The 57671-nt window shown below is 36.2% G+C and carries 50 protein-coding genes (1 of these 50 running past the window's edge); 39 read left to right on the top strand and 11 right to left on the bottom strand.

Annotated elements, in window-relative coordinates; genetic code table 11:
• The 4 genes in view from RRY75_RS00250 to RRY75_RS00235 are tightly spaced (at most 15 nt apart) and all read left to right on the top strand, a layout consistent with a single transcriptional unit that may run on beyond the window.
• Nucleotides 1-218, top strand: partial view of a PucR family transcriptional regulator gene (locus RRY75_RS00250; RefSeq protein WP_332493502.1) — the 3' end only. Its footprint begins 880 nt before the window's first position; 218 of the gene's 1098 nt are visible here — the last part of the coding sequence; its start codon lies beyond the left edge, outside the window; its stop codon occupies nucleotides 216-218.
• Nucleotides 219-233: 15 nt separating this feature from the next.
• Nucleotides 234-941, top strand: coding sequence for a cell division ATP-binding protein FtsE (ftsE, locus tag RRY75_RS00245; RefSeq protein ID WP_332493501.1), 708 nt, complete (start codon nucleotides 234-236; stop codon nucleotides 939-941).
• The gene (gene ftsX / locus RRY75_RS00240) at nucleotides 910-1803 is read left to right on the top strand and encodes a permease-like cell division protein FtsX (RefSeq protein WP_332493500.1); all 894 of its coding nucleotides are present in this window, start codon (nucleotides 910-912) and stop codon (nucleotides 1801-1803) included. Before ftsE ends, ftsX begins: the two co-directional genes overlap by 32 nt.
• Before the next feature lie 11 nt (nucleotides 1804-1814).
• Nucleotides 1815-2942, top strand: coding sequence for a murein hydrolase activator EnvC family protein (locus tag RRY75_RS00235; RefSeq protein WP_332715304.1), 1128 nt, complete (start codon nucleotides 1815-1817; stop codon nucleotides 2940-2942).
• A 184-nt stretch (nucleotides 2943-3126) separates the two neighbouring features.
• On the opposite strand, the gene RRY75_RS00230 is transcribed toward RRY75_RS00235, so the two are convergent.
• Nucleotides 3127-4023, bottom strand: coding sequence for a transposase (locus tag RRY75_RS00230; protein ID WP_332492377.1), 897 nt, complete (start codon nucleotides 4021-4023; stop codon nucleotides 3127-3129).
• A 106-nt stretch (nucleotides 4024-4129) separates the two neighbouring features.
• Between RRY75_RS00230 and RRY75_RS00225 the strand changes: the two genes are divergently transcribed.
• The 3 genes from RRY75_RS00225 to RRY75_RS00215 all read left to right on the top strand — a co-directional run bounded on the left by RRY75_RS00225 (nucleotide 4130) and on the right by RRY75_RS00215 (nucleotide 7385).
• The gene (locus RRY75_RS00225; protein ID WP_332528615.1) at nucleotides 4130-5335 is read left to right on the top strand and encodes a S41 family peptidase; all 1206 of its coding nucleotides are present in this window, start codon (nucleotides 4130-4132) and stop codon (nucleotides 5333-5335) included.
• A gap of 64 nt (nucleotides 5336-5399) precedes the next feature.
• Nucleotides 5400-6563 (top strand): S41 family peptidase, encoded by a 1164-nt coding sequence (locus RRY75_RS00220; RefSeq protein WP_332492373.1) that lies wholly within the window; start codon nucleotides 5400-5402, stop codon nucleotides 6561-6563.
• Between the two features lie 15 nt (nucleotides 6564-6578).
• Nucleotides 6579-7385 carry a hypothetical protein gene (locus tag RRY75_RS00215; RefSeq protein ID WP_332492371.1) on the top strand — a complete coding sequence of 269 codons (807 nt, stop codon included), beginning with the start codon at nucleotides 6579-6581 and terminating at the stop codon, nucleotides 7383-7385.
• 48 nt (nucleotides 7386-7433) lie between these two features.
• Here RRY75_RS00215 and RRY75_RS00210 read toward each other — a convergent pair whose 3' ends face one another.
• On the bottom strand, nucleotides 7434-8252 hold the full coding sequence (locus tag RRY75_RS00210; RefSeq protein WP_332492369.1) for a rhomboid family intramembrane serine protease: 819 nt from the start codon (nucleotides 8250-8252) through the stop codon (nucleotides 7434-7436).
• Nucleotides 8253-8412: 160 nt separating this feature from the next.
• Between RRY75_RS00210 and RRY75_RS00205 the strand changes: the two genes are divergently transcribed.
• The 8 genes from RRY75_RS00205 (at nucleotide 8413) to RRY75_RS00170 (ending at nucleotide 17932) form a co-directional block, all read left to right on the top strand.
• A complete protein-coding gene (locus RRY75_RS00205) occupies nucleotides 8413-9048 on the top strand; it encodes a hypothetical protein (RefSeq protein WP_332492367.1) in 636 nt (211 codons plus the stop codon).
• 13 nt (nucleotides 9049-9061) lie between these two features.
• Nucleotides 9062-10108: an ATP-grasp domain-containing protein gene (locus RRY75_RS00200; RefSeq protein ID WP_332492365.1), complete on the top strand. Its 1047-nt coding sequence runs from the start codon at nucleotides 9062-9064 to the stop codon at nucleotides 10106-10108.
• A gap of 772 nt (nucleotides 10109-10880) precedes the next feature.
• Nucleotides 10881-12860 (top strand): transketolase, encoded by a 1980-nt coding sequence (gene tkt / locus RRY75_RS00195; protein ID WP_332492363.1) that lies wholly within the window; start codon nucleotides 10881-10883, stop codon nucleotides 12858-12860.
• 450 nt (nucleotides 12861-13310) lie between these two features.
• Complete coding sequence (locus tag RRY75_RS00190) at nucleotides 13311-14075, top strand: basic amino acid ABC transporter substrate-binding protein (protein ID WP_332492361.1); 765 nt, start codon at nucleotides 13311-13313, stop codon at nucleotides 14073-14075.
• Nucleotides 14076-14312: 237 nt separating this feature from the next.
• On the top strand, nucleotides 14313-15017 hold the full coding sequence (locus RRY75_RS00185; protein WP_332527167.1) for an amino acid ABC transporter permease: 705 nt from the start codon (nucleotides 14313-14315) through the stop codon (nucleotides 15015-15017).
• 45 nt (nucleotides 15018-15062) lie between these two features.
• Entirely contained in the window at nucleotides 15063-15785 is a 723-nt protein-coding gene (locus tag RRY75_RS00180; RefSeq protein ID WP_332492357.1) for an amino acid ABC transporter ATP-binding protein, read from the top strand.
• 123 nt (nucleotides 15786-15908) lie between these two features.
• Entirely contained in the window at nucleotides 15909-16889 is a 981-nt protein-coding gene (locus RRY75_RS00175; protein WP_332527168.1) for a GDSL-type esterase/lipase family protein, read from the top strand.
• 140 nt (nucleotides 16890-17029) lie between these two features.
• A complete protein-coding gene (locus tag RRY75_RS00170) occupies nucleotides 17030-17932 on the top strand; it encodes an SH3 domain-containing protein (RefSeq protein WP_332527169.1) in 903 nt (300 codons plus the stop codon).
• 131 nt (nucleotides 17933-18063) lie between these two features.
• Here the strand turns inward: RRY75_RS00170 and RRY75_RS00165 are convergent, their stop codons facing one another.
• Together RRY75_RS00165 and RRY75_RS00160 are read right to left on the bottom strand one after the other, a co-directional pair.
• Nucleotides 18064-19101, bottom strand: a complete 1038-nt coding sequence (locus RRY75_RS00165) for an FAD:protein FMN transferase (protein ID WP_332527170.1) — start codon at nucleotides 19099-19101, stop codon at nucleotides 18064-18066.
• Nucleotides 19102-19250: 149 nt separating this feature from the next.
• Entirely contained in the window at nucleotides 19251-19787 is a 537-nt protein-coding gene (locus RRY75_RS00160; protein WP_332492350.1) for an FMN-binding protein, read from the bottom strand.
• A gap of 323 nt (nucleotides 19788-20110) precedes the next feature.
• Between RRY75_RS00160 and RRY75_RS00155 the strand changes: the two genes are divergently transcribed.
• The 5 genes from RRY75_RS00155 (at nucleotide 20111) to nadC (ending at nucleotide 26274) form a co-directional block, all read left to right on the top strand.
• Nucleotides 20111-21976 carry an FAD-dependent oxidoreductase gene (locus tag RRY75_RS00155; RefSeq protein WP_332492348.1) on the top strand — a complete coding sequence of 622 codons (1866 nt, stop codon included), beginning with the start codon at nucleotides 20111-20113 and terminating at the stop codon, nucleotides 21974-21976.
• A gap of 20 nt (nucleotides 21977-21996) precedes the next feature.
• Nucleotides 21997-22962 (top strand): polyprenyl synthetase family protein, encoded by a 966-nt coding sequence (locus RRY75_RS00150; RefSeq protein ID WP_332492346.1) that lies wholly within the window; start codon nucleotides 21997-21999, stop codon nucleotides 22960-22962.
• Between the two features lie 228 nt (nucleotides 22963-23190).
• Nucleotides 23191-24105 (top strand): quinolinate synthase NadA, encoded by a 915-nt coding sequence (gene nadA, locus RRY75_RS00145; RefSeq protein ID WP_332492344.1) that lies wholly within the window; start codon nucleotides 23191-23193, stop codon nucleotides 24103-24105.
• Between the two features lie 29 nt (nucleotides 24106-24134).
• On the top strand, nucleotides 24135-25460 hold the full coding sequence (locus RRY75_RS00140) for an L-aspartate oxidase (RefSeq protein ID WP_332492342.1): 1326 nt from the start codon (nucleotides 24135-24137) through the stop codon (nucleotides 25458-25460).
• On the top strand, nucleotides 25426-26274 hold the full coding sequence (gene nadC / locus RRY75_RS00135) for a carboxylating nicotinate-nucleotide diphosphorylase (RefSeq protein ID WP_334309712.1): 849 nt from the start codon (nucleotides 25426-25428) through the stop codon (nucleotides 26272-26274). The genes RRY75_RS00140 and nadC overlap by 35 nt, the downstream gene beginning before the upstream one ends.
• Before the next feature lie 126 nt (nucleotides 26275-26400).
• On the opposite strand, the gene dapA is transcribed toward nadC, so the two are convergent.
• Nucleotides 26401-27282 (bottom strand): 4-hydroxy-tetrahydrodipicolinate synthase, encoded by an 882-nt coding sequence (gene dapA, locus RRY75_RS00130; protein ID WP_332492338.1) that lies wholly within the window; start codon nucleotides 27280-27282, stop codon nucleotides 26401-26403.
• Between the two features lie 255 nt (nucleotides 27283-27537).
• Here dapA and hpf point away from each other — a divergent pair, with 255 nt between their 5' ends.
• The 3 genes from hpf to RRY75_RS00115 all read left to right on the top strand — a co-directional run bounded on the left by hpf (nucleotide 27538) and on the right by RRY75_RS00115 (nucleotide 29619).
• A complete protein-coding gene (gene hpf, locus RRY75_RS00125) occupies nucleotides 27538-28071 on the top strand; it encodes a ribosome hibernation-promoting factor, HPF/YfiA family (protein WP_332492336.1) in 534 nt (177 codons plus the stop codon).
• Nucleotides 28072-28338: 267 nt separating this feature from the next.
• Nucleotides 28339-29052 (top strand): purine-nucleoside phosphorylase, encoded by a 714-nt coding sequence (gene deoD, locus RRY75_RS00120; RefSeq protein WP_332492334.1) that lies wholly within the window; start codon nucleotides 28339-28341, stop codon nucleotides 29050-29052.
• Nucleotides 29053-29130: 78 nt separating this feature from the next.
• Nucleotides 29131-29619: a hypothetical protein gene (locus RRY75_RS00115; protein WP_332492332.1), complete on the top strand. Its 489-nt coding sequence runs from the start codon at nucleotides 29131-29133 to the stop codon at nucleotides 29617-29619.
• A 95-nt stretch (nucleotides 29620-29714) separates the two neighbouring features.
• Here RRY75_RS00115 and RRY75_RS00110 read toward each other — a convergent pair whose 3' ends face one another.
• Entirely contained in the window at nucleotides 29715-31229 is a 1515-nt protein-coding gene (locus RRY75_RS00110) for a bifunctional metallophosphatase/5'-nucleotidase (protein WP_332492330.1), read from the bottom strand.
• A gap of 369 nt (nucleotides 31230-31598) precedes the next feature.
• Between RRY75_RS00110 and map the strand changes: the two genes are divergently transcribed.
• Nucleotides 31599-32432: a type I methionyl aminopeptidase gene (map, locus tag RRY75_RS00105; RefSeq protein WP_332492328.1), complete on the top strand. Its 834-nt coding sequence runs from the start codon at nucleotides 31599-31601 to the stop codon at nucleotides 32430-32432.
• A gap of 133 nt (nucleotides 32433-32565) precedes the next feature.
• Here the strand turns inward: map and RRY75_RS00100 are convergent, their stop codons facing one another.
• The 3 genes from RRY75_RS00100 to RRY75_RS00090 are packed head-to-tail and all read right to left on the bottom strand — an operon-like array spanning nucleotide 32566 to nucleotide 36587.
• Nucleotides 32566-34422: an ABC transporter ATP-binding protein gene (locus RRY75_RS00100; protein ID WP_332492326.1), complete on the bottom strand. Its 1857-nt coding sequence runs from the start codon at nucleotides 34420-34422 to the stop codon at nucleotides 32566-32568.
• Nucleotides 34412-36148, bottom strand: a complete 1737-nt coding sequence (locus tag RRY75_RS00095; protein ID WP_332492324.1) for an ABC transporter ATP-binding protein — start codon at nucleotides 36146-36148, stop codon at nucleotides 34412-34414. Before RRY75_RS00095 ends, RRY75_RS00100 begins: the two co-directional genes overlap by 11 nt.
• A complete protein-coding gene (locus tag RRY75_RS00090) occupies nucleotides 36141-36587 on the bottom strand; it encodes a MarR family winged helix-turn-helix transcriptional regulator (protein WP_332492322.1) in 447 nt (148 codons plus the stop codon). The genes RRY75_RS00095 and RRY75_RS00090 overlap by 8 nt, the downstream gene beginning before the upstream one ends.
• A 261-nt stretch (nucleotides 36588-36848) precedes the next feature.
• Between RRY75_RS00090 and secA the strand changes: the two genes are divergently transcribed.
• The 3 genes from secA (at nucleotide 36849) to RRY75_RS00075 (ending at nucleotide 43076) form a co-directional block, all read left to right on the top strand.
• Entirely contained in the window at nucleotides 36849-39428 is a 2580-nt protein-coding gene (secA, locus tag RRY75_RS00085) for a preprotein translocase subunit SecA (protein WP_332492320.1), read from the top strand.
• A 243-nt stretch (nucleotides 39429-39671) separates the two neighbouring features.
• Nucleotides 39672-41447, top strand: a complete 1776-nt coding sequence (locus RRY75_RS00080; RefSeq protein ID WP_332493161.1) for a sensor histidine kinase — start codon at nucleotides 39672-39674, stop codon at nucleotides 41445-41447.
• Between the two features lie 12 nt (nucleotides 41448-41459).
• Nucleotides 41460-43076, top strand: coding sequence for a response regulator transcription factor (locus RRY75_RS00075; protein ID WP_332527172.1), 1617 nt, complete (start codon nucleotides 41460-41462; stop codon nucleotides 43074-43076).
• Here RRY75_RS00075 and RRY75_RS00070 read toward each other — a convergent pair.
• The gene (locus RRY75_RS00070; RefSeq protein ID WP_332493159.1) at nucleotides 43067-43984 is read right to left on the bottom strand and encodes a CehA/McbA family metallohydrolase; all 918 of its coding nucleotides are present in this window, start codon (nucleotides 43982-43984) and stop codon (nucleotides 43067-43069) included. The two genes, RRY75_RS00075 and RRY75_RS00070, sit on opposite strands and share 10 nt — an antisense overlap.
• An 18-nt stretch (nucleotides 43985-44002) precedes the next feature.
• Nucleotides 44003-44455, bottom strand: coding sequence for a DUF6669 family protein (locus tag RRY75_RS00065; protein WP_332493158.1), 453 nt, complete (start codon nucleotides 44453-44455; stop codon nucleotides 44003-44005).
• 208 nt (nucleotides 44456-44663) lie between these two features.
• On the opposite strand from RRY75_RS00065, the gene RRY75_RS00060 reads away from it, so the two are divergent.
• The 12 genes from RRY75_RS00060 to RRY75_RS00005 all read left to right on the top strand — a co-directional run.
• Complete coding sequence (locus tag RRY75_RS00060; RefSeq protein ID WP_332493157.1) at nucleotides 44664-45593, top strand: metallophosphoesterase family protein; 930 nt, start codon at nucleotides 44664-44666, stop codon at nucleotides 45591-45593.
• A complete protein-coding gene (locus RRY75_RS00055) occupies nucleotides 45593-46351 on the top strand; it encodes an endonuclease/exonuclease/phosphatase family protein (RefSeq protein WP_332493156.1) in 759 nt (252 codons plus the stop codon). The genes RRY75_RS00060 and RRY75_RS00055 overlap by 1 nt, the downstream gene beginning before the upstream one ends.
• A gap of 83 nt (nucleotides 46352-46434) precedes the next feature.
• Nucleotides 46435-47403 (top strand): ABC transporter permease, encoded by a 969-nt coding sequence (locus RRY75_RS00050; RefSeq protein WP_332493155.1) that lies wholly within the window; start codon nucleotides 46435-46437, stop codon nucleotides 47401-47403.
• Nucleotides 47404-47423: 20 nt separating this feature from the next.
• Nucleotides 47424-49181, top strand: a complete 1758-nt coding sequence (locus RRY75_RS00045) for an extracellular solute-binding protein (protein ID WP_332493154.1) — start codon at nucleotides 47424-47426, stop codon at nucleotides 49179-49181.
• Between the two features lie 60 nt (nucleotides 49182-49241).
• Nucleotides 49242-50162, top strand: a complete 921-nt coding sequence (locus RRY75_RS00040; RefSeq protein ID WP_332493153.1) for a carbohydrate ABC transporter permease — start codon at nucleotides 49242-49244, stop codon at nucleotides 50160-50162.
• Nucleotides 50163-50294: 132 nt separating this feature from the next.
• Nucleotides 50295-51233 (top strand): carbohydrate kinase family protein, encoded by a 939-nt coding sequence (locus RRY75_RS00035; RefSeq protein WP_332493152.1) that lies wholly within the window; start codon nucleotides 50295-50297, stop codon nucleotides 51231-51233.
• Nucleotides 51234-51241: 8 nt separating this feature from the next.
• On the top strand, nucleotides 51242-52597 hold the full coding sequence (locus tag RRY75_RS00030; RefSeq protein ID WP_332527173.1) for a family 4 glycosyl hydrolase: 1356 nt from the start codon (nucleotides 51242-51244) through the stop codon (nucleotides 52595-52597).
• A gap of 25 nt (nucleotides 52598-52622) precedes the next feature.
• Nucleotides 52623-54119, top strand: a complete 1497-nt coding sequence (locus tag RRY75_RS00025; RefSeq protein ID WP_332527174.1) for a leucyl aminopeptidase family protein — start codon at nucleotides 52623-52625, stop codon at nucleotides 54117-54119.
• Nucleotides 54120-54208: 89 nt separating this feature from the next.
• Nucleotides 54209-55777, top strand: a complete 1569-nt coding sequence (locus RRY75_RS00020; protein ID WP_332493149.1) for a hypothetical protein — start codon at nucleotides 54209-54211, stop codon at nucleotides 55775-55777.
• Nucleotides 55778-55809: 32 nt separating this feature from the next.
• Entirely contained in the window at nucleotides 55810-56505 is a 696-nt protein-coding gene (locus RRY75_RS00015) for an MgtC/SapB family protein (RefSeq protein WP_332493148.1), read from the top strand.
• 27 nt (nucleotides 56506-56532) lie between these two features.
• Nucleotides 56533-57333 (top strand): histidinol-phosphatase HisJ family protein, encoded by an 801-nt coding sequence (locus RRY75_RS00010; protein ID WP_332493147.1) that lies wholly within the window; start codon nucleotides 56533-56535, stop codon nucleotides 57331-57333.
• A 44-nt stretch (nucleotides 57334-57377) separates the two neighbouring features.
• Nucleotides 57378-57671: MFS transporter (locus RRY75_RS00005; RefSeq protein ID WP_332527175.1), on the top strand; the 294-nt coding region annotated here is incomplete at its 3' end.

Raw genomic sequence — 57671 nt, 5'->3', positions numbered from 1 at the left:
TGACTGTTAATAAATTCTTTGAAAACAGCTTAAATGTATCTGAAACATCAAGACAACTTTACATTCATAGAAATACACTCGTTTACCGTTTAGATAAACTCCTTAAAATGACAGGTCTTGATCTTAGAAAATTTGATGATGCCATTGTATTCAAAATTACAATCATGGTAAGCCAATACATGGAATACATGGAGAGACAAAATTCAGGTAAGTTATAAAACGGGGGTAGGAGCATGATTTATTTAAATAATGTGTCAAAGACTTATCCAAATGGCACAGTGGGGATTAAGCCTACCTCTTTGAGTATTGAAAAAGGTGAATTTGTTTTTATAACAGGGAATAGTGGCTCAGGTAAATCTACCTTGTTAAAGCTGATGCTTAAAGAAGTAGAGCCAACACATGGTAAGATTACGATTAATGGGCGCGAAATAACAAAGCTTAGGCGCAAACATGTCCCTTATTTAAGAAGAGATGTAGCAGTTGTTTTTCAAGACTTCAGATTGTTGCCTAATAAAACGGTTTATGAAAATGTAGCTTTTGCAATGCAAGTGGTACAGGCCAGTAGTAAAGAAATTAGACGTGCAGTACCAGTCGTTCTTGGTTTAGTAGGACTTGCTAAAAAAGCTAGATGTTATCCACATGAACTTTCCGGTGGGGAGCAACAAAGGACAGCAATTGCCCGTGCTATTGTCAATAACTCACCCATTTTAATTGCAGATGAGCCTACAGGAAACTTAGATCCAACGACTTCATGGGAGATTATAAATTTACTCTTAGATATTAACATGAGAGGTATAACTGTTATTGTTGCAACTCATGAAAGAGAAATGGTCAATCTTCTTAAGAAGCGTGAGATTGAAATAAGTGGTGGGATCATTGTGAAAGATGTCCAAGAAGGAGGATGCCAAAATGAAATGGAATACCATCAAGTATCTTTGTAAAGAGGGCATCCTAGGACTATGGAAAAATAGATTGATGGCACTCGCATCAGCAGGAACGATTATCCTGTGTTTGTTGATTTTAGGTATATCGTATTCTATTGCTGAAAATATAGAAACGGTTATGAAACAAGTAGAAGAGCAAATAGGGATCTCAGCTTATATTAGAGACAATGTAGACGGTGCTAGATTAGTAGCCGTTGAAAATATTATTAATAGCACCGAACATGTTTCAGAAGTAAATTATATTTCCAAAGAAGAAGCATTAGAAACCTTTGCAAATGGACAAGAAGACAATAGTCTGTTTGAACAATTTAAAAATGATAATCCTTTGCCAGCCTCCTTTGAAATTAAGGTAGAAGCAATGCAATATCAAGAAGATATCGTTAAGAAGCTACAAAATATACCAGAGTTGCAAGTAGAATACTTTAAAAATGAAAGTATTATCTTTATGAGTATTAATCATTCGATACAATTACTATCAAGTATTCTCATAGGGTGTCTAATCGTTATTGCGCTCTTGTTGATTACTAATACAATTAAACTAACGGTTTATGTAAGACGTAAAGAGATTAACATCATGAAATATTTAGGTGCAACGGATACATTTATTCGCTTACCTTTTGTGATAGAAGGGATACTCATTGGAATGATAGGCTCTCTTATTCCAATATGGATTATTAAAGAAGGGTATCTCATCTTTATGGATTTTGTTGGAGAAGCGTTAGGAAGTTTTATGGGTGGTATAGAAATGGTTCCAATTGGAACCATTATGCAAGGCTTGCTGCCAATGTTTGCGCTTATAGGTATCGGCATTGGTATGTTAGGTAGTGCCATTGCCATTCGTAAGCATTTGAAAGTGTAGGGAGGCATAAGATGAAATCAAGAGTTTGGGGTATATGGGCACTTATTATGCTTGTAGGTGTTATGCCACTTAATGCATCCAATTTATCTAATAAAAAAAATGACTTGCAAGAAGCACAACAAAATATTAAAGATTCAAAAAGTCAACTCACTCAAGTTGAACAAGAAAAGGTACAACTTGAGCAAGAAGTAGATGCACTAGATAAAAAAATTATAGCGGCAGAAGATAAACTTTTAGAAATAGCAACTAACTTAGAAACTAAAAAAGATGAAGTTGAAATAGCCAAGGACGAGTTAGAAGCAGCTACTGAGAAAAAAGAATATCAATATGAAGCCACTAAAGACCGAATGGTACAGATGTATAAGAATGAAAAGTCAGGGTATATTGAACTGATTTTTTCATCAGGTAGCTTATCTGAGCTCTTAAATCGAGCACAGTACATAAAGGTCATTTCAGGATATGATAATCAACTTATAGATGAATACCGCAAACAAGAAGAAGTTATTAACGAAAAGAAAATAACACTTGAGTCAGAACAAAAAGCCATTGAAAGCTTGCATACTAGTCAAGCAGTAGCAATGAAAGATCTAGAAAGCATGCGTGCTGATAAAAATAAGAAAATAGATCAGAAAAAATCCAGAGCCAGTCAATTACAAGAAGAAATTGATGAAATGGAAGAACTCTCTAAAGAGATAGAAAAAGAAATTAAACGCCTCACACAAGCCAGTACGGTGAAATACACAGGTGGAAAGTTTGAATGGCCGGTACCAGGACACTACCGAATCAGTTCACAATACAATCCAAGGAATAATCCTATTTCAGGTATTGCAGAGTTCCATCAAGGCATTGATATACCCGCACCATATGGGAAAGCTGTTAATGCAGCAGCCAATGGACAAGTTATTGTAGCAGGATGGGTAAGAGGATTCGGAAATACGGTTATGGTTGACCACGGAAATGACATTGTAAGTATTTACGGACATAACTCATCCGTTATCGTAAACGTAGGCGAATACGTTACCAAAGGACAACAAGTTGCACGCATAGGAAGCACAGGAAATTCTACAGGTAACCACTGCCACTTCGAAGTCCGCATCAACGGTCGCCACACCTCCCCGTGGAATTACTTAAATAAATAGGGACGGTTCATTCAGCTTGATAAAAATAGATAAGTATATTTATAAAATACTTATCTAAGATAGAGTAGGCTTTATAAGCAGATATAATAAGTAAGGCAATCTAAAGGAAGTATAAATCAAGACATAGCTAATAGGCCAACATGGTAAATAATCATGAGGGTCTATTATTTTATTACTTCTAGAATTAATAAGAATTAATACTAATAAAGTTCTCTATAATCGGCATATCATAAGTAAGGGACAAACCTTTGGTAATTAGAGAAGATACACGTGATCTTGAAATATTGCCTAAAAAAGCACAAATATCTAGGTGAGACATATTGCAGAAAGAATGTAGCATAAAACAGGTTAAAGCACGCAATGGAGTATAAGAGGAGGCGTATTTAGTAAAGACATATTTTGAAGGTTGATTGAGTTGATTAGATACAAAGTTCAGAATAAGTTCAGGAGAATGAATACGGGGGATAAACTTATTATTAACAGATTCAGACATATAAGTAGGTAATTCTACTTCTTTTATAGTATGTGTGTCTATAGTATGATTAATACAGGCATAATATTGCTTTCTATTTTGAGGGTAGTTTAAACCTAATAAGGAGGTAAGAAAAGCACTATCTAAAACTTTAAATCGATTGCAACCTTTTAGGTAATCTATTAAACTGTTATAAGAATACTCTAGAAGACCTTGATTTGATTTAAGAAGATCTTTAGGATTGGCATGAATATATGCACAAACATTAATAAGATATTTATAAGAATCAACTATTCTACTTTTAAAGCGGTCTCGAAAGACGGGACCACTTCTATGATACTTATTGTTATAATAGATAGAGTAGCAGAGGTTGATATAGTGCATAACCTTAGAAATATCGCTACCAAAGCTATCGATGACAAGATGAGCATGGGTATTCATCAAACAAAAAGCATAGACTTTGAAGTTGAATTTAGTTTTAGCTTTTTTTATAAGAGCTAGATAGACATCTTTATCTTCAGAGTTATTAAAAAGGTTAATTTCACATAAAGAGTGAAGCATAACATGAAAAGTACTATTATTCGTTTTAATACGGGCAACTCTAGGCATTAGAAGCATCCTTTCTATTTAATAAGATAATAGAGTATAGCCTGAAATAATAAGGTTTAATCATTAATAATTAAAATGAATGAACCGTCCCTAAGGAGGCAGCAGGGTGGAGAAGAGATTTGTGGTTGGTATAGCAGTGGGTGTTGTAGTGAGTGTGGTGAGCGTGGGTGCTTTGTATGGTACGGGGCATTTGAATAGGCTTGAGAAGCAGTTACAACCGATAGTCGGGGCTAAGGTGGATTATTATAACAAGGCAAAGGCAGGGGCATTGAAGCAGGTTGTACAGGGTAAATATATTGGTGAGAATTCTGAAGAGGATATGCTTGAGGGTATTTATAAGGGGTATGTGTATGGTGTTGGTGATGCGTATACGTCTTATTTGCCTGAAGATGCTTTTATGAAGGAGCAGACGGAGGCTGAGGGGAATTATATTGGTACGGGTATTCGTTTTACCTGGGGTATTACCAATCAGTATCTTATAGTAACAGAAGTTATTCCTAACTCTCCGGCTGACCAGGCTGGCATTGTAGTGGGGGATAAAATCTTTGCTATAGATGGTATTAAGGCATTGGGTTCAAATGATACTCATATTTATGAAAAGCTTACTTATAATGGGAAGGACTCTGTAGTCTATACTTTTAGAAATAATGATGAATCCGAAACACGTGAAGTGAGTCTTGTAGCAGATGTAGTCAAAATTAATTTAGTGACTGCCGAGTTGCTAGAAGATGGCATAGGTTATATTGCTTTAGATGGTTTAGCAGGTGGAACGACTAAAGAAGTAGAAGCGAAGATTGAGGATCTTGTAAGTCAAGGTGCAACTTCTTTGGTTTTAGACCTTCGTGGTACATACAGTGACAACCTTGAAGAGGTGCAAAAGCTATGTGATTTATTTTTAGAGGAGCAAGTAGTTTTCTCAGTTAAGCATAAAGATGGTACAGTAACTCCATACAAAGCAACACAAGGAGGGTACAAGATGCCGTTAGCCGTTTTAACAAGTGTATATACCGAAGGGGTGCTAGAGGCTTTCCCAGCGGCTATTCAAGCGTCTGAGCGAGGTGCCTTAGTGGGTATAGAAACAGCAGGCAATGGAACCACACAAATTCGTGTACCTTTAGAAGATGGTTCGGGCCTTTCTATTACAACAGGTCTTGTATTAGATGCTAAGGGCAATCAGATTAAGGATAAGGGTATTGAACCGGATGTGGAGCAGCAGACTATTACAGAAAATACCTTAGAACTTGTGACAACAGGAATGCTTAAACTTGAAAATGATGTGGTGTTGCAAAAAGCCATTGAAGTTTTAAAATAAGGATAAGAAACAAAAATATGACGTAAGCTATCATTAATTCTATAGTGAGGGATGTGAATACAAAGTGAAACAAAAAGGATTGATCAAAGGTACAGCAATTGGCTTTGTATTATCAACAATCATTTTATTTAGCGCCACTTTATTTGCAGATAAATATGATTATGTTGATAAAAAATTAGAAGTGATTCAAAAGACATTACAAGACTACTATGTAGGAGAGTTAGACCAAGTAGCCATGGAAGAAGGCATTTATAAAGGCTTAGTCTCTGCGGTGGGGGATCCATATACCACCTACTACACAAAAGACGAATTTGCAGAGGTCATGGAAAAGTCTAGCGGTGTCTATGCAGGGATTGGGGTTCAAATGATGGTAGATCAAAATGATAACAGTATTTTGGTCACTGATGTATTCCCAGGTTCTCCAGCCGAGAAGGCTGGTATGCTCATCAATGATAAAATTATTGGTGCAGAGGGACAAAAGCTAACTGGTGACGATTTTAGTACAGCACCTAAAATCATTAAAGGTAAACCGGGGACAAAGGTGAAAGTGAACATCTTTAGACCATCAACCAATGAAACATTAGAGTTAGAAATGAAACGTGAAAATGTCATTTATCCTTCAGTTGAACATAAAATGTTAAAAGAGGACATTAGTTACATTAAAGTACGTGAATTTGAAGAACTAACATATAAACAATTTAAAGAAGCTTTAGATGCAAGCGAAAAGGCAAATGCTAAAGGCCTTATTATCGACCTACGTAACAACTCTGGGGGACTCCTAGATATAACAGTAGATATGGTAGATGAATTGATTCCAGAAGGCATCATTGTCTCTACAAAGGATAAACAAGGCAAAGAAGAAGCGATGTATGCAGATGAGCAATATATAGACCTCCCTATCGTTGTACTTGTAAACGAAAGAAGTGCCAGTGCTTCAGAAGTTCTCTCAGGTGCACTCAAAGACCATAAACGTGCCACTTTAGTCGGCAAAAGGACCTATGGGAAAGGGATTGTACAAACCATTATGCCACTTACTGATGGATCAGCCTTAAAGGTTACAACCTCTCAGTACTTTACACCAAGTGGTGTATGTATCCAAGGAGAAGGCATTGCACCTGACTACGAAGTAAGCTTACCACCTGAACTTATGATAAAACCTGCTTTAGAATACGATGAAGATGTACAGCTTCAAAAAGCTGTAGAAGTGTTGACAGAGCAAATGAAATAAGTTTAGGGGGCAACTATGATAGCTTTTGTACAGTATCTCGTACTGTATATAGTGAAAAATATGGGGCTCATAATATGTGACCCCATATTTTTTTTAATTCTCGTATACAGTATGTTCATGTACAAAAGACAAATGGACCAAATACAACGGTATAATTCCTTTAAATCTTTTATATTTCAAACCTTACCAGATATCTTAATAGGTTTAGGGATAGGGCTAGTAGCCAGCGGTGTACTTGCCTATTGGGGTATTAACTTTGAGGTAGATATCAACATTGTAGTGCTCATTCCTATCGCCATTCTACTTATGCTTATTGGAACCAAGTGGGGGTGCTTCTCCTATGTAGTGCCTATAAGCTTTATGATAGAAGGATTAAGTAAGCTATTTCATTATAGCCTCTTTACGCTAGATTATGAGATGCTCATCTATTTAGTAGGTGTCTTACATATTATAGAGGGAACACTCGTCTTGCTAAGAGGATATCAACATGCCAAGCCGTTTCCTGTATATCGACAGAACAAACTTACATATACGAAAGTGATGAATCATATTTGGATGATTCCTTTTGTGGTGACCATTATCCCACAGTTTATACCCATTCCCTTATACGCTGTCTTAGCTTATGGAGATGAGGCGAGGGTACGCACTCCTAGAAAGCAGGCTTGCTTAACAGGTGGATTAATCCTCGTTTTTGGTGTTATCATTTTTATATTGGCTCACTTTATGCGATTAGGATGGATTCAAACAGGGGGGGTTATCTTGCTTATGCCAGTATTGCATGAGATGATTTTTGTAATAGAAGGTCATATGAATAAAAAATAAGGTGGCAAGCCTAAATGGTGTCGTTACACACCAAAGGCTTGTCACCTCTTATTTTACATGCTCATGATTTTTTAAGTGATCCATACAATACTCATAGTTGCCGTTACAAGAAGAGCAATATCTAAATTCCGCATCTGGGTCATCTAACTCTGTTTTTCCACACACATGGCATTTATGGAAGGCCACTTTGATAGGGGCACGTTTTTCAACATCCAGTTCACGTTTAGCTGCTTTAAATTGTTTTTGACCAGCATAACCACTTTTACGCACCTTTTGGTGTTTCAGTGCAGGAAGGCCAAAGAAGATAAAATAGCCAAGAAGTGAAGCTGCAATCAAAGCAAAGTTAGCAAGACCACCACCTAGGATATCTGCTCCAATTAAGATAAAGTAGAGCACAAGAAGGTATTTAGCTTTAAACGGAATAATAAAGTATAAGTAAAAGGTTGCATCAGGCATTAAAGTTGCAAATGCAATAAATAAAGATAGGTTGATATAATAAATACTTGGCATTCCATTAAAGATAAAGCTCACAAGAATAGAAGCAATAATACTGGAGAGGTAGAAGACATTAAAGCCAAAACTCCCCATATAACGTTCGAGTTGTTGTGAAATAGAATAATAAATGAAGACCATCAAAAGGAACATTAAAGGTGAAAACGTATTGGGAATAAAGATGAATGAAATAAGTCGCCAGATTTGTCCCGATAAAATAGCACCTCGATCAAACATAAGAGCAGTAACTATACTTACATTCCCTGTCAAAGTGGTAATTAAAAAGACAAGAGCTTGACCCATAAGAATATACATCATTAAATTAGGAATTGCATATTTACCAAACTTTTTCTCAAGTTTATATAACCATGGCATAATCTAAGAAGCCTCCTTAAAAATAATTGAAATACATACTACTTACATATGGTATAATTATAGTATTAAAATATGATAGTAATATAAACAAAACTTGCTTAAAGTATAGCATAGGCGAAAATCAAGTAAAAGAGGCAATTATGTGAGAAGGAGAAACTAGATGAAAAGTAACAAAGAAAAATTTAAAGCGATGAATAAAAAACAAAAAATGGAGTATATTTGGGAATATTATAGGTTTACTATTTTAGGTACAATTGTAGGTGTCTTTCTAGTAGGACAAATTATTATCCTTGCGACAAAGCCTAAAGTAAACTTTGATACCCATCTTATTGTTACCTCAAAAATGGTTCTTGATTCCACTAAAATGGAAGAGGAAGAACAATTTTTTCAAGAACAATTTAATGCAAATTTATATTACTTACCAGCAGACTGGTCAACAATGGATTCAAGTATGATTATCAATGACCAATTGATGATGCTTAAGGTTCAAGTAAGAGAAGTGGATGTCTTTGCTATGTCCCAAGCACGTTATGATAAATATATGGAAATAGAAGGATTTGACCCATTTATCGCTTTAGATGAAGTACCGGAAATGGCCTCATTACTTGAGCAATATAAAGATAGTTTACTCACTGCTACGAGCCTAGAAGATGGCAAAGAGCATGTTTATGGGATTCAAGTTGAAACGCTTAATCATCTAGAAGCTGGGAAGTTTGCAGAACCACTTGTTATCTCTATGATTTCAGTTCCAAAGAACTTGGAAAAAGCTGTAGAAGTTATAGACTATTTAATTTAAAGGAGGAAAACGTATGAAACAGGATCCAATTGAAACACTCGGTCTAGTAGGTGGAAACCTTTTAGCAAGTATGCTTGCCTTAGAGGCGAAAAAAAGAGGTATTAAAACGATTCTGTTAGAACCCGAGCTTGGAAATATTGCAAGTGAAGCATGCAATACGCATATTACAGCAAGTATTACACCAGAGCATATTCAACGTTTAGCCCTCAAAGTAGATGTCATCATTTTCTGTACGACCAATGTTCCAGTAGTAGAAAAGGAAACCTTAAAAACATGTAAGGTGTATCCAAAAGAAGATGGCATTGACCTTATAGCCAATCGTGTCCAACAGCTCATTGCAGCAGAACTTGCCGAGGTACCCACACCGAAATATTATCATCAAAGCAATAAGCTTACATTCTTTAAGCAAATGACAGATGTAGAAATTCCATTTAAACTCTATCAGCTGTATCCAGACCGATATGAGATGATGGAGGTGTATACACAAGAGGATTTAGAAAATTTCATGTATGACATAGATGATTCAGCTACAGAATGGCTTATTGAAGAGATTAATGAATATGATCGTTTCTTAAGTGTTTCAGCATTGAAAACAGAAGGTAAAGTATATCTCTATCCGATTCAAGAAGAAATCTTAAATGATGAGGCTATTAAATATATTTACATGCCAGCACCTATTACAAAGACGATGCAAAATAAACTCAATAAGTTTGCAAAAAAACTTTTAAAAGAGGTTTCTACAGCAGGCTTATTTACTTTAAAATTTGGTATGAAGAAAAATCGTCAAGTAGAACTCATGAATGTAAATCCAGGGATTACAGTAGGAGATATGGCAACACATCACTATACAGACTTCTCAGTTTACGAGCAATTTATGAACTTAATAGAGGGCTATCCAGTTAAAGAGGGTGAGTTGGTTAAACCAAGTGTAACTACTGTCATTAAAGAAAATGACCGTCCACACCGTCCAGATTTTCCATATCATCATTACACACTCGATCGTCACAACCAGTTGCCAGTAAGCATTTATATCAAAGAAGATAAAGAAGTAGAAGGTTAAATTTAAAGGCACATAAAAGGTAATGAAGTGATTACTTCAAGAAAATAGGTTCTAAAAGAGAGTGTTGTACCGAGTAAAATCGGTGCAACACTCTCTTTTTAAGCCTAGAAATATAGAAATCCTGATATGCTTGCCATGTTAAGAATGGAAAAGTGTTTTGAGGAAGATGAGGGACTTTGCCTATTGGTGTTGTAACATTGAATGCTTTATTATAAGCAGTAGCAGTCAGGACCTCTGTAGGATAGTGGCCAACAACTCAAATTGTATTTTGTATACAGATACGGGTCATATAGGTTGCTTTATTGTATTGCTTCTCTAGCTTTACTCCTTAATACTGATTGATTATTTCAAAGCTAGATCGTCTAAAGAGTAGTGAAAGTGATCTGAAAATACATAAATAGAGGTTTTAAAATACAGACCAGAGTCACGAAAGTTTAAGCAACAAATGAATTTATCAAGAGAAAAGCTGCATTTGAAAATTTAATCTACAAATGCATAAGTGTTAAATGCTTCGTCATAATTATTATAAAGTCCCAGATATATTTTTTTTGTTTTGTACAAATAATAAGCAAGGAATTGATTGCCGACAGACGCATAAATATATCGGAGAAAAAGGAAGAAAAGTAAAGTCTATAACCGAATGAATAAAAGGAAGAGTAAGAATTTGTCAATATAAGTAGAATATCAGCAAAACGTGTATACAATACGAACAAAGCATATTATAATTACTATAGGTATGAAAGCTGTATGTATTTTAAGGAGGAAATTTTAAATGAATTTAGTAGACCAAAAGACGATTAACACCATCCGCATCCTGTCAGCAGAAGCAATCCAAAAAGCCAATTCAGGGCACCCAGGCTTACCACTTGGTTCAGCACCTATGGCTTACACATTATGGGGCAAACACTTAACACATAACCCACATAATCCAAATTGGGCTAACAGAGATCGCTTTGTTTTATCAGCAGGTCATGGTTCAGCTTTACTTTATTCTTTACTTCATGTATTTGAATACGGTCTTACAATAGAAGATCTTCAAAACTTTAGACAAGAAGGAAGTCTTACACCAGGACATCCAGAGCACGGTCACACAGTAGGTGTAGAGCTTACAACAGGACCTCTTGGCCAAGGTATTGCATCAGCAGTAGGTATGGCAATGGCAGAGCGCCACTTAGCAGCACACTTCAACAAAGAAGGTCATGACATTGTTGACCATTATACTTACGCATTAGTAGGTGACGGTTGCCTTATGGAAGGTATTAGCTACGAAGCAGCATCACTTGCTGGTACATTAGGTCTTGATAAATTAATCGTTCTTTACGATTCAAACAATATTACAATTGAAGGAGATACTCAAATTGCTTTTACAGAAAATGTAAGAGCGCGTTTTGAGGCACAAGGTTTTGCTACATTCTTAATCGAAGATGGTAATGATGTGGAAGCGATTTCTAAAGCTATTACAGATGCAAAAGCTTCTGGCAAACCAAACTTCATTGAAGTAAAAACAAAAATTGGTTATGGTTGTCCTGCAAAACAAGGTAAAGCAAGTGCACACGGAGAACCTTTAGGATATGACAATATCAACGAAACAAGAAACTTCTTAGGTCACCATGACCAAGATTTCTTCGTAGAAGATGAAGTAAAAGCAAATATCAAAGCAATCAACGAAGAAAATGCTTCAAAAGAAGCAGCATGGAATGCTTCTTTTGAAGCTTACGCACAAGCTTATCCAGAACTTGCAAAAGAATGGGCAGCTTGGCATAGTGATGAAGCAGTAAGTCTTGAAGACCTTTATGCAAATTATGAAGATACTTCAAAAGCGCTTGCTACGCGTCAAACTTCATATGAAATCATCAACCAAATTGCAAACAGAGTAGAAAACTTTGTAGGGGGATCTGCTGACCTTGCACCATCTACAAAAACATATATGGAAGGTAAAGGTGATTTCCACAAAGATAACTACGCTGGGAACAACCTTCACTTCGGTATACGTGAACATGCGATGGCAGCTATTGCAAATGGTATGGCTGTACATGGTGGACTTAAAGTATTCTGTTCAACATTCTTCGTATTTAGCGATTACATGAAAAACTCTATGCGTTTAGCAGCGCTTATGAACTTACCAGTAGCTTACGTGCTTACACATGATAGTATTGGGGTAGGAGAAGATGGCCCAACACACCAACCAATCGAACAACTTGCTATGTTACGTAGTATGCCAAATATGGTTACAATTCGTCCAGCAGATGGTAAAGAAACAGTGGCAGCATGGGAATATGCTTTAAATAGCAAAGAACATCCAGTATCACTTGTTTTAACACGTCAAAATTTACCTTACTTAGCAGGTACAAGCAGTGATGTTAAAAAAGGTGGTTATGTAATTGGGGAAGTAGCATCAAAAGATGCAGACATCATTCTTATTGCAACAGGTTCAGAAGTAAACCTTATTGAAAAAGCGGCTAAAGAATTAGCAGCAGAGGGCATTAAAGCAGCAGTTGTAAGTATGCCATCTACAGACCTTTTTGAAATGCAAGATACAGCTTACCAAAATGAAGTCTTACCAAAAGACAAAACAAAACGTGTCGTAGTAGAAGCAGCAAGCTCATTCGGCTGGCACAAGTATACAGGATTCGAAGGGGCAGTAATCTCTATGGATACATTCGGAGAATCAGCACCAGCAGAACTTATCTTCAACAAACACGGTTTCACCGTAGAAAACGTTGTAAAAGTAGCAAAAGAAGTTTTAAACTAGTTAAATAGATGAAATAACCTAAGAGGAGTTGCCTAAGAGTAGCTCCTTTTTTTATGCATAAAAATAATTGTATTTATAATATAGATAAAACTTATTTCATACATATCATAAACAAGTTATTAACAAGAAAATAATGGGACAAACCTCTATAAATCAAGTTATTCACAGAGTTATACACATTATCCACAGGACAAACACCCACAAAACATATGTTTGTATAGCAATAAACAGATAAAATTGTCGAAATAATTTTTAAAAAGTGTATAACATCTTTATAAATCAATAGTATCAATGGTTTAAGATATATATAGGCTATTTTATACTATTAAAATGATGGAAAATATTAAAAAAGCTATTGACTATTAATTCGTATATGTTTATAATTATTCATAAGTTAGCAGTTTAAAAAGATACTGTAATGTAAATAAATTAATATAGGGGGATTTAGTGATGAAAAAATTTATAAAAATAAGCAGTTTAATTTTAGCAGGCGTATTAAGTTTGGGTGTATTAGTAGGATGTGGAAAGCAAGAGAGTAATGTGATTGTTATGGGAACCAATCCAACATTCCCTCCATTTGAAGATATTCAAGGTGATGAGATTGTAGGATTTGATGTGGAAATTAGTAAGCTTATTGCACAAAAGTTAGGAAAAGAACTTAAAATAGAAGATATGGAATTTGGTCAATTATTAGGAGCCACATCAAGTGGGAAAATTGACTTTATCGCAGCAGGGATGACTGCTACAGAAGAACGGGCCAAACAAGTTGATTTTTCTATTCCTTATTTTGAGTCTAAACAAGTTATTATCGTAAAAGAAGATAATGATACCATTGCAACAGCAGAAGATTTGGAAGGTAAAAAAGTAGGGGTACAACTAGGTACAACAGGGGACTTATTTGTAAGTGGTTATGAATCAGATGCAGGAGCAACTATTGAGGTTGTTCAATTTGATAAAGGTGCCATGGCAGTTGCTGACCTTTCTATCGGTAAAATAGATGCAGTTGTACTAGACGCCGAGCCTGCTAAAAGAATTTTAGCAAACTATGAGGGGGTTAAAGTTGTTGAAGCACCTTTCATTGAAGAAGTGTATGCGATTGCAGTTAAAAAAGGCAATGCAGAGTTACTTGCAACAATTAATGAAGTGTTACAAGAAATTCAAGAAGATGGCACATATGATGCACTTTATACCCAATACTTTGGTGTAACAGAGTAACTATTAAAGATAATAAAAGAATCACCTATGGGGTGAAGTTCCCGTAGGTGATTCTTTTAGGTTAAAACACGAATGACGTCAAATGTTTAAAGAGCTTGATGAATGACATTTAGGATAGAAAATCAAAACTTAAACACTTATATAAAATATTTAAAATTGTACTAGAAAACAATTATAATAGTAGATATAATAAATAGTAGATAGAGTGTATAAATATTAGATGGTGGGAGGATTTTTATGTTTAGTTGGGATACAACAGTTGCTTTTTTTGAGACGTTTATAGCACAAAAGTATTATATAACACTCCTTAATGGGGTACAAGAAACATTACTTTTAACTTTGATTGCTACAGTTATAGGGTTGATCATAGGTGTGATTGTAGCAATGATTCAAGTTTCGGAGTTTCCAAATCGCTATAAATGGTTAGGCTCGATTTTAAAACGTACTACAAAGTTATATGTAGATTTAATACGTGGAACACCTGCTATTGCCCAAGTCAGCTTTATATGGTTCGTTGTATTGGCACAGTCTAGTATGCCACGTGCAGTAGGAGGTGGTATTGCCTTTGGGATTAACAGTGGAGCATACATGGCAGAACTTATTCGTGCAGGCATACAGGGTATTGATAAAGGTCAAATGGAAGCTGGGCGTTCTCTTGGTCTTTCTTATGCACAGACTATGAAGTTAATTATTATTCCACAAGCTTTTAGACATATGTTACCAGCCCTTGTAAGTGAGTTCATCATTTTAATCAAAGAGACAGCTGTTATTGGGATGATTGGAGGACGTGACATTATGCGTGCAGCGAATATTATGATGTCCGACTCAGGTAATTTTATATGGCCAATCTTAATTGCAACTGCAACTTATCTTGTGTTAACAAGTACGTTTACTTATATTATGCGTATTGTAGAAAGAAACATGAATAAAGGACGATTCTAGGCGAACTTTCCTTGGAACTAAGAAATGTATAAAAGAGGTGAAATCATGATAGAAGTAAAAGGATTACATAAGAGTTTTGGAGCACTACATGTCTTAAAAGGGATTGATGACTCTATTCACAAGGGTGAAGTGGTTGTTATAATAGGTCCATCAGGTTCTGGGAAGTCTACCTATTTACGCTGCATCAATCATATGGAAGAGCCTACACAGGGGCAAATCTTAGTAGAAAACGTAGATATTACAGATAAACAAGTAGATATTAATGAGATTAGACAAAAGGTGGGAATGGTATTTCAACACTTCAATCTCTTCCCGCATATGACCGTTTTAGAAAATATTACATTAGCACCTATGCAAGTGAAGAAAATGAGTATAGAAGAAGCTAAAGACATTGCTTATACACTCTTAGACAAAGTTGGACTTAGAGAAAAAGCAGATGAATACCCAAACAAACTTTCAGGAGGACAAAAACAAAGGATTGCTATAGCACGTGCATTAGCTATGAATCCAGAAGTGATGCTATTTGATGAACCAACATCAGCCCTAGACCCTGAAATGGTTAAAGAAGTCTTAGAAGTTATTAAAGACCTTGCTAAAGAAGGCATGACCATGATGATTGTAACGCATGAGATGGGATTTGCCAAAGAGGTGGGTACCCGTTTAGTCTTTATGGATGAAGGTAAGATTCTAGAAGAAGGATGTCCGAAAGAAGTGTTTGATAACCCGAAAGAAGAAAGAACACAAATTTTCCTAAGCAAAGTACTATAGTCATTGATTGGGTTAACCAATAATTATTTGAAAATACAAAACAAAATATTTCCTAATTTAAAATTCAGTAGACGTAGCTAAGTTGAATTCCAGTAGTAAATTAAAGAAAAAGAGGATATGAAGATGTTGCAATATGAAGAAGTATTAGACGCGTATGGAACGGTAGGCCGTTGGTTTTGTAAAGAGATAGAGGGTATAAAGCATTGGATTACAATTAATATGGGCGCACAATTATATTTTAAAGTTCAAGGTACAAGCCAAATAACACTGCATTTTAAACTATGGAACACACCTTCAAGTATTGCCTATCAGATTAATGATGGACCACTAAACGCTATAGTTGTTTCAGAAGAAATTCAGATAGCTCAAGACCTTGACCCACAGAAGACTTACTATGTAAGGGTTATCACAGAGGATATTCCAGAGACTAATGATTTATGGGTAGAGCATGAAGGAGTAGCATTACGTGAGGTAAAAATCGACCAAGGGGGGATACTCAAAGGTGTTAGACCAATACACGATAAAAGTATTCTTTTTATTGGTGACAGTATTACTGCTGGGATTGGAGCACGTAGAGATGGAAGAGGACAGCCATATACAGGCGCAGCGAGTATGAATTATGCAGCTATTTGTAGCAAACTACTAGGGTATACGGATATAAGATGTGCTTTTGGCTATACAGGGATTGTAAATCCAGGTCCTATAGGTATTCCTGCATGTAGTGGCTATATCAATAATATATGTGAAGCTATAAGTGATGAAAGTCAAAATCCTGATATTGTTGTGATTAATCATGGAACAAATGATAGCCTACATAATCAATCTGTAAAAGCTTTCAAAGAAGGGTATAAGGCATTACTTGTACAATTGAAAAGTAAGTATCCAGAGGCTATTATTTTTGTCATGATTCCATTTGGACAGTATATGGCACAAGCTATTAGAGAAATAGTGGGAGGAACAGAAGGTATTGTCTTAATAGAAACAATGGACTGGCAAGTAACTTATGTTGGAGATGGTGTCCATGTAGATTTAGAGGGGAGTGAAACAGCTGGTAAGCAGTTAGCGGTGGCTATAGGCAATGTCATTCAAAAAAGGAATAAATAAGGACAGTAACTTATACTAAATAGAGTTTATAGGGCGTTCCAAAGGTTGCCAAATCATGAATAATTAGGTATAATAAACTTAATTAATAACTATGTAATAAATGTAACAAGTACATAACAATATAAGGCAAGAGGTGACTTATGAAAACGACAACTATAAAATTCTTATTATGCACAGTAGTAGTTACGATGATGACAACAAATACTTTTGCAAATGTAATTGGGGTAGTACAATCTGCAGGGGGGGTAGGGTATAATAAAGAGCAAAAATATACGGTTGAATTAAATAAAGGTACACAGCTCCAAATTGTAGATTTACAAGAAGGTAAAGATGCCTATTTGATTAATGCACAAGGACAAACAGTAACTGTAAATAAAGATTATCTCTCAATTAGTAAAATACTTACTGAAACAACAGTAGGTGGTGTTAAGGTAAGGAAGTTACCTAGTGCAAAGAGCACACTTTTAAAAACATTAGATAGCAATCAAGTAGTAAATGTTTTGGGCCAAAATGAGAAATGGTACAATGTGGTACTAGAAGATGGAACTGAAGGCTTTATTTATAAAAGTCAATTATCAGATGAACGACTAAATATGATTCAAAGCAAAGTGTATGAAGCTCAAAAGATAGAAGTATTAAACTGGAGTAATGCTAAAAGTGTGGTGCCAAGAGGTGCTATTGTAACGATTGAAGATGTGTATACAGGTAAAACATTTAAGGTAAAGCGTACCTTTGGAACCAATCATGCAGATGTAGAAGCATTAACTTTAGAAGATACCAAAATAATTAAAAATATATGGGGGGGCTTTTCTTGGGAAAGAAGGCCTGTGATTGTACATATTAATGGGCGTATGTTAGCTGCCGCTTTAGCGGGCATGCCACATGCAGGAAGTTCTTTGAATGCAGTCAAAAATAATGGAATGAGTGGTGTGCTAGACTTGCACTTTATAGGAAGTAAAAGACATCAAGAAGGTAATATTGCCGCAGTAGTTGACCCACAGCACCAAGCAGCCATTAAAGTAGCGGCTAAGTATAAAAAGTAAGATAAAAGAATAGTTGGATGTATACATAAGGGATACCGATATTATTAATAGATATAAGTTTTAGAAATAAAAGGTGCATGAAACTAGAGAAGTCAATCTAGCTTCATACACCTTTTGCTGCTTAATAAAGTTTATTCAACTAATGTAAAAGCTTCATTGGTTAGGACAAAGGAATTTTTTAGCCCTTCAGTAATATAAACTTGAGAATCTTTTGTGATAAAGATCGCATCAATTCCAGGGAGTGTTTGTACAAATGCCATACCTTCTTCTAGTCCTTGGGAGAAGACGGCAGTAGAAAGTGCATCTCCATCTATAGAAGTATCACTAATAATAGAAATACCTGCAATATCATTCTCAAATGGATACCCTGTTTGTGGATTAAGGATGTGATGATACTTATTTCCATCAGCTTCTAAGTAACGTTCATAGATACCTGAAGTCACCACAGATTGGTTGGCTACAGAGACATATCCTACAATATTATTGCGTGATTCAAAAGGATCTTGAATACCAACTTTCCATAAAGAACCATCTATCTTAGCACCTAATGTGTAAATATTTCCACCTAGGTCAATTAAGGCATGCCCTACTCCTTTAGAAGATAATAAAGTGGCAATGGCATCTGCGGTGTAGCCTTTGGCAATACCACCAAGATCCAATTGCATAGAAGGTTTGTGTAGGTAAATACTAGAATCTTCTTTGTTTAAAGTGATGTTCTGGTATCCAATGAGAGGAAGTGTTGCATCAATTTCAGTTTGACTAGGAACGCGTGCTTCTGGAAGTCCAATGCTCCATAATTTCACGAGTGGCCCAACAGATAAGTCGAAAGACCCATTTGTAAGTTGACTGTAATAAAGCCCCTTTTCAACAATATCAAAGAGGGTGCTATTTACTTTATAAGGTGAGGTACCACTTGAAGCATTAAGCTGAGTAAGTAAGGTACTTGATTTATTTAAACTTAGTTCATTTTCTAGATCCTTGACTAAATTGAAGGCAGCGTCAAGGGTCTCTTCAGTTTGGTGATCAAAAAGTGTAATGCTTACCGTTGTACCCATAAGTAATTCTGTACGTTTTAGAGGTTCATTGGAAGATGCATTAGAGGGGGTGCTACAGCCGGTAAAAGATAAAAGTAAAAAAATAGACAGAAATAGTTTGAAAAATTTATTCATATAAGGATCTCCTTTGTGACATATAAGGTTTATGCATTGAACATACTATACCATATTCTTGAATAGGAAAGTAGGGATAATGAATCCTAGAGGTATGAACATAAAAAAGGATGTTTGACAAAGTCAAACATCCCCTCGTAAAACGATAATTATTCTGCAGCTGGTGCTTCAACAAGAAGAACTTCTGTGTTACCTTCTTGAATGTTAGCCATAAGTGCTGTAGCTAATGTTGTGAAATCTGTTGTTGAGCTTGTAGCACCTGTTACAACATCTACTTTAGTTGGGTCTTGAGAAGCAACTAAAGCTTCAGCTAATGCTGGAGCAAACTCAGCTGGGCTTGTACCAGCAATATCTTTCATTTTTGTGTTGTATTCAGCATCTGCTGTTTTTAAAGCACCTTCAGCGTTTGCATAATCAAAAGTAGCAGCAGTCATTTGACCATCTTCAACTGTTACTTCAACGAAAGCTTTCCAGCCACGTTCATCAGCTTCAGTGTATTCTGCTTTGTATGAACCATCTTTTAAAGCAGTAGCTTCTTCTGTAGCCCCTTCTTCTGTAGCAGCTTCTTCAGCTGGAGTTTCAACAGCTGGAGTTGTAGCTGGCTCTTCTTTTGAAGAACACGCTGTAAGTGAACCAATTGCAATGATTGATGCACAGATTAATGCTAAAAGTTTTTTATTTTTCATGATTAATTCTCCTATAAATTTAAATAATTTTTAAGTTAAAAGCAAACCCTATTGTAGTGAAAAGATATGAACAAATCATTAAGTAAAAACAAATAAATTATGAATGAAGTTAAAAAGTTAACGACTTTTAAAGGTTATAAAAAAATAACATAAGCTATGATATAAGCTAGATTCAGGGCATACAAGACCTATAATATAAAGGGAATAGCCCTTAATAGTGGAGTTAAGCTGATAATTTTAAAACTAGACAAGAAAAGGAATGTTGTGTAAACTGTACAAATAAATGGAATCAAATTATGTTAAGTGCTAGAAGGAGAAGACTCATGGCAGCAATAAATATTGTAATTTTGGGTGCAGGTTATGCAGGTGTACATGCAGCCAAAAAGTTAGCTAAAAAGTACAAAAAAAATGATGAAGTAACAATTACACTCATCGACAAAAATCCTTACCACACACTTATGACTGAGCTTCATGAAGTAGCAGGAGGTCGTGTGCCGGAAGAATCTGTTAAATTAGATTTACATAAGATTTTTCACCGTACAAAAGTAAATGTAGTTGTAGACTGCATAGAAAATGTAGATTTAGAAAAACAAGTTATTAAAACAACAAACGGATCTTATGACTATTCATACTTAATGGTTGGTCTAGGAAGTGAACCAGCATACTTTGGGGTACCAGGTGTTAAGGAACATGGATTTAGCCTTTGGTCATTAGACGATGCGCTTACTATTCGTGAACATATTGAGTACCAATTTAGAAAAGCTTCTATTGAAAGAGATGAAAAAGTAAGACGTGAAATGCTTAGTTTCATCGTAGCAGGAGCTGGATTTACTGGAATCGAGATGGCTGGAGAGCTTCTTGAATGGAAAGACACATTAGCTGCAAAATACCATGTAGATGTAGAAGAAGTTCAAGTATATGTTGTAGAAGCAGCAGGTAGTATTCTTAACATGCTTGATCAAAAACAAGCAGCAAAAGCTGAAAAATATATGGTTAAGCATAAAATTGAAGTCCTTAAAAATGCTCCAATTACAGAAGTTAAGGAAGATAGCATTACACTTAAAGATGGCAGAACAATTGCAACACGTACACTTATTTGGACATGTGGTATTCAATGTGCAACAAGTGCTTCTGATGTAGAAGTAGCTAAAACACGTGCAAACCGTCTTAAAGCAAATGAATATATGCAAGCAGAAGGTCACGAGAACGTTTATGTAATTGGTGACTGTGCTTATAATGAGGAAGATGGAAATTGTACAAATCCTCAAATTGTAGAAGCAGCAGAACAAACAGCTATGACGGCAGCAAAAAATATTATTGCCTCTATTGAAAACAAAGAAAAAGTTGCTTTCAAAGGTAAATACCATGGATTCATGGTTTCTATTGGTGGACGTTATGGTGTAGCAAACCTTTCAGGTCTTAAGCTTTCAGGTTTCTTTGCTATGGTTATGAAACATATTGTTAACCTTTACTACTTATTTGGTGTATTAAATATTTATTCTGTATATCACTATTTACAACATGAATTTTTCGATATGAAGCAAAATAGAAATATTATGAGAGGTCATATTTCTTCTGTAGGAAATCGCCTATGGACAGTACCTCTTAGATTATATATTGGTTGCCTATGGTTAGTTGAAGGTCTGAAAAAGTTAATGGGTGAAGGCACATGGGATTTTATGTGGGAAACACTTCAAAATACAGGCGATTTAGTTGTACAAATTGGTTCAGACAGTTGGATTAAAGCAGGCAATGTAAAAATGCCATTTAATTGGTTATATGATGCAGTATCATCAGCATCTCAAACAGGGGACGCAGCGACTACATTTGCAGAACCTATTCTTGATAAGATGCCAGGTTTTTATGAAGCGATGATGAAGATTATGATTCCTACTCCAGAAATGGCAGTATTTTTCCAAACAATTGTAGTGCTTACTGAAATTTGTATTGGACTTGCATTAATTGCTGGATTATTCACTTGGTTAGCATCAGCAGCATCAGCATTTATGACAGTTAACTTCGTATTATCAGCAATGGCTGGATGGGAGATCTTATGGTTCTTTTTCGGTGCGATTGCACTTATGAACGGATGTGGACGTGCATTTGGTCTTGACCACTATGTCATGCCATGGATTAATAAACTAGCAGGCAATTGGTGGCTAGGTAAGAATAAACATATTTACAAGTAAACTAAGGAAGAGGTGAAGGCATGCATATCATTTGGAATCAATATCATCATATCAAAAATGAATTACTAGAGATTATACAATTAATGGATGAGAATGCAAAATGCAAAGATAAGGTGATTGAACAATCTATCAAACATCTTATTCATGCAAATGGCAAGATGATTAGGCCTGCCTTTACAATTCTTGCAGCACAGTTTGGAGAGTATGAAGCAGAAAAGGTACGTGCCCTTGCATCGGTAGTAGAGCTATTTCATATGGCGACACTCGTACATGATGATGTAATCGATGATGCAGCACTTAGAAGAGGGGTACCAACCATTCAAGCTAAATATGGTAAAGAGTACGCAGTTTATATTGGCGATTACTTATTCTGTATTTGCTTTAAAATTTTAGCAAGTACAGCATCACTTCAAAGTATTCAAATGGATAGTTTATCTATGTCACGTATTTGTCTTGGGGAAGTCGAACAGCTTAACTCAAGATTTAATACAGAGGTTTCAGTGAAAAATTATTTAAGACGTATTGCAGGAAAGACAGCAGAGCTTTTCTCTTTAAGTTTATACATTGGTGCAGCAGAGAGTGGTTGTAGTGATAAGCTTTCAAAGACCTTCTGGCGTATAGGACATCATATTGGAATGGCCTTTCAAATTATTGATGATATCCTAGATTACACAGGAAGTGAGCACTCTGTAGGTAAGGACCATGCGAAAGATATTCAAGAAGGGGTCTTTAACTTACCACTTATTTATGCCTTAGAAAAACAGCCTAAGGATTTAATAGAACTTCTTCAGAACCATCCTTATAATGAAAAAGATTTAGAACAAATTATAGATTTGGTGCATGAGCACAAAGGCATTGATAAAGCAAGAAAATTAGCTCAGCAATATACTACAAAAGCTTATAAGCAGATCCAAAAGCTCCCGGAAAATGAGCATAAAGCTATTTTGCTTGAAGTTACCCATAAGCTTTTGGATCGTGAGTATTAATGTAAAGCTTAAAATGAAATCAAAAAAGAGGTTGTTTTACTTTTTAAAGTAAAATGACCTCTTTTTTGTGCAGTGAATAAAGTAGTTGAAGCTATAGCTGTTTTAGTGAGTTGGAATAGAAAAATATAAAAGTATAAAAAAACAATACATGTGACAAGACACATGTATTGTAAAAACATTCAAATAGTGTTATATTAACACCTATATGACATAAAAGAGAGGTGTATTATGGAAAAAACACAACTTATCCAGGCTATTCAAACCTTAAAACAAGAGAAAGATGCTATCATTTTAGCCCATTACTATACAGATGGTGCAATACAAGAGGCAGCAGATTATATAGGAGATTCATACTATCTTTCTAAGATTGCTAAGGAAGCAAAACAACAACTCATTGTATTTTGTGGTGTACGCTTCATGGGTGAAAGTGCAAAGATATTGAGCCCACATAAAAAAGTATTAATGCCAGATAAAGAGGCAGATTGCCCGATGGCTCATATGGTTACATTAGAGCAGATCAAAGAAGTGCGTAAGCAACATGAAGATGTAGCGGTTGTTTGCTACATTAACTCTACGGCGGAGATTAAGGCATTATCAGATGTATGTGTAACCTCTTCTAATGCTTTGAAAATAGTGCGTAATATAGAAGCTTCTCATATTTATTTCATTCCTGATGAAAATCTAGGGCAGTATGTGGAACAGTATGTACCTGAAAAGACTTTTATCTTCAACAAAGGATTTTGTCCAATACATAAAAGCATGAATAAAGCATTAGTACTTGAAGCTAAAGCGCAGTACCCAGAAGCAGAAATATTAATACATCCAGAGTGTACTCCAGATGTAGTTGCTTTAGGAGACTATGTAGGGAGTACAAGTGGGATTATTGAGTATGCGACAAAGAGTACAAGTCAGCAGTTTATTGTATGTACAGAGATTGGTATAGAGTATGCCCTTCAAAAGAATAATCCTGATAAGGTCTTCCACTTTGTAGGGGATATGCGTGCATGTGGTAGTATGAAATGTGTGACGCTTGAGACACTTTATAACGCATTAAAAGATGAGCAGTATGAAATCACTTTAGATGAAGCAATTATGAAAAAGGCGGAGCATGCACTTTTAGAAATGCATCGTTTAGCTGATTAATAAATTATAAAGTAAAAAGAAGGGATAATATGAAAGCAGCATATGATATCATTATAGTGGGAACGGGTGTGGCAGGGCTATTTGCAGCACTCCATTTACCTAGTGAGTATAAGGTTTTAATGCTTACGAAGGATACTCTACAAGCAAGTAACTCCTATCTGGCACAGGGAGGAATTTCTACTCTGAAGGGTGAAGAGGATTATGAAAGTTACTTTGAAGATACGTTAAAAGCGGGGCACTATGAAAACAATGAAGAGGCTGTAGAGATTATGATTCGTGAGTCTACTTGGACTATTCAAAAGCTGATAGAGTATGGTATAGCATTTGATACGTGTGAAGGGGAGTTACTCTATACAAGAGAGGGTGCACATGGCACCAATCGTATCCTACATCATAAGGATATTACAGGTCAGGAGATTACTTCTAAGCTCTTAGCCCAAGTACAGAAGTGTCAGCATATAGAACTTGTAGAGTTTGCCACCATGAGGGACATTTTGACTGATAACAATCAATGTGTAGGTCTAATTGTTGAGCATGAAGGTGAAGTGAAGCCAGTCTATAGCCAGAAAGTTATTCTAGCAACAGGTGGAATAGGTGGGCTATTTGAAAGCTCCACAAACTATAAGCATCTTACAGGGGATAGTTTAGCCATTGCTATTAAGCATCAAGTAGCGCTACAAGATATTCATTACATACAAATCCATCCAACTACCTTATATAGTAAGAAAGAAGGCAGGCGCTTCCTCATTTCAGAAGCTGTAAGAGGCGAAGGTGCTATCTTGTTAAATAAGAATAAAAAACGGTTTGTAGATGAGCTGTTACCAAGAGATGTGGTCAGTGTTGCTATCTATGACCAGATGGTAAAAGATAAGATGCCCTATGTGTGGCTATCTTTAAAGCATTTAGGGCAAGAGAAGATCAAAAGGCGATTCCCAAACATTTACGAAAGATGTTTAGAAGAAGGGTATGACTTAGTGTATGAGCCTATCCCTGTTACACCAGCCCAGCATTACTTTATGGGCGGAGTCAAAGTGGATATGTACGGTCAAACTTCTATGCCTAATCTCTATGCAGTAGGGGAAACAAGCTGTAATGGGGTACATGGTAAAAATAGATTAGCAAGTAATTCGCTTTTAGAAAGCTTGATTTTTGCAAGACGTGCAGCCGAAAATATTATTAAGGTAGGGGATATGAATGAAGTGAGTATTGAATCATTCGTTCCAATAGCTTATGAATGGGAATATGCTAGTGAAGATTTAGAAGCAACCTATAAACAATTAATCTTAGATGAGATTAAACGAAAGGATGAGAAATTCTATGATCAATGGTGTCACAACAACCATCAATGTGGATGAAAAAATACTTTTAGCATTACAAGAAGATATTACGAGTGAAGATGTTACAACTAATGCGATTATCAGGAAGTCTACACCTTGTAGTGTAGAACTTATTTGTAAACAAGAGGGGATATTAGCAGGAATTGATGTTTTTAAACGTACTTTTGAATTGCTTGGAGATATTACGTTTACAACGCAATATCAAGATGGGGATAGCCTCCAAAAAGGAGACCTTATTGGGATACTTGAGGGAGACGCTAGAGTGGTCCTTTCAGGAGAGCGTACAGCGCTTAATTACCTACAACGTATGAGTGGAATAGCCACTTTGACACGTGACATGGTGCAAGAATTAGAAGGTTCTAAGACTAAGCTATTAGATACACGTAAGACAACACCTGGTATACGCGTCTTTGAAAAGTATGCAGTTAAGGTAGGTGGTGGATACAACCATCGTTTTAATTTATCAGATGGTATTTTGATTAAAGATAATCATATCAATGCAGCTGGTGGTGTGAAAGAAGCTATAAACATGGCATTAGAATATGCACCTTTTGTTAGGAAGATAGAGGTTGAAGTAGAAGACCTTCAAATGCTAGAAGAAGCATTAGAGGCAAAGGCAGACATTATTATGCTAGATAATATGTCAATAGATATGATGAAGGAAGCTGTAGAGCGTGTAGCAGGTAGAGCTAAGACAGAGTGCTCAGGGAATGTATCTAAAGAAAGATTAAGGGCCATTGCCGAAGTAGGGGTAGATTATGTATCTTGCGGTGCGTTGACCCATTCAGCACCTATATTAGACTTTTCTCTTAAGAACTTGAAAAATTTGTAAATATGCCAATAGAGTACAGGATATAAAAAGATAGTCAATGCCATTTACCTAGGCTATAAATTTGGGGGTTATATGCAAAAGGCAAATAAAAAAGACTTCAAGGCTTAGTAAACCTTGAAGTCTTTTTTATTTTAATAGGCCGTATTCTAGGAGTGTTTCTTTTAAAAAAATTTCATTTTGAGGTTCCATAGCAATAAGCGGTAAACGGCAGGATCCTACATTGAATCCCATAGCATTCATAGCTTTTTTTACAGGTACAGGACTTGGTTCGCAAAAGAGTGCTTTGACCAGTGGAAGTACTTGTAGTTGAAGTTTTCTCGCTGTCTCAAGGTCCCCATCAAAGAACGATTGGCAAAGGGTATGGGTATCACGAGGAATAATGTTTGCCATAACAGAGATTACCCCTTTTCCACCTAAACAGAGGTATGGAAGGACAAGACCATCTTCTCCGGAATAAATACTAAAGTCACTAGGACAAAGATTCATGAGCTCACCCACATGGGTGAAGTTACATTCTTTGATAGCAACAATATTTTCGATTTGTGCAAGCTTAGCAGTTGTTTCTGGAGTCATGTCTAGCACTGTACGAGAAGGTACATTGTAAAGGATGATAGGGGTAGAAACACTTTTTGCAATGGCGCTAAAATGCTCGTAAAGACCTTTTTGAGAAGTCTTGTTGTAGTAAGGTACGACGCAAAGCAAGGCATCTACACCTACAGATTCTGCATATTGACTTGTAGTAATAGCGTGACGTGTATCGTTGCTACCTGTTCCAGCAATAACAGGAATACGCTTAGCAACCTTTTCTACAGTATAGCGAATGGCTCCGTAGTGCTCTTCAATAGGCATAGTAGGCGCTTCACCTGTTGTCCCACAAATAATAATCGCATCGGTGCCCTCTGCAATGTGCCATTCAATGAGTTCGCCTAATTTATCATAATCAACACCCTGTTCGTTAAACGGGGTAACAATCGCAACACCAGAACCAGTAAAAATCGGTTTTTTCATAAAAGTGTCCTCCTTATAGATAGTCATATAAAAACATTATACTATGACGTTTACTAATAGTATATACATGAAGGAGATAAGAGGGGATATCTTATAGAAAAAATTAGGATATTATTTTAAAAAAAAATATGTATAAAAGTTTATAAAAAAATAAAATAATTTTTATATAAAAGAAGGAATTCAGTTAACAACGTAGAATATATATATTATAAACTTACCAAGACAACAGGTAGTGGATTGAAAGGAGAGATACATATGAAATACAACATTTTAGGTAAAAATATTGAGGTAACAAAAGGTCTTGAAAATGCAGTGATAGATAAGCTTCATAAACTAGATAAATACTTCAATGACCAAACTCCCGTCCAAGTAATGCTTAGTGTAGAAAAACAACGACACATTATTGAGATTACGATTCCTTTCAATGGACAGATCTTAAGAGGAGAAATTGATGGCAAAGATATGTATGCAATTATTGATGATGCTGTTGCCATTATCGAACGACAAATTGTACGCTTTAAAAATAAACTAAGACGACGTCATAGAGGAAATCCAGTAAGCTTTGCTGAGGACTTCATGGGTGTGGATTATGACGACGATGAACTCCTTAAAATTGATAGAAAAAAACAATTTGCTATTAAACCGATGGATGTAGAAGAGGCTATTATGCAAATGGAGCTAGTAGGACACACATTCTTTGTATATAGAGATGCACAGAGTGAAGAAGTAAATGTAGTTTATAAACGTAAAAATGGGACTTATGGTTTAATAGAACCTATAGTAGGTTAAATAAGATATAAGAAAAAGTTGACTATAGCACTAGAGGCTATAGTCAACTTTTTTATGGTAAAGGAGCCTATAGGTTAACAACATATTAAGAAATATAGACTAAATACATGTATTTTAGTTTTTAAATGGAATAAATAGGTATAGATGCTTGATAAAACTAGCGTAAGAAGGTAAAATATTACATAAGCTTTTCTCTACCTTGAAAACTGAATCCGTGACATGATACATTGAAAAGGTAGATGAAAAAATTTATTCAGGAGGATTATTATGAATCATACACCAACTCCACATAACGGCGCAAAACTAGGTGATATTGCTAAAACAGTATTAATGCCTGGCGACCCATTACGTGCAAAATTTTTAGCAGATACTTACTTAGAGGATGTTGTACAATACAACTCTGTAAGAGGTATGTATGGATATACAGGAACTTATAAAGGAAAACGTGTATCTGTTCAAGGACATGGTATGGGTATTCCTTCAATCGGTATCTATACTTATGAACTTTTCAACTTCTATGGAGTAGAAAATATCATTCGTATTGGATCAGCTGGTGCTATTGATGAAAGTCTTCACATTGGTGATATCGTAATTGGTATGGGCGCATGTACAAATTCAAATTATGAAGATCAATATAGATTACCAGGTCGTTTCTCTGCAATTGCATCTTTCGACCTTGTACAAAAAGCTGCACAAGAAGCAGAACGTTTAGGCTATACCTATAAAGTTGGTAACTTATTATCAAGTGATACATTCTATGATGACAGCTTAAGTCTCAAAGAGTGGCAAAAAATGGGTGTATTAGCAGTAGAAATGGAAGCAACAGCACTTTACTTAAATGCTGCACGTGCAGGTAAAAAAGCGCTTACACTATGTACAATTTCTGACTGTCCATTTACAGGAGAAGCGACAACTGCTGAGGAACGTCAAACGAAGTTCACTCAAATGATGGATGTAGCTTTATCTTTAATCGAAGAATAGTTAAAAGGGGGAGCTGCTTAGAGCAGCTCCTTTATTAAATCTTAGCCTTATTTGAATAAACTAGAAGGATGTGGCAAAATGGAACTTAAATGCACGAAGGAAGAATTTAAAGCATTATTTGATTTAGTCTATGCTGGAAACTTATTAATTAATGGAATGCGCGAAGTAGATGAGCGTATTGCACCACATTCAGAAATGGAACAAAAGATTTTTGCTATGGCAAAAGAATTTGGGTGTGAGGAATTTGTTGAGTTCGATGAGGAATTCAATGAGTATATGCCAACAAGAGCTTATGAGAATAGTGAAGTCAATGACTACATTGATGCCTATGAAGACAAAGTGTTCTGGGAAGAACTTGTAGTACGTATGTCACGTAGACAAGCACTGAATGAATTAGGCGATGAAAATCCTGATATGACAAGTGTAGAACTTAGACAAAGACAAATAGAATTAGAAGAATTCTATGAAGATGAATTCATTGAAAATGGTATTTATCATTTAAAATGGATTAAGCCAGAGATTCAAACTGAAGAAGTGGCTAAAAAAGGTAGTAGATTAGAAGATTAGAAAAAGGCTCTGAAGCTAGTTTCAAACTAGTTTCAGAGCCTTTTGACTATTTAAGAGTATAAGCGTCCCTTCTATAGTCGGGAACTGAATAAAGTCTATTTTTGAATAGTAATATAAGTGGTTGGATCTACAGTGACATGTTTATGTTGCATAAAGTAATCAATGATGATTTCAGGCATTTCAACTAAAATTTCTTGAACCACTTTACAGCGTGGGTACATATTGTAGCCACCTACACCACTATAGCGATAGTTGTTCATAGCAAGTGTTAGAGTATCTTCTAAAGCAACTTCTTTGCCATGAAGTGTCATAGCTACTACACGTTCACCTACTGGCTTAGTTAAGTCAAGAGTGTAGTGTAGTGGTGCAAAATAGTCATAGTTATAATGAGATACTTTAGGTTTAAGGAATTTATCTGAGATAGAAAGTGTATCTTCTTCAAGATGGAAGTAACTGGCGGTGTTTTCTAAAGCTTCCTTTAAAATGCTACCTGTGACTTCTAATACAGAAAGTGTATTAGGGAAGATATAGGTGGAAACAATATCTCGGACTGTTACTTCTTGGTTAAAGCCTTTGACACTATTGGCAAAGGAAGTACAAGCGATATCCGCGCCACTACGTTCAAGTTGCACTTGGTTAATAAAGTTAGCTAAAGGGCTACCATGAAGAGCCATATCTAAATGGTCAGTTGGTATAAGTGGCATGTCTAAGAAACCAACAGGTTCATCTAACCAAGTTTGAAGCGAGGATTCGATAGGCATAAGCTCGTTATAAAGTTTTTCATTGTACTGAAGTTCAGTAGGTATAAGCTCAGATTGAATAGCAACTTCGCCAGAATCCTCAACACGAATTTCTACTTGAGCAAATTGGGTACCATATTGTGGCGTTTGAACAAGGTGTGTACCGCAAATCTCTTTATTGGCTAGAGGAATATGTTGGTGACCTGTAAGAAGGACATCGAAATCAAAAGCCTCACAAATAGCATAAGCTAAGTTTTCCATACTATCACTAAGTTTTTTGTCTGTTTCTAGGTCATATTCTAGACCGCCATGATAAATCCCAACCATTAAATCCACTTCACATTGTAGGGCTTCAAAGCTTGGACGAATACTTTCAAGGGTTGAAGATACGATAAAGTGAGTTAAGTTTTCTTTCTTTTCCCATACAGGAATAAATTCTGTGCTGATGCCGATTAGACCAACTTTTAGGCCATTTTCTAAAGTATGAATCGCATCTTTTTGGATAGGAAGCTGGTTCAGTGTATCTTCCACATTAGTGCATAAACATTTTGCATCCAAATAATTTAAATAACTTTTTAAATACTCATAGCCATAGTTGAAATCATGATTGCCTAAAGTGATATAGTCATAGCCAGCACGATTCATAACCTCTGCAAGAGGATTTTTAGGCAAAGCCCCGCGGCTTAAGAAAGTTGTAAATGGAGAACCTTGAATAGTATCACCACCATCTACAATAAGGGTATTACCATCTTTTTTAAATTGTTCCATCATACATAAGAAGCCTTGTGGTTTCTTATCTTGGTCTCTATAATCTGTGGGATAAACATATCCATGAACATCGGACGTGAAGTAAAGCGTTAGTTTTTTCATAAGTGCACCTCGTAAGTAATATAAACAATACCATGTATTATATCAATAAATAACAAATCAAGCTATCTTTAGGATGTGAATTAATAATAGAAAATATAGTTGTAAATATTTTATTAAGTTACCTTCTTATGGAGAATTTTAGTCTATAATAAAAATAACAAGAAAAATGCAACCGAGGAGCGACGAAAGTAAAATAGTTTCAGAAGAAATTCTTTGTGGCAGTAGCAAAGAGTTTTCCATTTTACTAGCCCGTTGGTTCACTTTTTGAGTATATTGCCACTTATAACAGGTGTTTGGCTATTGAGTCAGGATAAGAAAATAGATGTGATGACACCAAAAGGTGAATAAATAGAGATAAGGAATGATAAGATGAGAACAAAAACTAACAGTGGGCGTACACCTTTAGATGAAAAGTTAGATAGTTTTAGAAAACAAGGTTATATCGTACCACCTAAAAATATTATTAAAAACGAAAAGCAAATAGAAGCCATCAAGAAGAGTGCAAAGATTAATACAGCTATTTTAGACTATATAGCAGCAAATATAAGAGAAGGCATGACGACACTAGAAATTGATGAATTGGTGTACTTATTTACTAAAGGGCAAGGTGCTACACCAGCACCTCTGAACTACCAAGGATTTCCTAAGAGCGTTTGTGTGTCTGTCAATCATGAAGTATGCCACGGTATTCCAGACAAGGATAGAGTGCTTAAATCAGGCGATATTGTCAATGTAGATGTCTCTACCATCTACCATGGCTATTTTTCAGATGCTTCACGTATGTTCCAAATAGGAGAAGTGAGCGAAGAGGCAAAGAAACTTGTAGAGGTGGCTAAAGAATGTATGGAAAAGGGCATCGAACAAGTTAAGCCATGGGGATTGCTTGGAGATATAGGTGCAGCAATTAATGATCATGCTAAGGCTAATGGTTACAGTGTGGTAAGAGAAATTGGAGGGCATGGTGTAGGGCTTGCTTTCCACGAGGACCCTTATGTAAGCCATGTAAGTAAAGCAGGAACAGGGATGCTCTTAGTGCCAGGTATGATTTTTACCATTGAACCTATGGTGAATATGGGAACAGCTAGAGTGAAAGAAGATAGAAAAAATGGATGGACCATCTATACAGCAGATGGTAAGTTATCAGCACAGTGGGAAAGTATGATTCTTGTTACTGAGACAGGATATGAAATTTTAACCCAATAAGAAATCGTAGTACACTTGTTATTTATAAGTTGATACAAATAAAAGGTCTATGAAAAACTAGGAATTTTCAACTAGTTTTCATAGACCTTTTGTTTGAGTAGAATTTTACTGATTTTATAAGTCTAAATACTTCTTAAGCAGATTGGTCAAATTGGCTATTGTAGAGGTCTGCATAGATGCCACCTTGAGCAAGTAGCTCGTGATGTGTACCTTGTTCCACTACATTTCCTGATTGCATAACTAAGATGATATCTGCATCTTTAATAGTAGAGAGGCGGTGGGCAATAACAAAGTTTGTACGGCCTTCCATTAGACGTGTCATAGCATTTTGAATGTAGTGCTCTGTACGTGTATCAACACTACTTGTAGCTTCATCTAGAATAAGAATAGCAGGATTTGCTAAGATAGCACGAGCTATCGTAAGAAGTTGCTTTTGACCTTGAGAAATGTTAGAAGCTTCTTCGTTTAAAATAGTATCATACCCTTGAGGTAAGGTACGTATAAAGTGGTCAGCATGAGCAGCCTTAGCAGCAGCTACAACTTCTTCAAAAGGAGCATTCTCTTTACTATAGGCAATGTTATCGCGAATTGAACCTTTAAAGAGCCAAGTATCTTGAAGTACCATACCAAATAGGTGACGTAAATCATTTCTTGTTAGGTCAGTGATATTGACACCATCTACACGAATTTCTCCACTGTTGAGCTCATAGAATCGCATAAGTAGGTTAATCAGTGTTGTTTTACCAGCTCCAGTAGGTCCAACTATGGCAATAGTTTGACCAGGTTGCACGGTAATATTTAAGTCTTTCATGAGTAAGTGTTCAGGTGTATAGCCAAAGGCTACATGGTCAAAGGTCACTTGACCTTTTGGTTGGTTTAATGAAACGGGTTGAGTGGTATCAGAAACGGCCTCTTCCTCATCTAAAATTATAAATACTCTTTCAGCAGAAGCAATAGTAGATTGAAGGATATTAGCAATATTAGCAAGCTGATTAATAGGTTGTGTAAACTGTCTAGAGTATTGGATAAAGGCTTGAATATCTCCAATGAGAAGCTGACCACTTACAACTTGAAGACCACCGACTACGGCAACTACCACATAACCAATATTATTGACAAGTCCCATAAGTGGCATAACAAGACCAGATACAAACTGAGCTTTCCAACCAGATTCATAAAGGGAATCATTAATCGCGTTAAAGTGTTCAATAGATTCTTTTTCATGGCTAAAGGCCTTAACAACTAAGTGTCCTGTATACATTTCTTCAATATGTCCATTTAAAGACCCTAAAGTATTTTGTTGAGCTGAGAAGTGTTTTTGTGAGCGACCAATAATAGGGCGAATAACAAAAATACCTAGAGGAAGGGTAACAAGGATAATGAGTGTTAGCACCCAACTGATACTAAGCATCATTGCAGTTACACCTATAAGTGTTACAACAGAAGTAATCAACTGAGTAATACTTTGTTGAAGGGTATTACTAATATTATCTACGTCATTGGTAACAGTACTTAATAAGTCACCATTAGAGTGAGAGTCAAAATATTTTAGAGGAAGACGAGATAACTTTTTATTGACGTCAGTACGTAGGACAAACACAGTGTTTTGTGCCACATCAGCCATTAAATATTGTTGAAGATAGTTAAAGAAGGCACTAAGGAGATAAAAACCAGCAAGTACAAATAGAATTTGTAAAAGTGCAGTAAAGTCAATGCTACCAGTACCTTTAGTCATGCTATCTACACCAGCAGCAATGGTATTCGTAGCAGACCCTAGTATTTTAGGACTAACTACGGCAAAAAGAGTACTTAAAGCTGCTAATATAAAAATAACAATAAGTTTAATACGTGCAGGTTTAAGGTAGCTCAGCAGACGTCTAAAAGATCCTTTAAAGTCTTTTGCACGCGCGCCGGCCATAACCATACCATGCCCCATTGGTCCGCCAGGAGCTCCACCAGGTGCGCCCGGACGTTTATGTTTATTTTCCATTTTCGATCTCCTCCTTTGAAAGTTGAGATAAGGCGATTTCTTTATAGACTTCACAATTGTCGAGGAGTTCACGGTGTGTACCTTGACCTACTACGTTTCCGTCATATAATACAAGTATTTCATCTGCATCCATAATCGTACTAATACGTTGTGCAACAAGAATCATTGCAGATTCAGTAATTTCGGACTTAAGTGCTTTTCTAAGATTAGAATCTGTTTTAAAATCAAGAGCAGAAAAACTATCATCAAAGATATACACTTCAGGTTTGCGAATAAGTGCGCGAGCGATACAAAGACGTTGTTTTTGCCCACCAGATACGTTTGTACCACCTTGAGCAATATAACTATCTAGTCCGTCATCCATATTAGAAACAAAGTCATAGGCTTGTGCAGTTTTTAGTGCTTCCCAGATTTCTTCATCTGTAGCATCTTCTTTACCATATTTTAAGTTATCTCTGATAGTCCCACTAAAGAGAAGTGCTTTTTGAGGAATAAGCCCAATCTTACTTCTAAGTTCTGCTTGAGTCATAGACTTAACATCAACACCATCTACAAGAAGCTCACCCGTAGATACTTCATAGAATCTTGGGATAAGGTTAACAAGTGTAGATTTGCCAGAACCCGTACCGCCAATAATAGCAGTTATCTTACCAGGTTTTGTCTCGAATGAAATATGGTTTAGAGCAGGCTCCTCACTGTTTGGATAGTAGAAAGTCACATCGTTAAAGGCTACTTGGCCACAAAGAGAAGGTGCAACTGTTTCTTTTACTAAATCTTTTATTTCAAGAGGTGTATCTAAAACTTCATTAATACGCTCAGCAGATGCTGCAGCTCTTGGAATCATAACAAACATCATGGTAACCATAACAAGAGCCATCATAATTTGCATAACATATTGAATAAAGGCAATAAGGCTACCGACTTCAAGACCACCAGCTTCAATACGTATTGCACCAAACCAGATAATAGCTACAGAAGTAAGGTTCATAATAATCATCATACTTGGCATTAAGACTGCCATAATCTTATTAACACGTACAGCAGTAGAGGTTAAGTCTGCATTGGCACCATCAAAACGTTTTTGTTCGTAAGGTACTTTGTTGAAGGCACGAACAACACGAATCCCTGTTAAGTTCTCACGAAGTACTAAGTTAAGCTTATCTAATTTGACTTGCATAGATTTAAAGAGAGGCATACCAAATTTAGCGACAAGTCCAATAACTAATATAAGAATTGGAATAGAAATAACCAGTACAATAGAGAGTTCTAGATTAGTGGATAAGGCCATAATGAGTCCACCGATTACCATAAGAGGTGCTGTCACCATCATACGTAAGGACATAAGGACTAATTGTTGAACTTGAGTAATATCGTTGGTTGTTCTTGTGATTAATGAAGAAGTACCTAAGGTATTGAATTCACCTAAAGAAAAGGATTCTACCTTCATGAAAAGGTCTTTTCTAAGGTCACGGCTAAAGCCCATAGCTATTTTAGCAGAGTTGAGGTTAGCAAATACCATAAAGGCACTACCGAGTAAGGCGACCAGTAACATAAATAATCCTACGTAAATAATATAAGAGGTATTGCCAGTAGGGATACCTATATCTACAATTTTAGCCATTAAGGCAGGTAGAAATAAATTGGAAATCGTTTGTAAAAAAAGTAAAAACAAAGTGAGTATAACACTCCCTAAATAGGGCTTTAAATACTTAGCTAGTCTAATCATTTTTATCATCTCCTTCACATTGATGTAAATTATCACGTACTTGCATTAAAAGCCTTTTAAGAAGGACTTGTTCTTCTATACTTAAATTGTTATTATAGAGAAGTTCATTCTGTTCATAGAGCTTTTCAAGTGCCTTACAAGTAGTATAACCCTTTTCACTTAAGAATGTACGGCAAATACGTTTATCATTTTCATCCACTTGCTTATAGACCATGCCAGAGTTCTCTAACCTTTTAATCATAACGGTTATAGTGGATGGTTTGACATATAATCTAGAAGCTAAAACGGACTGACTTAAGCCATTTTCATGATAAAGGCACATGAGCAGAGGGGGTTGGCCTGGGTGTAGGCCGTACACTTCAAAGAGTTCATGGCTTCTAACAAATTGTAGACGAATAATTTCCCACAATAAATTGTTAATAGTATTTTTGGTTTTCATGATAATCTCCTCGCAATTAATTAGCTAACTAATTATATAACAGCTGAATATGATAATTCAATAGCAATATTATGAATAAAAAATGAACTTTGGAGTTAAGATTAAAGAAGGACACACCCTTAGGATACCTATAATTGGATGGGTTCGATAGTTGTAATAGTGTATAATATTTGATATACTTAGTGATAGTGTTTACTCGGATAAAACTTAGTATGCGATAAATTGATACATATATAACATAGAAAGAAGAAGGTGAAGATTTTGAAGAACTTTGTAGAGAAAATTTTTGGTACTCACTCTCAACGTGAGCTTAAAAGGATTGAACCAATCGTAGCAAAAGTCGAAAGCTTTGATGAAGCGATGCAAAAACTCACAGATGACGAGCTTAAAGCAAAAACAGTGGAATTTAAAGAGCGTTTAGCAAAGGGAGAAACTCTAGATGACATCTTACCGGAAGCTTATGCTGTATGTCGTGAGGCGAGCTGGCGTGTTCTTAATATGAAACACTTCAAAGTGCAGCTTATTGGTGGGGTAATTCTTCACAATGGTCGTATTGCTGAAATGAGAACGGGTGAAGGTAAAACGTTAGTAGCAACGCTTCCAGCTTACCTAAACGCACTTGCAGGCAAAGGTGTACACGTTGTAACAGTTAATGATTATCTTGCTAAGCGTGATGCGGAAGAAATGGGACAACTTCACAACTGGTTAGGACTTACTGTAGGGTGCATCTTAAGTGGTATGGAAAACGACGAAAGACGTGCAGCATACAACTGTGATATTACTTACGGTACAAACAATGAATTTGGGTTTGATTACTTACGTGATAACATGGTACTTTATGCTGAGCAAATGGTTCAAAGACCACTTAACTATGCCATCATAGATGAGGTTGACTCTGTCCTTATTGATGAGGCAAGAACACCTCTTATTATCTCTGGTAGTGGTTCAAAATCTACACACCTTTACAAAGCTGCTGATATTTTCGTAAGACGTCTTAAAAAAGGACAACTTTTAGGCGAAGAAAGTGCTATGGCTTCTCTTATGAGAGAAGAAATAGAAGAAGAGGGGGACTTCATCGTTAATGAGAAAGAAAGAAATGTTACCCTTACAGCTGATGGTGTTAAAAAAGCAGAACAATACTTTGGTGTTGAGAACTTAGCTGACCCAGAGCACATGGAAATTCAACATCATATTAATATCGCACTTAAAGCACATAACTTAATGCATCTTGAAAAAGACTATATCGTAGATGAAAAAGGTGAAATCGTTATTGTTGACGAATTTACAGGTCGTCTTATGGATGGACGTCGTTACTCAGATGGTCTTCACCAAGCAATTGAAGCTAAAGAAGGCGTAGAAGTACAAAAAGAAAGTCAAACACTTGCAACCATTACTTTCCAAAACTACTTCAACAAATATAATAAAAAATCTGGTATGACAGGTACAGCTTTAACAGAAGAAGGCGAATTTAGAGATATTTATGGAATGGACGTTATCGTTATTCCTACAAATAGACCCATTCAACGTATCGACCACGCAGATATGGTATTTAAAACAGAAGAAGCTAAATTCAAAGCTGTTATTGAAGATATTAAAATCGCTTATGAAAAACAACAGCCAGTACTTGTTGGTACAGTAACAATTGATACATCTGAACTTCTTAGCAAACTTCTTAAAAGAGAGGGTATTCGTCATCAAGTACTTAATGCGAAATATCATGCAAAAGAAGCTGAAATCATCTCATTAGCAGGTAAAAAAGGTGCAATCACTATTGCTACAAATATGGCTGGTCGTGGTACGGATATCAAACTTGAAGAAGGTGTACAAGAGTTAGGTGGTCTTAAAATTATCGGTACAGAGCGTCATGAATCAAGACGTATTGATAACCAGTTACGTGGACGTTCAGGACGTCAAGGTGACCCAGGTGAGTCTCGCTTCTACTTAGCATTAGAAGATGACTTAATGCGCCTATTTATTCCAGAAACAACGATGAAGATGTTTGATGCACTTGGTCTTCCAGATGATGAACCAATCGAACACAAGATTCTTACAAAAGCTATTGAAAGAGCACAAACAAAAGTAGAAAGTAATAACTACGGTATTCGTAAACATCTTCTTGAATACGATAAAATTATGAATGAACAAAGAGAAGTTATCTACGGGGAACGTTTCAATGTACTTAAAAACGAAAACCTTAGAGATAATGTGCTTGCTATGTGTAAAAATGTCGTTACAAAAGCAGTAATGAGTGCAACACACGGTATTGAGTATCCAGAAGATTGGAACTTAGCAAGTATGATGGATCACCTGTCTACTATCATTCCATTTGAAGAAGTAGAGTTTACAAAAGAAGAACAACAAAATCTCACACCAGATACTTTGATTGATCTTCTTTATGGAAAAGCAGTAAGTATATATGAAACAAAAGAAGCGGAAGTTGGTGAGCAACTTCGTGAAATCGAACGTGTTATCATGCTCAAAGTCATCGATCAAAAATGGATGGATCACTTAGATAACATGGATCAAATGCGTCAAGGTATCAACCTTCAAGCTTATGGTCAACGTGATCCACTTGTAGAATACCGTTTCTTAAGCTTTGATATTTTCGAAGAGATGACAGAAACAATCCAAGAAGAAACAACAAAGGCACTCTTCCATGTACGCCTTCAACCACATCAAGAAATTAAACGTGAAGCGGTTATTAAGGTAACAGGCACAAACCACAAAGATGAAAGCTTAGGTGCTCAACCTGTAGTGAAAAAGGAAAAAGTAGGTCGCAATGACTTATGTCCATGTGGTAGTGGTAAAAAATACAAACAATGTTGTGGTCAAAACGAATAGATAAATGAAAAGAACTATAGATGAGGTAGAACACTACTGAGTCTATAGTTCTTTTTGTATTTTTACACTAAGTTAACCTAAAATTAATCTAAATTATATAATTTTAACAAAAAATATGATATAATTTCTAAGTAATTAGAAAAGTAAATGAAATTCGGGAATAAAAATACCGACAAATTCAATAAGTAAAGGATAAAAGTTAGGATATACATACAAATGAAAAAGGATTAAAAAGAGAGAGAGATGAAGAAAATACTCAAACAATGGATAGCTAAGCTATTTCATTCCAACACAATTTTTATACAACTTCTGGGATTTACTTTGATTGTAAGTATTGTGCCTATTATCATTATTAGTTCACTCTTATTTAATGAGATTTCTAACCTAGTTGAAAATACCTTGAATAAGTCTTATGCTCAACTTGTGGCACAATATATGTCTAATATGGATGCAAACTTCTTTAGGTATCATGATAGGCTAGACCAAATTGCTAACAATACGATTATTATAGATGAGTTATTAGGAAGAGGAAGTAGCACAAATCCTTATGTCAAAGGAGAAAAGGTAAGCTTAGAAATAGGAAATAGCTTAAGGTTAGAGGGCTACAAAGAATTTCGAAACTGTATGATTTATTCCAATATAAAAGAATCACAGATATATGGCAGTAGAATTTCTATGTTAGAAGAAGGGGTTAAAGAATTATGGTATTTGAAAAATAGAAGTTTTCAAGAAGGTACATTAACCTATACAACAGGGAATAGAAAAGATAGGGTGCTTTCGTTAATAGAAGATATTCAATACATAGATACATCTAATTTTACCAAGCGCTATTTAGGATTTGTAAAATTGGATATAGACCCGGTTAAACTATTTCAACCGGTGAAAGAAAGTACAGAGGAATTTTATCCTTATGATATCATTGTTTTGGATAAGGACAATCAGCTAATATATGCTTCAAATGATAAGTTGCTAGCAGAAGTAGATGGAATTGATATAAGAGAACTTAAGAGTAATAGGATGATTCAACAAAATGGAGTCATGGTTTATGGGGATACAATAGATTCCTATGGGCTTAAGATACTCTTCCTATTTGAAGGAGACTTGTTTATTAAAGAACAAGCAAGATTGCAAAAGTCCATGATGCCTATGATTATCCTACTTGTTGGATTTATTGTAGTAACTATCTACTGTTTTACTAGGAATTTCTCTAAGAGAGTTGAAGGCTTAGTACAAAAATTCAAGTTAGCTGAAGAAGGTAACTTTAATGTGACAGAAGAAATTGGTGGAAATGATGAAATCGCACTTTTAGATAAGCAATTTAATCATATGCTACGGCATATAGATAAGCTTATACAGAAGAATTACATTCAGCAGTTAGAGAAGAAAGCATCAGAACTTAGAAATTTACAACTCCAGATTAATCCACACTTTCTCTACAATACATTAGAAACAATAAGTGCATTAGCTGCTGTAAAAGGAGCTTTTGAAATCTGTGACTTATGTGAGAAGCTAGGCGATATCTTTAGATATAGTTTAGGGAAAAATTATGGTGAGTATGTAACCATCCGGCAGGAGTTGAAACATACCCAAAACTATATTTTCATACAAAAAGCTAGGTTCGGTGAGAAGTTTGAGGTGTATTATGAAGTGGAAGAGGCGCTGATGGAGCATCAAATTTTACGCTTTATTTTGCAACCTATTGTAGAAAATGCCATTGTTCATGGATTAGGTACGTGTGCAACAAAAGGGAAATTAACTATATTTGTAGGGAAAGAAGGAACAGACATCATCATTAAAGTAGAAGATAATGGTGTGGGAATGACCAAGGAGAGATTAGCACTCATACTAGAATATATTAATGACAACGAAGTAAAACTTAAAAACAGAACACGAAGTATTGGTATACGTAATGTACATCAAAGGATTAGGTTAGTTTGTGGAAATGATTATGGTATTAACATACAGAGCGAATTAAATCAAGGAAGTTGTTTTACAATACGCTTGCCGTTTACTGACTAAGGAGGAATAAAGATGGGGAGATGTATTTTAATCGTTGATGATGAAACACTTATAAGACAAGGAATTCGTGCAAGGTTAGACTATCTAAACTTTAAATTTGATAAGATAGAAGAGGCAGATGATGGAACAACAGCCCTTGAGCTACTGAAAGAACAACCTGTAGATATTGTGATAACGGATATTAGAATGAGAGATATGGATGGTATTGACTTAATTCGCAAGGCCAGACCACTTTATCCACATATTCAATTTGTTATCTTAAGTGGTTATGCTGAATTTGCTTATGCAGAACAAGCTATTAACTTAGGGGTCAATGCGTACTTATTAAAACCTATTTCAAATGAACAACTGAAAAAGACAATGAAAGAAGTACTAGATAATATAGGGGAAAGAGAAGACAATGAAAAAGTTATTGAGTTAGGTGAGCGCCTTCAAAAGGATAAGGAGCAGTATACTTTAGAAAAGAATGTGAATGTACTGCTCCATCAGTCACTCCCTTTTAAGAGAGAGCATTTTCTCATCAAACAAGCTATTAATAGACAATTTCCATGCCATGGTAGAAAGCTGATGGTGGCACTGATAAATATTGATGGAGAGAGCTATGAACGCAATAAGTTTGGGTATCAAGATATCCAACTGATGCGCTTTAGCGTCGAAAATATTTTTAAGGAAACGAATATTAGAAGTGATAAAATCATTATTAATCACCTGTCCAACCCTAACCAACTTTTTGCTATTTTGTCTAATGAGTGTGCAGTTACTTTACGGGCAGAAGCAGAACAAATCTTCTCAGCACTTCAAGGTATGCTGTGGAATCGTATGCAGATTTCTATTAGCATTGGTATGAGTACCATTAGAGATGAGATCTCTTTATCAGCTACAAAAGAAGCACAAGGTGCATTTAACCAAAGGCTTATTCACGGAAATGGAAATATCTATTTTTATGATGATATTAAACTATTAGCGGCCAATCAACTGCCGACTTCCCAGTTGCATATGCTGAGTCAGTACATAGAACGTAATGATATTGGAAATATTCAATGCATACTCGAGGACATTTTTTCCGATGAACAGATTCAAAAATATAATGTGAACTATATCCGTATTATGTGGGTAAGGGTGATTGGAATTTTATTAAAATCAGCAACGACAAGTTTCGAGAAGGAACCTAGGAAGGCGGAACAACTCGTAGTGGATTTAGATGAGCTTACGAGCCTATCTTCTTTGAAAGAGATGCGAGAATATTTATGGGCACTTGTCCTAGATTGCTTAGAAACAGAAAGTCATGTAGACACAAATGCTAAAAATAAAATTAAGTTAGCCATCAAATACATCACAGAACATTATAATAAAGATATTGCCATTAATGATTTGGCAGAAAAATTTACGATGAGTCCAAACTATTTCTCTTCTATTTTCAAGAAGGAGACGGGGCAAACGGCTATTAACTTTATTAAGGCATTACGTATTAATAAAGCTAAAGAGTATTTAGCGCAATCCCAAAAGAGTGTTGTAGACATTGCAAAAGAGGTTGGATATGAAGATAGCCAGTACTTTTTTAAAGTGTTTAAAAAAGCTACTGGCCAGACACCACTACAATATAGAAAGTGTAATAGTCCTTATAAATAAATAACAGGCGCTATAGCAACAAGGTTCATGATATCAGTAGAACCTTGGTAAAGCTTAGGAATAATAATAGAATCTAAGTCTTGTAGACTTATAGTAAGAGGAGCTTTGTCGTTGAAGTTAAATGACAAGGTTCCTTTTTGGGTGCGAAGAGATAGAACATAAGGGGTATGAGGTTGTTCTTGATAACCTGGCTTATTGGTTGCAACAATGGAGAAGGTAAGCGCTTTAGTAGATTCATTGATATGTGCCTCAAGAATAGGACCTTTGGATATCCATGTTCTTTTAGATTGGAAAGCAGTGGCAAGCTCTTCTTCAATATTACCTTCTGGTATGCCTTCTATGAAGGTTGCAAATTGATGATGCATACTATTATGGCCATGTAAGTCCATTCCACTACTTGCAGCAATAGGATAACCTCCAAGGACTAAATCTTCCCACCAAAGCAAACCGCGTTCATTAACTTCATAAAGAGGTTCAGGATTATTGAAGACTTCTATAAAGTCAATACAAGAGTAGTCAGTGAAAGTCATCTCAAAGCCACAGGTGGCAATAGGGTAACCACATGAGAAGGGATGAGCTATACCGGCAATAGCTCCTTTTGCTTTAGTTGCAAGGAAGAGGCGTTCAGGCTTGTGGCGGTTAATATTCTCCCAAGGCACGTATTCTTTTAAGTTAAGGCATAGAATATGTCCATAATAGGTGGTGTACTCCATGCCGTAAATGCAGGACATAGCAATATTTTGTTCTTTGAGCAATGCTTGAGCTTTAATATGTCCAGAAATTGTATTGTGGTCTGTAAGTGCAAAAGCATCCACATGGTCTGCTTGCATCAAGTGAATAAGTTCCTGGACGGTTAGGTTACTATCTGATTCCGTCGTATGATTATGTAGTTCTAAACGTTTATACATACAGTGTTCCTCCTATTCTTAACGTACGGATAAAGATAAGGCATAGTGTGTCTCGTCACGAATGACGCTAAAAGCTAAAATAGTAATGCGGATGACACCATTTATAGAGGGCTGAGGAATGCAACCTGGAGTGGCCTCATGCTCACTAAAATAGAGATGTCTAGAAGTTTCTTGTCGGTGTATGCCACCAATAAATGTATCATTCATGGTTACAATCATTTGAAGTTCTGTTTTCATATCTTTAATAGTATGAGTAATCAGTTTATCGCTAGCTGTATCTGCACCATATTTACCATTACAGGCAGCAATGAGTTCTTTTTTTAATTCATCTGTGATCACTTCATAACGTTGCTTGTCAAAGGAAAAGGCAATATCCATTTCTTGATATTCTTGATCTAAGCAAATAGTATAGGAGATTTGCCCGACAAAGCCTTGGTTTAAGATCCCCCCAACTTCATATATTTTCTTCATATAAATTAACCCCTTTTCATAAAAAATCTAAAGATGTGACTAATATACTATTAATTTTTAAAGAGTTCAATGGAATATAGAAAGTCGTAGAAATGTACAACTTTTTGTGTAGAATAGTCCATTGTTATGGAAAGGTATCTTTAGTAATCTGGCAGTAAGAAATATTATTTTTAACTATACATTTATTTAAGATGGAGGATAACATCAAATGAATAAACTTAAGTTTTCACCGGAAGGCAAATTTAAACTGCTTCAATTTACAGATATCCATTTTAGCGATGACAATCAAGTAGACCAAGATACTGTGAATTTAATGAGGAAAATATTACAAGAGGAAAATCCAGACTTTATTATCATTACAGGAGATACAGTGTATGGAGAAAATAATGCACAACATTTACCTTTAGCATTAGCACCTGTTATAGAGTCACAAATTCCTTTTACATATACATTTGGGAATCATGATACAGAGGAAGGTGCAGGCTATGAAACGCTTTTTGATATTTTAAAAGTGATGCCAAACTGTCTACTTGATCATGATGAAAACTCAAAGGTAGGAATGGGTAACCATACTTTAGAAGTGGTAGATGAGCAAGGCATAGTCAAATGGGTACTTGTCGGAATGGATTCAGGTAACTACAATCCACTTCCTCATATGGAAGGCTATGCTTATGTACAAAGACCACAAATTGACTGGTATCAAGAAAAGATGAAAGCCTATGAAGCACAAAGTCCACAGTTTGGTGCACTGCTATTTATGCATATTGCACTGCCAGAATTCCATGAAGTATGGGCAATGGAAACATGTTATGGACTTAAACGAGAAGGTATTTGCAGTCCGAAGATTAATACAGGATTCTTTGCTGCAATGCAAGAAGTGGGACATACCAAAGGTGTGTTTGTAGGACATGACCATATTAATGACTTCTACGGAGAAATGTATGGTATTACATTGGGGTATGGTAGAGCAACAGGTTATAACACTTATGGGCAAGGAGATTTCTTAAGAGGTGCTAGAATTTTTGTATTAGATGCATACAATACAGAGAGCTTTGAAACTTATGTAAGACTATCAGATGGAACGGTCATTGATGCTCCAACTGAACATTTACCAGAAAGAGTGAGGGATGATAACTAATGAAATTTGTAACTTTTAATATACGTTGTGACTATAACCAAGATAGAGAAAATAACTTTTGTTACCGTAAGCCATTTATTCTAGAAAAGCTTAAGCAGGAGTCACCAGACATTATTTGTTTCCAAGAAGTATTACCACATGTTGCAGATTGGTTAAAGGAAAATTTAACAGATTACTACGTGTTAGGTTGTGGGCGAGATGCAAATTTAGAAGATGAGCAGACAGCTGTTGCTTTTAAAAAGCTTAAGTATCAGCTCATTGGTATGCATACATTTTGGCTATCACCTACACCTTATGTTCCAGGGTCACGCTATGACAAGCAAAGCATTTGTCCAAGAACATGTACAGAGGTGGTCTTACAAGATGTGGCATCTAAAGAAATGTTTAGAGTGCTGAACACACATCTTGACCATGAAGGAAGCGAAGCCAGAGTCTTGGGAATGAAACAAATCTTAGACTATATAACCCAAGTTACTACATTTAAAGAAGCAACAGTCTTTTTAACTGGAGACTTTAATGCCGCGCCTCATAACCCTGAGATTACTATGATTAGTGAAGTGGGTGGATTAGTTGATTTAACAGAGGAGATAGAAGGCACATATCATGAGTATGGAAGAATAGCTCAATGTGAACAGATTGACTATGTTTTCACTTCTAAAGGGACTAAATGTAAGGAGAGAGGCCTTTGGAAAGATGAAATAAAAGGTGTATTTTTATCTGACCACTATCCTGTATTCGTAGAAATATACACTAAATAACGCAGTTTTTTACATTGTTGATAAAGTTATAAAACTATATGATAAAGGCAGAAATAAAGAAATTGACAAGAAGGAGGAGTTGCATGAGTAGTGTGAGTGCCAAACCAATAGAATGTGAAAAAGTGGAGTGTATTAAACAGCAAAAAGTACCTAAATGGAAGAAGGCTTTAAAGTACTGGCCATTATACTTAATGCTATTACCGTGTATTATATACTTCATACTTATTTGCTATGTGCCTATGGCAGGAATCGTGTTAGCGTTTAAGGATTATTCATTTAAAGCAGGTATTTGGGGTAGCCCTTGGGTAGGACTTAGATATTTTGAAACTTTCTTCAGCAGTTATGACTGTGTAAGATTACTTCGTAATACATTAACAGTTGGATTCATTAAATGTATTTTAGAATTCCCATTTGCAATTCTTTTGGCTTTAATGTTAAATGAAATCCGAAATCTTAAATTCAAAAAGACGGTACAAACGATTACTTACTTACCACACTTTTTATCATCAGTAATTATTGTAACGATGATGCAAAGAGTGCTTGCTCCGAATACTGGAGTACTCAATCAAATTATTGGATCAATGGGAGGAGACCCTAGTACATTCTTCTTAATGGAGGCGAAGTACTTCTTCCAAATCTTATTCTCAATGGATTTATGGAGAAACATTGGTTGGGATTCTATTATTTACTTAGCAGCAATTAGTGCAGTAGACATAGCCCTTTATGAGGCAGCAGAAATGGATGGATGTTCAAAACTTAAGAAAATCTGGCACATTACATTGCCAAGTATTAGAGGAACTATTGGACTACTCTTTATCATGGGTGTAGGTGGACTTCTTTCTTCGGGATTTGAACAAATCTATTTATTAAGAACCCCAGGGAATATGGCTTTAGCAGATACATTAGATACATTTGTTGTACGTATCGGTCTAGCAGGTGGACAATTTGGATATGCAACAGCAATTGGTTTAATCCAAGGGATTGTCGGACTTATACTTGTAATCATTTGTAATAAGCTATCAAAGAAATTTACTGAGGTTGGACTTTGGTAAAAATATGAGGAGGTAATGAGATGAAAGGGAAAGTTTTTAAATCAATCTTAGCAACAACTATGGCAACGACTGTGTTAATGGGAAGTTTAACAGGGTGTGCACAAAGTGGGGCATCAAGTAGCGCATCTGATAAGGATAGTGCAGCACCTACAACGCAAACAGATGACAAACCAGATACTTGGATTGCAGATCGTACAATTACAATTCAAGCATATGTAGATGACATTGGTTACTCAATACCAGAAAAAATGAATGAAACACCTGTTATGAAAGAAATTAAAAGACTTACAGGTATCGATATCGATATTCAGTATACACCTGGAGATAATGATGCAGCAGTACTTGCTTCTCACCTAGCATCTGGCACAATTCCTGATGTTGTTGTAACTTACTTAAATGACTCTTCAAGATCAGAATTTTCATTACTTTTAAAAGCTGCTAAAGAAGGTATGTTTGCAGATGTAACAGAGTATATGAAAGACTCAAAAGTATACAGTAAATACTTAGAAGAGGGCTATCTTCCTAATGATGCGTATAAAAACATTACATTTAGAGAGGATTTAGATGGTGCTTATGTTATGCAACTATCTATTCCAGCAGTAGATCGATCTTTAGAGTTTAATCCACAAGAAGAATACATAGGTGGTATGTACATACAAAAATCAATTGTAGATGCACTCGGTATTAATCCAAGTGAGATTAGAACACAGGAGCAATTCTACAACTTACTAGTAGATATTAAAAATGGTGGCTTTACAGACGACCATGGTCAATCCGTTTATCCATTAGGACCTAAATACTGGGGTGGATCAAAAGATACTTTAGATTACATCTTGCGTGGTTATGACTGGGGTGTAAGTGATGGTTATAATATGGATACTGATGGAACTATCAAACACGAAGTAGAAACAGATTATGTGTACAAAAAAATTGGTTTTGTTAGACAATTATTAGCTGAAAACTTAATGAATCCAGAATTCTTCACAATGGATAGTACACGTGCAGCAGAAGTATCAGAAACACGTAACTCAGCTATTATTGCAGATGTGCACAACTACAAAGAAATCGTTTACCAAACAGGTGAATGGGTACCACTTGGACCTTTAGATGACTATACAGGAGACAATGCGAGAGCTGTGCGCGGTAAAAGTGGATACGGTGCTTGGGCTATTTCAGCAGATGCAGAAAATCCAGAAGAAATCTTTGCCTTCTTTGATTTCTTAGCAACACCACAAGGTAAGCTTTTAGGTAACTATGGTATTGAAGGTGTTCACTATGATATGGTAGACGGTAATCCAGTTGTTAAAGAGGAAGTTTTAACGCATTTAAATGATGGAGATTCAGAATGGTTAATCAATAATGTAGGTGCATCATTCGGTGGGTCAGGTGTAGTATTCTGGGAATATGCTATGACAGACCTTGACTGGCTTGAAGAATTTGGCGAAAGTCGCCCAGGTGCATCAGCAGGAACTGGATTTGAAGGTGCTATTAAAATTGCAACAGATTATCCTTACAAAAAGAAACTTATACCAGGTTTAAAAGCAACAGCTTACCTTTCTGCAGAAGGGTTAGAAGAAGTCAAGGCTCAAATGTCATTACTAGATTATAGAGAAATGTTAGTACAAGCTATGTATGCAACAAGTGATAAAGAAGTTGAAAGCATTGTAAATGGTTTCCGTACACAAATTCAAAAAGCTGGTTTAGAAGAATTTAGAAGTTACTTGACAGAAGTATATGCAGAAGATCATGAAAGCATTAACTTCTATCCTGTAAACTAATCATTATGACTCTGCTACGGAGGTGGCAGAGTCATAATACAAGAAAGGATATAGGAATACATGGAAAAAGAGATAAAAGTAAGGAAAACAAAAATAAAAGAAAATTTCAGCGATAGACTGATACAGGCATTTATATATTTTGTTGTTATTGCACTATGTTTAGTCATTATAGTTCCTTGTATTAATGTATTGGCCTTATCCTTTAATGATGGGGCCGATGCAGCCAAAGGTGGGATTTATTTTTGGCCTCGTATGTTTACGTTAGATAACTACAAAGAAGTATTTGCAGATGGAAAAATAATGAAAGCTTATAGTATTACTATTGCTAGAACGGCAATAGGAACATCATTAAGCTTAATTGTAACAACACTTGCAGCTTTTGCACTTAAAGAAGAAGATTTACCAGGTAGAAAAATTATTACAATGCTTATTACATTCACCATGTTATTTGGTGGAGGTATGATTCCGACTTATATTCAGTACAAAAATTTAGGATTATTAAACTCCTTCTGGGTCTATGTTATTCCGGGTATGGTAGGCGTAACAAATTTATTAATGGTTAGAACATTCTTTGAATCTATTCCCGATAGCTTAGAAGAATCAGCTAAGCTTGATGGATGTGGTTATTTTAAAACTTATACACAAATTATCCTTCCACTAAGTAAGCCGGTTATAGCAGTAGTTGGTTTATATACAGCGGTAGGACACTGGAATGATTGGTTCTCAGGTGCATTTTATATGAGATCTAGCAAGTTATGGCCAGTACAAACTGTGCTGCAACAGATGTTATCAAGAGCAATGGCTTCTTCACAAGAAGTAACAACAGCTTCACAAGCTATTGCACAAGCGAATAGTGCAGTAACGTCTGACTCACTTAAGATGGCTGCGGTTATTGTAACAACAGTACCTATTTTATGTATCTATCCTTTTGCACAAAAATACTTTGCTAAAGGTGCCATGATAGGAGCCGTTAAGGGTTAAAATGCTAATAAAATAAAAGTGAAAAGAGTGGGAGCGTTGCACTAAGTTTGGTTAGCGCAATGCTCCTTTTGTATATAAAGCATGAGGTAAGGATGAGACAGATAATAAAGTACATAAACAAGGAGTAGGCGTATGCAAAATAAAAAATGGGATGTTTATATCTATGGAGATATTAATATTGATCTTGTCATTCCGGGTGTAGAGCGTTTTCCGTTGCCAGGACAAGAGGATGTAGTAGGAACAATGAATACTTATGTAGGTGGTGGTGCGGCAGTCTTTACATTAGGTATTGGAAAGCTAGGATTAAAGCCTGTATTCCAAGGAACAATTGGTGATGATTGTTATGGTAAGTTTATACGAGATGAATTCCATACTCAAAATGTAGATGATACATTACTTGCAACAAGTGAGATTAACAAGACAGGCATCTCTATTAGTTTTACAAACGAAAAGGACCGTTCATTCCTAACCTATAGAGGAACCAATGATGAGATTGACTTATCTAAGATTAATTTAGTCGGTGTGAGACAAGCACGTCATATTCACTTAACAGGTTATGCAGGGAGCAAAAATCATCATCAATACTTAGACCTTGTAAGAAAGGTTAAGGACGTGGGTGAAGTGAGTATCTCTTTTGATGTAGGGTGGGATGATGCAGGGGAATGGTACGAAGGCATCTATGAATTATTCCCTTATATAGATGTCCTCTTTATGAATGAGACAGAAGCCATCCACTATAGTCGTAAAGCAGATGTAAGAGCAGCCGTTTTAGACTTTGCAAAGACTTGTCCACAAGTCGTGGCAAAGCTTGGAAGTGAAGGTTCACTTGCTGTTTATAAAGGGCAAGTCTATGAGGCAAAAGCGTATACAGTACAGGCAGTGGATACTACAGGTGCAGGAGACTCTTTCAATGCAGGTTTTGTCTATGGATTCTTAAAAGGGAAGTCTATAGAAGAGTGCCTTAAATATGGCAATGGATGTGGCGCATTATCTGTGACACAACTTGGAGGGAATACAGGCTTCCCAGTAGAAGAAGTGCTAATGACATTTATTACACAACAAGAAAGGTAGGGTATACCATGAAGATAGCAGTTATTGGTGGTGCGGGGGTTCGTACAGTCATCTTTATCAATGGATTATTAGAAAGATATAAAGTTTTACATATTGACCAAGTGATACTTTACGATATTGATGAGGAGAAACTTGAAATCATCGCTAAGTTATGTAAGCACGTTGTGGAACGTAAACACAAAGATTTGAAAATAGAGCGAGCACAAGATGCAGTGGAAGCCATCACAGGTGCAGACTATATTGTAACAACACTGCGTGTAGGTGGAGACCATTCAAGAGTCGTAGATGAAACTGTGGCTTTAGAAACAGGTGTGATTGGTCAAGAGACTACGGGTGTAGGCGGATTTTCTATGGCAGTTCGTACAATTCCAGTGCTTATGGAGTACTGTGATCTTATTAAAAAGCATGCACCCAATGCTTGGATTTTCAACTTTAGCAATCCATCAGGACTTGTGACACAAGCACTTAGAAGTTCAGGCCATGATAAAATTATTGGTATTTGTGATGCACCGAGTAGTACTAAGTTCCGTATGGCACAAGCCTTAGATGTAGCAGAAAAGGATTTATATGTAGAGTTTTTTGGACTCAACCACTTATCTTGGATAGGAAGTGTGAAAAAACATGGGGAAGAAATGTTAGAGACACTGCTTGTGGATGATACTTTCTTGCAAGGTATTCAAGAGTTCTCTATGTTTGATCCAGAGTTGCTTAGACAAATTAAATTCTTGCCTAATGAATACCTTTATTATTACTATCACCGAGAAAAAGCTTTAGAAAATATTCTAAAGTCAGGTGCAACGAGAGGCAAAACTATAGAGGCTGTAAATATTCAAATGATGGAAGAACTCAAGCGTATCAATATTGACGAACAGCCAGAGGAAGCACTTCAAATCTTCTTATATTATATGGAAGTTAGAGAACGTTCTTACATGAGTATTGAGACTGGAAATGACAAAAAGGCAGAGATTGAAAAAGGTCATTTAGAAGTGCCAGATGGTATTGGCTATGCCGGAGTTATGCTAGATTGTATTGAAGGCTTGCAAAGTGAAGTTGGGAGATACCTTGTCCTTTCGGTCCAAAATGAAGGATGTATAGAAGGATTAGAAGCAGAAGATGTCATTGAAGTGACTTGTAAAGTATCTCAAGAAGGTATTCAACCAGTACCTATTGGTAAAGTGCCTGAACACTGTAACGTACTCATTCATGCTATTAAGTTGTATGAAAAGTTGACAGTAGAAGCTATCTTTACAAAGTCTAAAGAAAAGGCTATCCAAGCATTAACGTTACATCCACTTATTAACTCTTACTCACTAGCAAAAACATTGGTAGATAAATATGACCAAGTTTATGGCGGTCTTTTCTAATCATTCCTCAGGAGGAGGCAAAAAAATGAAAATTAATCAACAAGTTACATTAACTTATAACAAAGAAACAGAGTACATGGTCATCCCTTATTTACAAGAAGAAGGTATCAAGAAAGAATGGTTGAAACTTTTGCTTCCAACTTTAAAAGATGAATTTCCGATGGAAGCCTTTATTCAAGAAAAGAGTAAGCCAGTGATCTATATGCAAGAGAGCTGGGTTCAGTTAGAGTTTTTGCCCATAGAAAAAGAACAAGTAAATCCTATAGAGGATATTCGAAAAGCTTTTAGTGCTTTTGCTAAACAAAGTACATCAGATTGCCAACTTGTGCTTGACCACTTACATATAGAAGGGGTAACACAAGAAGAGCTGATTCAAATAGCAGTTCAAGCATTGTTTGAAGGGGCCTATCATTTTAATAAACGTGCCTTAACACAAGTGAGGGATACAAATATTTTTAGTATGAGAGGCCAACTGACAGATGAAAAGACACAGACCATTACTTTGGTTGTAAGCAAAAGCTGTAAAGAGGCTATAACAAAAGGTATGACATACGGTCAAGCCATCAATAGAGCACGTACCATTGCCAATATCCCAAACAACTATCTACATGTCAAAGAGTTCGCAGCTTATGCAAGACAATTAGCAGCCCACTATGGATTAGCCTGTACAGTGTTAGGGAATGAAGAACTTAAAGCAAATGGATGTGGTGGCATCCTTTCTGTTAATGCAGGAAGTGAACAAGAAGCTAACCTAATCGTGCTGAGCTATCATGGGGATGAGAAAGCAGAACGCAATGCAGTGATTGGTAAAGGGGTTATGTTTGATGCAGGCGGTTACCATCTTAAATCTTTAGAAGGTATGGATGGGATGAAATATGATATGTGTGGTGCAGCCAATGTGCTTGCAGTCATAGAGATTGTGGCGGCACTTAAGAGTAAAACCAACTTAATGGTGGTTATACCGGCTGTTGAGAATGTGATTAGTCCAGATGCTACCAAAATGGGGGATGTTATTACAACCATGTCAGGTAAAACTGTAGAGATTTGGAATACAGATGCTGAAGGGCGATTAATCTTATGTGATGCTTTGACTTATGCCATTCGTCAAGGTGCAACTAAGCTGATTGACGTAGCAACACTTACATATTCTTGCCAAGGTGCACTAGGTTCAGAGATTTCTGGTATCTTTTCAAACTGTGAGGATTTCTACAAAGTATTTCTTAAACATGCCAATAAGACAGGCGAAAAAGTGTGGAGACTTCCACTAGATGCCATTTACCATAAATTATTGAAAAATACAAAGACTGCAGACCTTATGAACTATGCACCAGGCTATGCAGCAGGAGCAAGTGTAGCGGCTTGCTTCTTAGAAGAATTTATAGAGAATGACTTACCTTGGATTCACCTAGATGTAGTAGGAACAGCGGTATGTAGAAGTGAAGGTGTCCATAAGGAAAAAGGGGCAACCGGTGTATTAATTAGTACGATTACTTCCTATTTAGAACAAGGTGCTAAAGCATAAAAAGCAATAGGTAAAAGAAGAGGAACATACACTAGGAGCGATTTATAACACACTATAAATAAGGATCAATCAGAAGAGGGAGGACGAGGATGAAAAACTATACATTCGATACAACAATCTCAAAAGAGGTGCTAGAAAATTATTTATCACGTTCAGTATCAGCTGCCTTTTTTATTCATACAAAAACATTAGAAGATGATTTACGGGCGATTAAGAATATGGGCGTCAAATTTGTAGGACGTGCCTCAGGGATTTGGGAGCCAGATGAATGTGATGAGGAACACTTTGAAAAGTCTAAGTATTTAGCAGATAGACTTCATGAGGTAGATCCAGAGATTATCATTCAAGCTTGTATTTTTGAAGCTGTTTATCATTATGAAGACCGCTTTAAAGTACCGGCTTATGTCTTTGAAGCCTTTGGGTTACCTATAGAAGATAGAGGCTTTTGCGTTAAAGATATGCTTTTTCCCGAGAAGCCAAATGGATTCATTTGGGGAGAAGAAGGTGGGATTCCAGACCTTAACCGCCTAGAAGCAAGAATGTGGTTCTACTACCGTGCGACACGTTATATCGATGCAGGGTATGAAGCCTTACATATGGGACAAATTCATCTCTATACTGCCAATGACCATGGAATGAAAAAGATGCAAGAGCTGATGCAAATGATTCGTAACTATGCAAAAGTGTATGGAAGACGCCATCTTGTACTGATGGATGCCCACAGCCATGGGATTAGTATCAATGGAAAGCTCTTACTCGATTACAATGCCATGCCTTTTACAAGGGTACCTCTTCTAGATAGAGAAGGAGAAAAGCTTGTCATGGTACGTGAAGGATTCAGCGAAGGGGGAGAAAATCCTAATGGGTGGTCAGCAGAAGCCATGCCTTTTTTAATGGAGTATGACAACTGGGGTGGCAAAGTGGTTGATCGTTTTGAGGACTATATCTATGCGGAGCGTGGATGGAAAGATTGGTGGGGATATGACCAAATTGGCTGGTTTGCAAACCAAGACGAAGAAGGGCAAAGACATTTCTTGGAGTACACTTATAAATGGACAGCCATTAATAACCCGAATGCATACTTTGAAGTGCCTTTTAGAAGAACATTAAACAGTGCCGCCGTTAAGATGAAGCGTGCTGATAATGGAGAATGGGACACACAAGGCTACTATCAAATCAATACGAAGAGTGCAGCTTGTCCCATGGGATTTGGTCAAGAAGAGGCCATTAAGAAGCTATGGGCAAGTGGTGATACATTAAGACAACAAGCGGCCAACCCACAACATCTCATTCAATATGGTGCACATGAAGTCTATGACAAAGAAACAGGTATGAAGCTTCCTGAAAAAATTGTAGCTTATGGTAGTTTTCAACCTCATGTAGGGGCAGTGCAAAATGATTCTAATAGTGAAGTGACACGTATGTACTATATAGGAGACAATACGTACACCCTTTCTGTGGTGATGCCCTTTGCAGGAGAATTTGATTATGCCATAGCCACTTATGGGACATTGTCAGCCACTTACTGCTATGACACCTATCCAAGAAGTGGATCCTCTAACAAAGGGACATTCAAGGTTACAAAAGACAATACAGTAGTACGTTTTAGATACAAATTTATGGATCATGTGGTAAGGGTTGAAATATTTGAAGAGTGAGTTATAGAATTAAATGAAAAGAGGTAAGCGTGATGATAAGCATCTTAGAGTACCTAGAAGAGTTTAATTATGCTTCTATATTAGTACGACTAAGCTTGGCTGTTATCCTAGGCGGTATAGTAGGTGCAGAACGAGCGACCAAAAGACAAACAGCAGGTATACGTACCTTTGCAGTCGTTTGTCTAGGCGCAGCACTTGCTATGGTAACGAATGAGTATTTATGTGTACGGAGTGGAGACACAATAGATGCTTCTCGTATGGCAGCACAAGTTATAAGTGGAGTAGGTTTCCTAGGAGTTGGTACAATCATTACGACGGGTAAGAATCAAGTCAAAGGACTGACAACAGCAGCGAGTCTCTGGACAGTAGCGACTTTAGGTCTTGCTATAGGAGCTGGGTTTATCTACGGTGCATGTGTAGGTTTTATCCTTATCATGGTTGCAGTAAAGGTATTAGAAAAAGCAAGTAGATATCAAGAAAAACACAATCGTGTACTTGAACTTTATATGGAACTAAGCCCTGAGGGTGGAATGACAGGTGTTATGGACTATATTAAAACTAAGAAATTTGTGATTCGCTCTATGCATCGAGACTGCCAAAATACATTTAAAAGTGAAGACGTTGCTGTTACAATGGAATTAGACTTGTGTACAAAAAGAGATCACAACAGTATTTTGGTAGAATTAGAACAAATAAAAGGATTAGACTATGTGGAAGAGATACGCTAATCCAATTGACGTAGAGGAGAATAGATCATGTACTTAGCGGATTATCATATGCATTCTAAATATTCTTTTGATGGGCATGAAGACATTTGTGACCTTTGTGAAGAAGCCATTAGAAAAGGTCTTCAAGAAATTGCTATTACAGACCACTATGATATGTTTCAAGATAAGAAGTATCGTAGAAGACTAGATGTTGACCAGCTCTATACAGATATTACTAAAGCAAAAGAGTTGTATGCAGGGAGACTTATTGTAAGGGCTGGTATAGAAGTTGGGCAACCACAAGCTTCAAAAGAAGAATATAAAGACTTTCTTGAAAAAACCAATCTGGATTTTATTATAGGGTCTGTACATAACTTAGAAGATACTCTTGATGTAGGGGAATATGATTTTTCAAAAATAGAGATGAGTCAGTTATATGGGCGTTACTTAGATGCTTTAATAGAGCTTGCAACACACTATGAATTTGATGTTATCGGACATATTACTTATCCTATGCGCTATGCTTATGGGCAACTTGGTATATACCCGAATATGAATCTGTATAGAGAACATATAGAATCGCTTTATAAAATAGTAATAAAAAGAGGGAAAGGCATTGAAGTAAATGCTTCAGGATTTTTCCAAGCCATAGGAAGATCAATGCCTGATTTGGATTTGGTCAAGTTCTATAAAGCTTGTGGTGGAGAAATCATTACAGTAGGATGTGATGGACATTATCTCAAACATATAGGGTGTGCAGTGAAGCAAGGGTTAGAAGTTGTGAAAGAAGCAGGATTTGAATACATTACTACATTTGAACAAAGGAAACCTGTCTTTAAGAAAATTTAAAGTAGAAGAAGGGTTCTTGCTTAATAATATGAATAGGTGAAGTGATGAGAAATCAATTAAGAAGTTATACAAAGTATATTGCTTTTATAGGTTTTGGCCTATGTATGGTTATCCTTGGAGCAAGTGATAGTATGCGGGGGATTTTCTCACTTGTTTTTCAACAGCATTTTGAGTTAAGTACGACCCAGTTATCCCTTATTGTAACAGTTAGTTATTTGGGTAATCTTATTTTCTTATTATGTGGTGGGAATTTGTTGGATCGGTTTAATAAGAAGAAAGTCTTTTTAATGACACTTGGGATATGGCTGGTAGGCGCGCTTTTATTTGTAGGAGGCGAT

The organism is Niameybacter sp. (genome assembly GCF_036655075.1).
Classification (GTDB): Bacteria; Bacillota; Clostridia; order Lachnospirales; family Cellulosilyticaceae; genus Holtiella.
Note: the sequence above shows the minus strand (reverse complement) of the source record. Positions and strands in the feature narration are given on the sequence as shown.

Coding starts and splice junctions, on each gene's coding strand:
- ftsE (WP_332493501.1), top strand. CDS start 234: ATGATTTATTTAAATAATGTGTCAAAGACTTATCCAAATGGCACAGTG.
- ftsX (WP_332493500.1), top strand. CDS start 910: ATGAAATGGAATACCATCAAGTATCTTTGTAAAGAGGGCATCCTAGGA.
- RRY75_RS00235 (WP_332715304.1), top strand. CDS start 1,815: ATGAAATCAAGAGTTTGGGGTATATGGGCACTTATTATGCTTGTAGGT.
- RRY75_RS00230 (WP_332492377.1), bottom strand. CDS start 4,023: ATGCCTAGAGTTGCCCGTATTAAAACGAATAATAGTACTTTTCATGTT.
- RRY75_RS00215 (WP_332492371.1), top strand. CDS start 6,579: ATGATAGCTTTTGTACAGTATCTCGTACTGTATATAGTGAAAAATATG.
- RRY75_RS00210 (WP_332492369.1), bottom strand. CDS start 8,252: ATGCCATGGTTATATAAACTTGAGAAAAAGTTTGGTAAATATGCAATT.
- RRY75_RS00205 (WP_332492367.1), top strand. CDS start 8,413: ATGAAAAGTAACAAAGAAAAATTTAAAGCGATGAATAAAAAACAAAAA.
- RRY75_RS00200 (WP_332492365.1), top strand. CDS start 9,062: ATGAAACAGGATCCAATTGAAACACTCGGTCTAGTAGGTGGAAACCTT.
- tkt (WP_332492363.1), top strand. CDS start 10,881: ATGAATTTAGTAGACCAAAAGACGATTAACACCATCCGCATCCTGTCA.
- RRY75_RS00190 (WP_332492361.1), top strand. CDS start 13,311: ATGAAAAAATTTATAAAAATAAGCAGTTTAATTTTAGCAGGCGTATTA.
- RRY75_RS00185 (WP_332527167.1), top strand. CDS start 14,313: ATGTTTAGTTGGGATACAACAGTTGCTTTTTTTGAGACGTTTATAGCA.
- RRY75_RS00180 (WP_332492357.1), top strand. CDS start 15,063: ATGATAGAAGTAAAAGGATTACATAAGAGTTTTGGAGCACTACATGTC.
- RRY75_RS00175 (WP_332527168.1), top strand. CDS start 15,909: ATGTTGCAATATGAAGAAGTATTAGACGCGTATGGAACGGTAGGCCGT.
- RRY75_RS00170 (WP_332527169.1), top strand. CDS start 17,030: ATGAAAACGACAACTATAAAATTCTTATTATGCACAGTAGTAGTTACG.
- RRY75_RS00165 (WP_332527170.1), bottom strand. CDS start 19,101: ATGAATAAATTTTTCAAACTATTTCTGTCTATTTTTTTACTTTTATCT.
- RRY75_RS00160 (WP_332492350.1), bottom strand. CDS start 19,787: ATGAAAAATAAAAAACTTTTAGCATTAATCTGTGCATCAATCATTGCA.
- RRY75_RS00155 (WP_332492348.1), top strand. CDS start 20,111: ATGGCAGCAATAAATATTGTAATTTTGGGTGCAGGTTATGCAGGTGTA.
- RRY75_RS00150 (WP_332492346.1), top strand. CDS start 21,997: ATGCATATCATTTGGAATCAATATCATCATATCAAAAATGAATTACTA.
- nadA (WP_332492344.1), top strand. CDS start 23,191: ATGGAAAAAACACAACTTATCCAGGCTATTCAAACCTTAAAACAAGAG.
- RRY75_RS00140 (WP_332492342.1), top strand. CDS start 24,135: ATGAAAGCAGCATATGATATCATTATAGTGGGAACGGGTGTGGCAGGG.
- dapA (WP_332492338.1), bottom strand. CDS start 27,282: ATGAAAAAACCGATTTTTACTGGTTCTGGTGTTGCGATTGTTACCCCG.
- hpf (WP_332492336.1), top strand. CDS start 27,538: ATGAAATACAACATTTTAGGTAAAAATATTGAGGTAACAAAAGGTCTT.
- deoD (WP_332492334.1), top strand. CDS start 28,339: ATGAATCATACACCAACTCCACATAACGGCGCAAAACTAGGTGATATT.
- RRY75_RS00115 (WP_332492332.1), top strand. CDS start 29,131: ATGGAACTTAAATGCACGAAGGAAGAATTTAAAGCATTATTTGATTTA.
- RRY75_RS00110 (WP_332492330.1), bottom strand. CDS start 31,229: ATGAAAAAACTAACGCTTTACTTCACGTCCGATGTTCATGGATATGTT.
- map (WP_332492328.1), top strand. CDS start 31,599: ATGAGAACAAAAACTAACAGTGGGCGTACACCTTTAGATGAAAAGTTA.
- RRY75_RS00100 (WP_332492326.1), bottom strand. CDS start 34,422: ATGGAAAATAAACATAAACGTCCGGGCGCACCTGGTGGAGCTCCTGGC.
- RRY75_RS00095 (WP_332492324.1), bottom strand. CDS start 36,148: ATGATTAGACTAGCTAAGTATTTAAAGCCCTATTTAGGGAGTGTTATA.
- RRY75_RS00090 (WP_332492322.1), bottom strand. CDS start 36,587: ATGAAAACCAAAAATACTATTAACAATTTATTGTGGGAAATTATTCGT.
- RRY75_RS00080 (WP_332493161.1), top strand. CDS start 39,672: ATGAAGAAAATACTCAAACAATGGATAGCTAAGCTATTTCATTCCAAC.
- RRY75_RS00075 (WP_332527172.1), top strand. CDS start 41,460: ATGGGGAGATGTATTTTAATCGTTGATGATGAAACACTTATAAGACAA.
- RRY75_RS00070 (WP_332493159.1), bottom strand. CDS start 43,984: ATGTATAAACGTTTAGAACTACATAATCATACGACGGAATCAGATAGT.
- RRY75_RS00065 (WP_332493158.1), bottom strand. CDS start 44,455: ATGAAGAAAATATATGAAGTTGGGGGGATCTTAAACCAAGGCTTTGTC.
- RRY75_RS00060 (WP_332493157.1), top strand. CDS start 44,664: ATGAATAAACTTAAGTTTTCACCGGAAGGCAAATTTAAACTGCTTCAA.
- RRY75_RS00055 (WP_332493156.1), top strand. CDS start 45,593: ATGAAATTTGTAACTTTTAATATACGTTGTGACTATAACCAAGATAGA.
- RRY75_RS00050 (WP_332493155.1), top strand. CDS start 46,435: ATGAGTAGTGTGAGTGCCAAACCAATAGAATGTGAAAAAGTGGAGTGT.
- RRY75_RS00045 (WP_332493154.1), top strand. CDS start 47,424: ATGAAAGGGAAAGTTTTTAAATCAATCTTAGCAACAACTATGGCAACG.
- RRY75_RS00040 (WP_332493153.1), top strand. CDS start 49,242: ATGGAAAAAGAGATAAAAGTAAGGAAAACAAAAATAAAAGAAAATTTC.
- RRY75_RS00035 (WP_332493152.1), top strand. CDS start 50,295: ATGCAAAATAAAAAATGGGATGTTTATATCTATGGAGATATTAATATT.
- RRY75_RS00030 (WP_332527173.1), top strand. CDS start 51,242: ATGAAGATAGCAGTTATTGGTGGTGCGGGGGTTCGTACAGTCATCTTT.
- RRY75_RS00025 (WP_332527174.1), top strand. CDS start 52,623: ATGAAAATTAATCAACAAGTTACATTAACTTATAACAAAGAAACAGAG.
- RRY75_RS00020 (WP_332493149.1), top strand. CDS start 54,209: ATGAAAAACTATACATTCGATACAACAATCTCAAAAGAGGTGCTAGAA.
- RRY75_RS00015 (WP_332493148.1), top strand. CDS start 55,810: ATGATAAGCATCTTAGAGTACCTAGAAGAGTTTAATTATGCTTCTATA.
- RRY75_RS00010 (WP_332493147.1), top strand. CDS start 56,533: ATGTACTTAGCGGATTATCATATGCATTCTAAATATTCTTTTGATGGG.